Annotated in this window: 51 protein-coding genes and 5 tRNA genes (2 of these 56 only partly in view); 45 read left to right on the top strand and 11 right to left on the bottom strand. The window is 45.5% G+C overall.

What is annotated here, in order from left to right; all coding sequences use genetic code 11:
• The 4 genes in view from DRW07_RS12655 to DRW07_RS12640 are tightly spaced (at most 22 nt apart) and all read left to right on the top strand, a layout consistent with a single transcriptional unit that may run on beyond the window.
• A protein-coding gene (locus DRW07_RS12655; RefSeq protein WP_124028299.1) for an aminotransferase class V-fold PLP-dependent enzyme crosses the window boundary here: on the top strand, positions 1–498 show its 3' end. The gene continues 720 nt to the left of window position 1, outside the view; only the last 498 of its 1,218 coding nucleotides appear in the window; the start codon falls outside the window, past its left edge; it ends in the stop codon at positions 496–498.
• An 11-nt stretch (positions 499–509) separates the two neighbouring features.
• Positions 510–866, top strand: a complete 357-nt coding sequence (locus DRW07_RS12650) for a HesB/IscA family protein (protein ID WP_124028298.1) — start codon at positions 510–512, stop codon at positions 864–866.
• 3 nt (positions 867–869) lie between these two features.
• Positions 870–1,403 carry a putative Fe-S cluster assembly protein SufT gene (sufT, locus tag DRW07_RS12645; protein ID WP_124028297.1) on the top strand — a complete coding sequence of 178 codons (534 nt, stop codon included), beginning with the start codon at positions 870–872 and terminating at the stop codon, positions 1,401–1,403.
• A 22-nt stretch (positions 1,404–1,425) separates the two neighbouring features.
• The gene (locus tag DRW07_RS12640; protein ID WP_124028296.1) at positions 1,426–1,839 is read left to right on the top strand and encodes a SufE family protein; all 414 of its coding nucleotides are present in this window, start codon (positions 1,426–1,428) and stop codon (positions 1,837–1,839) included.
• On the opposite strand, the gene DRW07_RS18345 is transcribed toward DRW07_RS12640, so the two are convergent.
• Positions 1,836–2,012, bottom strand: coding sequence for a hypothetical protein (locus tag DRW07_RS18345; protein ID WP_165870493.1), 177 nt, complete (start codon positions 2,010–2,012; stop codon positions 1,836–1,838). The two genes, DRW07_RS12640 and DRW07_RS18345, sit on opposite strands and share 4 nt — an antisense overlap.
• A 106-nt stretch (positions 2,013–2,118) precedes the next feature.
• On the opposite strand from DRW07_RS18345, the gene DRW07_RS12635 reads away from it, so the two are divergent.
• The 11 genes from DRW07_RS12635 (at position 2,119) to der (ending at position 13,120) form a co-directional block, all read left to right on the top strand.
• Positions 2,119–3,138 (top strand): GlxA family transcriptional regulator, encoded by a 1,020-nt coding sequence (locus tag DRW07_RS12635; protein WP_165870492.1) that lies wholly within the window; start codon positions 2,119–2,121, stop codon positions 3,136–3,138.
• A gap of 19 nt (positions 3,139–3,157) precedes the next feature.
• A complete protein-coding gene (locus DRW07_RS12630; RefSeq protein WP_124028294.1) occupies positions 3,158–3,559 on the top strand; it encodes an ACT domain-containing protein in 402 nt (133 codons plus the stop codon).
• 81 nt (positions 3,560–3,640) lie between these two features.
• Entirely contained in the window at positions 3,641–4,072 is a 432-nt protein-coding gene (gene ndk / locus DRW07_RS12625; RefSeq protein WP_124028293.1) for a nucleoside-diphosphate kinase, read from the top strand.
• A gap of 80 nt (positions 4,073–4,152) precedes the next feature.
• Positions 4,153–5,271, top strand: a complete 1,119-nt coding sequence (gene rlmN / locus DRW07_RS12620; protein WP_124028292.1) for a dual-specificity RNA methyltransferase RlmN — start codon at positions 4,153–4,155, stop codon at positions 5,269–5,271.
• A 30-nt stretch (positions 5,272–5,301) separates the two neighbouring features.
• Positions 5,302–6,327 (top strand): type IV pilus biogenesis/stability protein PilW, encoded by a 1,026-nt coding sequence (gene pilW, locus DRW07_RS12615; RefSeq protein WP_124028291.1) that lies wholly within the window; start codon positions 5,302–5,304, stop codon positions 6,325–6,327.
• A gap of 9 nt (positions 6,328–6,336) precedes the next feature.
• Complete coding sequence (locus DRW07_RS12610) at positions 6,337–7,275, top strand: RodZ domain-containing protein (protein WP_124028290.1); 939 nt, start codon at positions 6,337–6,339, stop codon at positions 7,273–7,275.
• 2 nt (positions 7,276–7,277) lie between these two features.
• Positions 7,278–8,399 carry a flavodoxin-dependent (E)-4-hydroxy-3-methylbut-2-enyl-diphosphate synthase gene (gene ispG, locus DRW07_RS12605; protein ID WP_124028289.1) on the top strand — a complete coding sequence of 374 codons (1,122 nt, stop codon included), beginning with the start codon at positions 7,278–7,280 and terminating at the stop codon, positions 8,397–8,399.
• Between the two features lie 69 nt (positions 8,400–8,468).
• A complete protein-coding gene (hisS, locus tag DRW07_RS12600; RefSeq protein WP_124028288.1) occupies positions 8,469–9,746 on the top strand; it encodes a histidine--tRNA ligase in 1,278 nt (425 codons plus the stop codon).
• 41 nt (positions 9,747–9,787) lie between these two features.
• Positions 9,788–10,408 carry a YfgM family protein gene (locus tag DRW07_RS12595; RefSeq protein WP_124028287.1) on the top strand — a complete coding sequence of 207 codons (621 nt, stop codon included), beginning with the start codon at positions 9,788–9,790 and terminating at the stop codon, positions 10,406–10,408.
• 8 nt (positions 10,409–10,416) lie between these two features.
• Positions 10,417–11,649, top strand: a complete 1,233-nt coding sequence (gene bamB, locus DRW07_RS12590; RefSeq protein WP_377923164.1) for an outer membrane protein assembly factor BamB — start codon at positions 10,417–10,419, stop codon at positions 11,647–11,649.
• 16 nt (positions 11,650–11,665) lie between these two features.
• Positions 11,666–13,120, top strand: a complete 1,455-nt coding sequence (gene der / locus DRW07_RS12585; protein WP_124028285.1) for a ribosome biogenesis GTPase Der — start codon at positions 11,666–11,668, stop codon at positions 13,118–13,120.
• Between the two features lie 2 nt (positions 13,121–13,122).
• Here der and DRW07_RS12580 read toward each other — a convergent pair whose 3' ends face one another.
• A complete protein-coding gene (locus tag DRW07_RS12580) occupies positions 13,123–14,181 on the bottom strand; it encodes a hypothetical protein (protein ID WP_124028284.1) in 1,059 nt (352 codons plus the stop codon).
• A 67-nt stretch (positions 14,182–14,248) separates the two neighbouring features.
• Entirely contained in the window at positions 14,249–15,604 is a 1,356-nt protein-coding gene (gene xseA / locus DRW07_RS12575) for an exodeoxyribonuclease VII large subunit (protein ID WP_124028283.1), read from the bottom strand.
• Positions 15,605–15,701: 97 nt separating this feature from the next.
• On the opposite strand from xseA, the gene guaB reads away from it, so the two are divergent.
• The 3 genes from guaB to DRW07_RS12560 all read left to right on the top strand — a co-directional run bounded on the left by guaB (position 15,702) and on the right by DRW07_RS12560 (position 19,969).
• A complete protein-coding gene (gene guaB / locus DRW07_RS12570; RefSeq protein WP_124028282.1) occupies positions 15,702–17,171 on the top strand; it encodes an IMP dehydrogenase in 1,470 nt (489 codons plus the stop codon).
• 86 nt (positions 17,172–17,257) lie between these two features.
• The gene (gene guaA, locus DRW07_RS12565; RefSeq protein WP_124028281.1) at positions 17,258–18,835 is read left to right on the top strand and encodes a glutamine-hydrolyzing GMP synthase; all 1,578 of its coding nucleotides are present in this window, start codon (positions 17,258–17,260) and stop codon (positions 18,833–18,835) included.
• Between the two features lie 234 nt (positions 18,836–19,069).
• Positions 19,070–19,969, top strand: a complete 900-nt coding sequence (locus DRW07_RS12560) for a histone deacetylase family protein (RefSeq protein ID WP_124028280.1) — start codon at positions 19,070–19,072, stop codon at positions 19,967–19,969.
• A gap of 4 nt (positions 19,970–19,973) precedes the next feature.
• Here the strand turns inward: DRW07_RS12560 and DRW07_RS12555 are convergent, their stop codons facing one another.
• Genes DRW07_RS12555 through tsaA form a run of 3 tightly spaced genes read right to left on the bottom strand, consistent with a single transcriptional unit; the run spans position 19,974 to position 23,313 of the window.
• Positions 19,974–20,816: an MBL fold metallo-hydrolase gene (locus tag DRW07_RS12555; protein ID WP_124028279.1), complete on the bottom strand. Its 843-nt coding sequence runs from the start codon at positions 20,814–20,816 to the stop codon at positions 19,974–19,976.
• Between the two features lie 42 nt (positions 20,817–20,858).
• Positions 20,859–22,532 (bottom strand): proline--tRNA ligase, encoded by a 1,674-nt coding sequence (locus DRW07_RS12550; protein WP_124028278.1) that lies wholly within the window; start codon positions 22,530–22,532, stop codon positions 20,859–20,861.
• 46 nt (positions 22,533–22,578) lie between these two features.
• A complete protein-coding gene (gene tsaA, locus DRW07_RS12545) occupies positions 22,579–23,313 on the bottom strand; it encodes a tRNA (N6-threonylcarbamoyladenosine(37)-N6)-methyltransferase TrmO (RefSeq protein ID WP_124028277.1) in 735 nt (244 codons plus the stop codon).
• Between the two features lie 100 nt (positions 23,314–23,413).
• Here tsaA and DRW07_RS12540 point away from each other — a divergent pair, with 100 nt between their 5' ends.
• From DRW07_RS12540 to DRW07_RS12525, 4 genes are read left to right on the top strand one after another with little or no spacing between them, the layout of a single operon-like run.
• A complete protein-coding gene (locus DRW07_RS12540; RefSeq protein ID WP_124028276.1) occupies positions 23,414–24,349 on the top strand; it encodes an ABC transporter ATP-binding protein in 936 nt (311 codons plus the stop codon).
• Positions 24,346–25,080 (top strand): ABC transporter permease subunit, encoded by a 735-nt coding sequence (locus DRW07_RS12535; RefSeq protein WP_124028275.1) that lies wholly within the window; start codon positions 24,346–24,348, stop codon positions 25,078–25,080. The genes DRW07_RS12540 and DRW07_RS12535 overlap by 4 nt, the downstream gene beginning before the upstream one ends.
• A gap of 2 nt (positions 25,081–25,082) precedes the next feature.
• Positions 25,083–26,912, top strand: coding sequence for a Gldg family protein (locus DRW07_RS12530; protein ID WP_124028274.1), 1,830 nt, complete (start codon positions 25,083–25,085; stop codon positions 26,910–26,912).
• Positions 26,909–27,904, top strand: a complete 996-nt coding sequence (locus DRW07_RS12525; protein ID WP_124028273.1) for a DUF4340 domain-containing protein — start codon at positions 26,909–26,911, stop codon at positions 27,902–27,904. The genes DRW07_RS12530 and DRW07_RS12525 overlap by 4 nt, the downstream gene beginning before the upstream one ends.
• Here the strand turns inward: DRW07_RS12525 and DRW07_RS12520 are convergent.
• Both DRW07_RS12520 and folD read right to left on the bottom strand, forming a co-directional pair.
• The gene (locus tag DRW07_RS12520) at positions 27,864–28,427 is read right to left on the bottom strand and encodes a DUF1415 family protein (RefSeq protein ID WP_165870491.1); all 564 of its coding nucleotides are present in this window, start codon (positions 28,425–28,427) and stop codon (positions 27,864–27,866) included. The genes DRW07_RS12525 and DRW07_RS12520 overlap by 41 nt on opposite strands.
• A 168-nt stretch (positions 28,428–28,595) precedes the next feature.
• Positions 28,596–29,456, bottom strand: a complete 861-nt coding sequence (folD, locus tag DRW07_RS12515; protein WP_124028271.1) for a bifunctional methylenetetrahydrofolate dehydrogenase/methenyltetrahydrofolate cyclohydrolase FolD — start codon at positions 29,454–29,456, stop codon at positions 28,596–28,598.
• Positions 29,457–29,646: 190 nt separating this feature from the next.
• Here folD and DRW07_RS12510 point away from each other — a divergent pair.
• The 12 genes from DRW07_RS12510 to dapE all read left to right on the top strand — a co-directional run bounded on the left by DRW07_RS12510 (position 29,647) and on the right by dapE (position 40,495).
• Positions 29,647–29,723 (top strand) — tRNA-Pro (locus DRW07_RS12510).
• Between the two features lie 21 nt (positions 29,724–29,744).
• Positions 29,745–29,821 (top strand) — tRNA-Arg (locus DRW07_RS12505).
• Between the two features lie 40 nt (positions 29,822–29,861).
• Positions 29,862–29,937: transfer RNA gene (locus DRW07_RS12500), tRNA-His, on the top strand.
• Positions 29,938–29,946: 9 nt separating this feature from the next.
• Positions 29,947–30,031, top strand: a tRNA-Leu gene (locus DRW07_RS12495).
• A gap of 26 nt (positions 30,032–30,057) precedes the next feature.
• A tRNA-Pro gene (locus tag DRW07_RS12490) sits at positions 30,058–30,134 on the top strand.
• A gap of 269 nt (positions 30,135–30,403) precedes the next feature.
• A complete protein-coding gene (gene tig, locus DRW07_RS12485) occupies positions 30,404–31,708 on the top strand; it encodes a trigger factor (protein WP_124028270.1) in 1,305 nt (434 codons plus the stop codon).
• A gap of 99 nt (positions 31,709–31,807) precedes the next feature.
• On the top strand, positions 31,808–32,437 hold the full coding sequence (clpP, locus tag DRW07_RS12480; protein ID WP_124028269.1) for an ATP-dependent Clp endopeptidase proteolytic subunit ClpP: 630 nt from the start codon (positions 31,808–31,810) through the stop codon (positions 32,435–32,437).
• Positions 32,438–32,483: 46 nt separating this feature from the next.
• The gene (gene clpX / locus DRW07_RS12475; RefSeq protein ID WP_124028268.1) at positions 32,484–33,761 is read left to right on the top strand and encodes an ATP-dependent protease ATP-binding subunit ClpX; all 1,278 of its coding nucleotides are present in this window, start codon (positions 32,484–32,486) and stop codon (positions 33,759–33,761) included.
• A gap of 88 nt (positions 33,762–33,849) precedes the next feature.
• Positions 33,850–36,201 carry an endopeptidase La gene (gene lon, locus DRW07_RS12470; RefSeq protein WP_124028267.1) on the top strand — a complete coding sequence of 784 codons (2,352 nt, stop codon included), beginning with the start codon at positions 33,850–33,852 and terminating at the stop codon, positions 36,199–36,201.
• A gap of 375 nt (positions 36,202–36,576) precedes the next feature.
• Positions 36,577–36,849: a nucleoid-associated protein HU-beta gene (hupB, locus tag DRW07_RS12465; protein WP_124028266.1), complete on the top strand. Its 273-nt coding sequence runs from the start codon at positions 36,577–36,579 to the stop codon at positions 36,847–36,849.
• A 186-nt stretch (positions 36,850–37,035) separates the two neighbouring features.
• Positions 37,036–38,925: a SurA N-terminal domain-containing protein gene (locus tag DRW07_RS12460; protein WP_124028265.1), complete on the top strand. Its 1,890-nt coding sequence runs from the start codon at positions 37,036–37,038 to the stop codon at positions 38,923–38,925.
• Between the two features lie 382 nt (positions 38,926–39,307).
• Positions 39,308–40,495, top strand: coding sequence for a succinyl-diaminopimelate desuccinylase (gene dapE, locus DRW07_RS12455; protein ID WP_124028264.1), 1,188 nt, complete (start codon positions 39,308–39,310; stop codon positions 40,493–40,495).
• Here dapE and olsF read toward each other — a convergent pair.
• The 3 genes from olsF to rpsT all read right to left on the bottom strand — a co-directional run bounded on the left by olsF (position 40,492) and on the right by rpsT (position 43,546).
• Positions 40,492–42,210: a bifunctional ornithine lipid synthase OlsF gene (olsF, locus tag DRW07_RS12450; RefSeq protein WP_124028263.1), complete on the bottom strand. Its 1,719-nt coding sequence runs from the start codon at positions 42,208–42,210 to the stop codon at positions 40,492–40,494. The two genes, dapE and olsF, sit on opposite strands and share 4 nt — an antisense overlap.
• Before the next feature lie 108 nt (positions 42,211–42,318).
• Complete coding sequence (locus DRW07_RS12445; protein ID WP_124028262.1) at positions 42,319–43,122, bottom strand: UDP-2,3-diacylglucosamine diphosphatase; 804 nt, start codon at positions 43,120–43,122, stop codon at positions 42,319–42,321.
• Between the two features lie 163 nt (positions 43,123–43,285).
• Complete coding sequence (rpsT, locus tag DRW07_RS12440) at positions 43,286–43,546, bottom strand: 30S ribosomal protein S20 (RefSeq protein ID WP_124028261.1); 261 nt, start codon at positions 43,544–43,546, stop codon at positions 43,286–43,288.
• Positions 43,547–43,718: 172 nt separating this feature from the next.
• Between rpsT and murJ the strand changes: the two genes are divergently transcribed.
• The 11 genes from murJ to DRW07_RS12385 form a co-directional block, all read left to right on the top strand.
• Positions 43,719–45,320 carry a murein biosynthesis integral membrane protein MurJ gene (murJ, locus tag DRW07_RS12435; RefSeq protein ID WP_124028736.1) on the top strand — a complete coding sequence of 534 codons (1,602 nt, stop codon included), beginning with the start codon at positions 43,719–43,721 and terminating at the stop codon, positions 45,318–45,320.
• Positions 45,321–45,407: 87 nt separating this feature from the next.
• A complete protein-coding gene (gene ribF / locus DRW07_RS12430) occupies positions 45,408–46,334 on the top strand; it encodes a bifunctional riboflavin kinase/FAD synthetase (RefSeq protein WP_124028260.1) in 927 nt (308 codons plus the stop codon).
• Positions 46,335–46,359: 25 nt separating this feature from the next.
• Positions 46,360–49,185 (top strand): isoleucine--tRNA ligase, encoded by a 2,826-nt coding sequence (gene ileS / locus DRW07_RS12425; RefSeq protein ID WP_124028259.1) that lies wholly within the window; start codon positions 46,360–46,362, stop codon positions 49,183–49,185.
• Positions 49,178–49,702 (top strand): signal peptidase II, encoded by a 525-nt coding sequence (lspA, locus tag DRW07_RS12420; RefSeq protein ID WP_240630621.1) that lies wholly within the window; start codon positions 49,178–49,180, stop codon positions 49,700–49,702. The genes ileS and lspA overlap by 8 nt, the downstream gene beginning before the upstream one ends.
• On the top strand, positions 49,699–50,136 hold the full coding sequence (fkpB, locus tag DRW07_RS12415; protein ID WP_124028258.1) for an FKBP-type peptidyl-prolyl cis-trans isomerase: 438 nt from the start codon (positions 49,699–49,701) through the stop codon (positions 50,134–50,136). Before lspA ends, fkpB begins: the two co-directional genes overlap by 4 nt.
• A 19-nt stretch (positions 50,137–50,155) precedes the next feature.
• Complete coding sequence (gene ispH, locus DRW07_RS12410) at positions 50,156–51,100, top strand: 4-hydroxy-3-methylbut-2-enyl diphosphate reductase (RefSeq protein WP_124028257.1); 945 nt, start codon at positions 50,156–50,158, stop codon at positions 51,098–51,100.
• Between the two features lie 160 nt (positions 51,101–51,260).
• On the top strand, positions 51,261–51,842 hold the full coding sequence (locus DRW07_RS12405) for a type IV pilus modification PilV family protein (RefSeq protein WP_124028256.1): 582 nt from the start codon (positions 51,261–51,263) through the stop codon (positions 51,840–51,842).
• A complete protein-coding gene (locus DRW07_RS12400; protein WP_124028255.1) occupies positions 51,839–52,687 on the top strand; it encodes a PilW family protein in 849 nt (282 codons plus the stop codon). Before DRW07_RS12405 ends, DRW07_RS12400 begins: the two co-directional genes overlap by 4 nt.
• Positions 52,684–53,247: a pilus assembly PilX family protein gene (locus DRW07_RS12395; protein ID WP_124028254.1), complete on the top strand. Its 564-nt coding sequence runs from the start codon at positions 52,684–52,686 to the stop codon at positions 53,245–53,247. The genes DRW07_RS12400 and DRW07_RS12395 overlap by 4 nt, the downstream gene beginning before the upstream one ends.
• Positions 53,248–53,264: 17 nt before the next feature.
• The gene (locus DRW07_RS12390) at positions 53,265–57,329 is read left to right on the top strand and encodes a PilC/PilY family type IV pilus protein (RefSeq protein ID WP_124028253.1); all 4,065 of its coding nucleotides are present in this window, start codon (positions 53,265–53,267) and stop codon (positions 57,327–57,329) included.
• Positions 57,330–57,671, top strand: the 5' portion of a protein-coding gene (locus DRW07_RS12385) for a type IV pilin protein (protein WP_124028252.1). It continues 123 nt past the right edge of the window; the window shows 342 of its 465 coding nt (coding positions 1–342); it begins with the start codon at positions 57,330–57,332; its stop codon lies off the right edge, out of view.

Below are 57,671 nucleotides of genomic sequence, written 5' to 3'. Positions count from 1 at the left end.
GTTCTCAATGCGTGGCCGGTGTGGCAAACCGGTGGAGAGATGATCAGTGATGTGGAATATTTGTCTGCAACCTGGGGAGCGCTGCCAAATCGACTAGAAGCTGGCACGCCAAATATAGCTGGTGCTATTGGCCTAGGAGCGGCAATTGAATGGTTCTTACAACAAGACATCACCGCGCTGCAACAACATGAAGCGCAACTCATAGCCAGTGCAATGGAGCAAGGAGAAGCATTTGAAGGGATGCGCCTAGTCGGCACGGCAAAAAATAAAATCGGTGTGATGAGCTTCTTATTAGATAATGCTCATCCAGGTGATGTTGGATTTATTTTGGATCGTCAAGGCGTCGCCATTCGAACCGGAGACAACTGTGCTCAGCCTCTGATGAAAAGGTTGGGGATAGGCGGTACTGCCCGCGCCTCTTTTTCTATTTATAACACCCTTGAAGAAGTTGATGCCTTGTTTGCAGCTTTGCGAAAAGCAAAAAGTATGTTGGGCTAATAGGAGACGTTATGACTGTTGAAACTTTTGTTCCAAGCACCGCTTTACTGACACTCACTGATAAAGCGATCAAACATTTTGAAGGCAAACTGAAAAACAGCGCAAATGGCTTAATTCGTCTGTCGACTAAAGTGAGTGGATGTACCGGATATGCTTACGTCTTAGATATTGTTGACCAAGCAAAACCCAGCGATGAACTCATTACGTTTTCCCCCATCTTGACCTTTGCTGTGGCAGACGACGCCAAAGACCTAATCCGCAACACTGAAATCGACTATGTGCATGAAGGTGTGAATGGTGTGATTAAATACAACAACCCCAATGTGGTTGATGAATGCGGCTGTGGTGAAAGTTTCAACGTAGGGTAATACATGCAGCAAAAAATGGTGGTGACTGAGCGAGAGTGCTTGGCACGAAGAGTTCCTTCTGGCGAAAAACAAATTATTCCCGCTGGTGAGTTTGTTACTATTACACAAGATCTCGGTGGTAATTACACGGTGACCTGGAAGGGTAATATGCTGCGTATTGATGGTACAGATGCTGATGCAATTGGTAGAAAACCACTGACATTGTCATTTCCGAAACCAGAAAGCAGTAACATCGATAAGCAACAGGTTTGGGACGCGTTAGAAACGATTTATGACCCTGAAATTCCCATAAACTTAGTGTCGTTAGGCTTAATTTATCAGGTGGAAATCGATAATCAAAACAAAGCCGTTACAATCAATATGACACTGACTGCGCCGGGCTGTGGTATGGGACCTGTTTTAGTGGGCGATGTGGAATATCGAGTTGGCTTGGTACCCAACGTTGGAAATGTTAACGTTGAATTGGTATTCGATCCTCCATGGTCACGTGAAATGATGAGCGAAGAAGCCCAGCTAGAAGCGGGTTTGTTTTTCTAAGCAGGTATACAGGTAATACGAAATGGCACTTCCAGGTAGCGATGAAATAATTGACGATTTGGCCTTTTTTGATGATTGGGAACAACGCTACCAATACATTATTGATCTGGGTAAACAATTACCTGGTTTGGCTGAAATAGACCGTACGCCTGACAGACTGGTTAAAGGCTGTCAAAGCAGTGTATGGTTAAAAGTCGACAAGTCAGACGGGCAACTTCATTTTGATGTAGACAGTGACGCCGTTATTGTTCAGGGGCTATTGGCGCTGGTTTTGGCCGCTTACCAGGATAAGTCTCCTGCCGAAATACTTGCTTTTAATATTGACGCTTACTTCGCTGAGTTAGACTTGGAAAGACACATTACGCCCACAAGAGGTAATGGCCTGAGAGCAATAGTCGGTAAAATTCGTGACACCGCTACCCAAGCGTTAAATTAGCATTCGCTGCACTCTGTTAAAGCCGCAAGTACTCCCATTAGCAGCATAACAACAGGCAAGGCAATAAAAGCGCTAAAGAGTGACTGGTCGTCGTTCCATTGCACAGTAATCAACATTACCCAGCCAAATAGTAACACCGCGCTGCTTATTAATCGCTTAGATACTTTATTCATTGGTATTCCTTCATTATAAGAGACACTCCAAAGTTTAAAGACTTGCAATTTCAATATAAGTGGCAATAATGACATTTAAGAGGTCAAAATTGACATGGCGGCCATTGTGAGTACAAAAATCATTAATATTCTAGCCAGCAATAGTGCTGTCGGTTCCAGTTTGATAGGGATTATCGATTTTGTGCAGTTTGCCAATACGTTTTGGCAGTACATGCATCCCAATTGTGATGAGACACTGCTTGCATATCGGGTTTACGCGAATGAAGGGGACCAGATTACACTATCGAATGGATTAACGATCCCTGCAAAGCCCTTGAGTGACTATGAGGATGCAGATGCTGTTTTTCTGGTTTCATCATTTGTTTATGATAAGGCAGCAATGGATACATTTCTAAAAGCCTGCCAGGCGTTTAAACCTATTCTGCAGCGTGCCTGTGATGCAAACCGTATTCTAGTTTCATACTGTACAGGCACCTTTGGACTGGCGTCCTGTGGCGTATTGGAGAATAAACGGGCAACAACTGTATGGTGGATGTCTAACTTATTTGTACAACAATTCCCAAACACAACCTTGACTCTGGATGAGTTAGTTATCGTTGACGGAAATGTAATTACGGGTGGCGCGACCACGTCGTATTTTAACGTTTGTCTTCGTTTGCTTGAGATGCTTTCAAATGAAGTTTTCGCTATTAGGCTATCAAAACTATTGTTAATGGACAGGCACCGCTTATCTCAGCAGGCATTTATTGAGAGTGGTTTCATCATTAACAAGCATGACGAGCTCGTTGAAGAGGTACAGAATTGGATGATGAATAACTTTGCGTCACCCATTAGTCTTGATGTTCTCTGCGATCAGTTCGCAGTAACCAAGCGCACGTTAATCAGGCGATTTAAAGCATCCTGCAATGAAACACCATTGAACTACTTGCAAAAGATCCGTGTTGAGAAAGCAAAGCATTATTTGGAAACAACCAATTTGCCAGTGGAAAGAATCGTTGAACGTGTCGGTTATGAAGACGCCGGTTCGTTTAGAAAGTTATTTACCGGTCATACACAGTTAACGCCCAAAGCATACAGAGAGCGATTTACCTATATGAATCGCGATGAAGTGGCATGTTGTGATTAGGTAAGCTGAAGGATTTGTTATGACAGGTGAAAAAGATCTATCAACACTGATTAACAATATGGAGCCATTGTTGTGCAGTAAGTATTACGTGTTCTGCTGTCTATCCGCGGCTGAGAGGAGTCTTGTGGAAAGCCTGTCTCCACTCGGAACTTTTACAGAGCGGGAAGGCCTCACAGTAATCGTTGAGGAGTCTACAGCACAACGCGCTGGTTTAGGATATGAAGGAGTGTTTCGTTGTATCACCCTTAACATTCATTCTAGTCTGGAGGCGGTTGGTTTGACCGCGGCTGTTGCCAATGCATTGGCAAAAGAGGGGATCAGTGCCAATGTGGTGGCTGCGTATTATCACGATCATGTATTTGTGCCTGATGAACACGCGCAAAGTGCATTAAAAACTTTACAGGCGCTGACTAATTTGTAGAAAAAACCTACTTGCGCTAGCCTTTGTCACTTTACTTCCTTATAATCGCGCGGTTTTGAGAATATAACGACGGAGAATCTAATGGCGCTTGAGCGTACTTTTTCAATTATCAAGCCCGACGCGGTAGCTAAAAACGTGATCGGTGCAATTTATAATCGCTTTGAATCTGCTGGTCTTCGTATTGTTGCATCTAAGATGGTGCACATGAGCAAAGAACAGGCAGAAGGTTTTTATGCTGAACACAAAGAGCGTCCTTTCTTCGGCGCTTTAGTCGATTTCATGACCTCTGGTCCGGTAATGGTTCAGGTACTAGAAGGTGAAAATGCCGTAGTTAAAAACCGTGAAATCATGGGGGCTACTAACCCTGCGGAAGCCGCTGCTGGAACACTACGTGCCGATTACGCGGTGTCTATTGACGAAAATGCTGTGCACGGCTCTGATGCCCCAGAATCTGCAGCGCGCGAAATCGCTTACTTCTTCTCTGACGAAGAAATTTGCCCTCGCACTCGCTAAGCGAAAGCGACAGCACATAGAAAGGGAGCTGCGGCTCCCTTTTTGCTATACTGAACCGACATTTTGCTGAGATGACGACTATGAGTAAAACCAATCTTTTAAACTTGAACCGCGCTGGACTGCGAGAATTTTTTGCTGAAATGGGTGAAAAGCCTTTCCGCGCTGATCAGGTAATGAAATGGATTTACCAGCGAGGCGTTAGCGATTTTAGTCAAATGACTGACCTGAATAAAGTGTTGAGAGAAAAGCTTAACGAACATTGTGAAATCGTCGCGCCTGAGATTGCTTATCATCAACAGGCGACGGACGGCACAATAAAATTTGCGTTAAAGCTGGCAGGTGGTCAGGAAGTAGAAACCGTTTGGATCCCAGAAGTTGATAGGGCAACGCTGTGTGTGTCTTCCCAAGTAGGCTGTGCACTTGAATGTACGTTTTGCTCAACTGCGCAGCAAGGGTTTAACCGTAACCTAACTGTAAGTGAAATCATTGGTCAGGTGTGGCGAGTGGCGACTACGTTAGGGTTGTCGTCTGATAGCGCAAAAAGACCCGTCACTAATGTGGTTATGATGGGAATGGGCGAGCCACTTCTTAACTTAAAGAACGTGGTACCCGCTATGGACATCATGATGGACGACTTTGGTTTTGGATTATCAAAGCGCAGAGTGACGCTGAGTACCTCAGGCGTCGTTCCTGCTTTAGATCTTCTTGGCGATCAAATTGATGTTGCCTTAGCTATCTCGTTGCATGCTCCCGACGACACATTACGCAATGAAATCGTGCCCATCAATAAAAAGTACCCCATTAGCGAGTTTTTGGCGGGTGTACGTCGGTACTTAGATAAATCGAAAGCTAATCAAGGAAGGGTAACGGTTGAATATGTGATGCTGAGTCATATAAACGATAGTACGGACCAGGCTCATGAACTGGCCAAAGTATTAAAAGATACACCCAGCAAAATTAATTTGATTCCGTTTAATCCATACCCTGGCTCTCCCTATACGTGTTCGAGTAACTCCCGTATTGACAGGTTTGCTAAGGTGCTTATGGGCTATGGATTTACTGTGGTTGTGAGAAAAACACGCGGAGACGATATTGACGCCGCTTGCGGTCAATTAGTGGGCGATGTCGTAGACAGAACGAAAAGAATGTTAAAAAAACAGATGAAGGGCGAGCCAATATCGGTAAAAATGGCACAATAGCTGGTTTAGCCATAGGTGATATAGGACGTCATGCGTTATTTACTTGTTTTAGCGGTTTTTTTGTTATCGGGCTGTGTTAGTCAGACTACCGGTGGGTTCTCAGAAGAGATGGACTACGAAGAGGCGGCGCGAACGCGGATTTCTTTGGGGTTGACATACTTACGCAACGGCAACTTTACTCAGGCCAAACAAAATCTCGACAAAGCGTTAGACTTTGCCCCTCGTCTAGCTGATAGTCACTATAGCCTGGCTTACTATTTTCAAGTAGTGGGCGAAAATGAAAGGGCAGACGAGTTTTTTAATAACGCACTTAAGATTGAACCTCGTAATCCGGAACTGGCCAACAGTTATGGCGCTTTTTTGTGTCAGCAGAATAACTACCAAAAAGCAAAAGAATATTTTAACCGTGCCGTTGCCAGTGTAAGGTACGCGAACAGTGCCGAAACCTATGAAAATATGGCTATATGTGCTGAACAGGAAGGCTATACTGAAGAGGCGATAGCGTATTTGCGCAGCGCATTAAATCATCAGCCTGGTCGGATGAAAACACTTACGTTTCTGACCGAATTGTATATGAAAAATGGAAATTTCAAAGAGGCAGGTGAAGTACTCGACCGGATGGAGCGGCTGGGAAGAGTGGATGATACCTTACTGTGGCTACGCATGGATCTGGCAAGGCAACAAGGCGATACTGAAACCATGACCAATTACGGCGACATGCTGGCGTCTGTGTATCCAAATAGCCCGTTAACGAAAGACTATAAAGATGCAAAAGCAAAGATAAGGCCTGTCGTAGTTACACGAACAAAAAAAGTTGAGCCTCAAATCAGTACTGAACCACTAGAGCGTAAGCCAGAGTCATCGACCCTCGCAGAGACTGAAACGCAGACGCGTCCTGACTACCACATCGTTGATGAAGGCGAGAATCTTTTTCGTATATCAGTAATGTACAATATCACCATGCAGCGATTGATCGAATGGAATGAACTTAGTGATGCGGGAGCAATCAGAACGGGCATGAAACTGTGGTTGGTCCCTTCAGAGGAAAGACCATAAAGGAATACAATGACAGAAGTAGCAGAAGACAATATCGCACAAGAAAGTCCTGTTAGCCCGGGCAAGGTACTCAAAGACGCAAGGCTGAAGGCTGGGTTGTCTTGCCAGGATGTTGCAGACAAGCTTTTTTTGAAAGTCTCAGTTGTAGAAGAACTTGAGGCAGACAGGATAGACAGTGCTAAGTCGATCACCTTTTCAAAAGGCTACGTAAAAAACTATGCGAAGATGCTGGGACTTGACGTTGAATACGTCATAGGCGTGTTTGAGGCCTATCATAATAAACCAGATGAAACGGCTAAGCTTCAGAGCTTTTCAAAACGTGTGGCCAAACAAGCACAAGACGACCGATGGATGATGGTGACTTATGCACTGTTGGTACTGTTAATCGGCGCAGTTGTTCTGTGGTGGTACCAGCAACCAAAGACCACGGTAGGCAATACTATTGCTGAAACTGGTACAGAATCAAATTCTATTAACAACCCGTTATCAGAGGAATCGCCATCTACGGCTCAGCCCAATGTATCGGAAGAAGATGATAGCCTCACTTCAGAAGTTGAAGTGCCCGTCGTGGTTGAGGACGAGACAATGCCGTCAAGTAATCAGTCATTAATAGAAGACCCAATTGAAACAGGCACAGGTATTGATGCCCAGTCCAGCATCCAGGAAAGCAGTGAGCAAGCCCTTGAAATACCGCCAGCAGACCAGGCGTCCTTGGTATTTGTTTTTGCAGAGGATTGCTGGGTAAATGTTACTGATGCAACAGGCGAGGCCATAGCCTACGGCGTTAAAGCGGCGGGTCGGGAAATGCGATTACAGGGTCAACCGCCGTTTCAAATTACATTGGGTGCGCCACAAGTTGTGCAAATAACCTATAACGGTGAGCCGGTAGACATGTCAGAGTTTACCGGTAGAGAAATTGGCAGATTAACCTTGCCACGACAGGAATAGCTATGTTTTCAGAAACGCCCATTAATCGACGTGCATCAAAGCGCATTTACGTTGGTAATGTGCCCATAGGTGACAATGCACCTATTGCCGTGCAATCCATGACGAATACACCCACCACTGACGTGGACGCAACAGTGGCGCAAATCAAGCGCATTCAGGCTGTAGGCGGAGAAATTGTGCGTGTTTCAGTACCTACTATGGATGCAGCAGAAGCGTTCAAGCATATCAAGCAACAGGTGACGGTTCCCCTTGTCGCTGATATTCATTTTGACTACCGCATTGCTCTCAAAGTCGCTGAATATGGCGTGGATTGCCTGCGAATCAATCCGGGCAATATCGGCAACATGGAACGGGTAAAGTCTGTCGTAGATTGCGCGAAAGATAAGAATATTCCTATTCGCATCGGCGTAAATGGTGGTTCACTGGAGCGCGATTTACAAGAGAAGTATGGTGAACCAACACCTGAGGCCCTTGTGGAATCTGCGATGCGACACGTGGATATCCTCGACAAACTCAACTTCGACCAATTTAAAGTCAGTGTAAAAGCGTCAGATGTATTTTTGGCAGTTGGTGCATATCGCTTGTTGGCCAAGCAAATTGATCAGCCATTGCACCTTGGTATCACCGAAGCAGGAGGTATCAGAGCGGGTGCCGTCAAAAGTGCCGTTGGTTTAGGTATGCTACTTGCTGAAGGAATTGGTGACACCATTCGTATCTCACTGGCGGCTGACCCGGTAGAAGAGATCAAAGTAGGCTTTGATATTTTAAAGTCGCTTCGTATTCGTTCAAGAGGGATCAATTTCATTGCTTGTCCAAGCTGTTCAAGACAGGAATTTGATGTCATCGGCACCGTTAATGCGCTAGAGCAGCGTTTGGAAGATATCCTTACTCCCATGGACGTGTCTATTATAGGTTGTGTCGTCAATGGGCCGGGAGAAGCTGAAGTTTCAGATCTTGGGCTAACAGGGGCGCGAAACATGAGCGGTTTTTATTTAGACGGAAAACGACAGAAAGAGCGCCTTGCCAATGATGAGCTGGTGGATCAGCTAGAGGCGCGGATCAGAGCTAAGGCCGCGCAACTCGATGAATCCAAGCGGATACCCGTAGCGCACAAAGACGCCTGATATCAGCGCTAGTCTTTTGTAAGAGTCATCTTTATAATGTCGCCCTTTTGCACAGAGTAGAATAGATACGTGGCCAAGACAATTCAAGCAATTCGTGGAATGAATGACCAACTGCCATCACAAACCCGTTTATGGCAGCAGGTGGAAACTATTCTAAGAAAGGTTGTTAGTCAGTATGGCTATCAGGAAATCCGCACACCTATCGTAGAAAGCACCGATTTGTTTAAGCGGTCTATTGGCGAAGTTACCGATATCGTTGAAAAAGAAATGTATACTTTTGAAGATAGAAATGGTGACAGCCTAACCCTAAGGCCCGAAGGTACGGCGAGTACAGTGCGAGCCGGTAATGAACACGGGTTACTCTATAATCAGCAGCAACGATTATGGTACATGGGCCCCATGTTTCGTCACGAGCGGCCGCAAAAAGGCCGCTATCGTCAGTTTCATCAGTTCGGTGTGGAAACCTACGGCTTGCATGGCCCTGATATTGATGTAGAAGTGATCATGTTAAGTGCCCGTCTTTGGAAGGAGATGGGGATAACCGACCATGTCAAGCTCGAACTAAATACGCTTGGCGAGCCCGCCGCGCGAGAAAAATTCAAGCATGCTCTGGTTGAGTATCTTGAAGCCAGAAAGGAACAGTTGGACGAAGATAGCCTGCGTAGGCTCACTACCAACCCACTACGCATTCTTGATAGCAAAAATCCACAGGTTCAAGCAGCGTTAGACGGTGCACCCACACTGAATGATTTTCTTGATGACACTGATCAACTGCATTTTTCGCAATTGTGTGAACGTTTGACCTCCTTGGGTATCGAATACCAAATTAATCCCCGTTTGGTACGTGGTTTAGATTATTACAACAAAACGGTTTTTGAATGGGTTACCGATAGCCTAGGCGCACAAGGAACGGTTTGTGCTGGTGGGCGATATGATGGGCTTGTAGAACAGTTAGGTGGGAAAGCGTCACCTGCAGTAGGTTTCGCCATGGGCATAGAACGTCTGGTCTTGCTATTGGAGTCCCTCCAGAAGCTCGATACAAATGACGCAATAGCAGACGTTTACGTAGCTGCGCTTGGTGACAATGCAACTGGTTATGCGATGCAGATTGCAGAGCAGCTTCGTGACAATATGGCAGATGTTAGAGTATTACTTCACTGCGGTGGCGGTAATGCCAAGAAACAATTAAAACGTGCTAACAGCGCAGGCGTAAAAGTCTGCGTAATTGTGGGAGAGGCGGAGTTGACGTCCAAGACAGCGGTTGTCAAACCCATGCTTGGGCAACATGAGCAGCAAACGCTCTCTACGGAAACGTTAGCAAAAGAATTAAAACAATATTTAGATTAAGCTGCACTTAAAAAGCGGTGTAGCAAAAAAGAGGTATATAAATGGAGCAGTTTGAGACCGAAGAACAACAAGTTGAAGCCATCAAACGGTTTTGGAAAGAAAACGGTATAGCAATTGTAGCAGGTGCAGTACTCGGTTTAGGTGGTTTGTGGGGTTGGAGATATTACACAGATTCACAGCTTGCTGCAAAAGAGGTGGCCTCTACTGCTTATCAGCAGGGTATACAGGATATCGCTGAGTCGCAGTCGCCAGAAGCACTGGAGTCATTTGCTGCTAATACAGAACAGCGCGGATATCAATCACTGTCTGGTTTAATCATTGCACAGCAAGCTGTCGAAGCTGGCGACCTTGAAAAAGCGGCAGATGCACTGCAAAACGTACTGGTACAACAAGGTGATGCCCCCTTAGCTCAAGTTGCTGCGCTTCGTCTGGCCAGCATTCAGATTGAGCAGGGACAATTCGATGTGGCGTTGTCTACATTGGATAAAGTCACCGATGAAGCGTTCAAAGCAGAGGCGCTTATCCTCAAAGGTGATGCCTACTCCAAGCTAGAGCGTTTTGATAATGCCAGACAATCCTATGTTGCGGCACTGGACGTTGCACCAGAAAACAGACTGATCCAATTGAAGCTGGATAATCTGGCCTTGTTGGCAGGGGCATAATGGTGACCTTGAATAAAAAACAACTAATATCCGCGGTGCTATTGGCAACAAGCTTGTCAGGTTGCAGCACTATCAGCGATTGGTTTGCAGAAGAAGAAGAGCTTGAAATTCGACGTCTAAAGCCAATACAAGCGCAATTCCAGGTTGATGAAGTGTGGTCGCGTGATGTGGGTAATGGGGTAGAAAGCTACTTCTCTAGGTTGCAACCTGTTGCTGTAGGCAATGTGGTTTATGTCGCCGATCGTCAGGGCAAGCTGTACGCGCTTGATGCTGCCTCCGGCAACGTTGAGTGGGAACAGGATTTTGCTACCTATTCAGACGAGGGTTTTTTCTCTGGCGTATCAAAACTGTGGTCGGATGGTGAAACAGCGCGTCTATCGAGTCTTTCACATGGTAATGGCACCTTATATTTGGGGTCTGAAAACGGCGTGCTTATGGCACTTAATCCTGAAAATGGTGAAGTAAAATGGCAAACCACTGTGCCCGGAGAGATATTGGCGCCAGCGGCCGTTGAAGGCGACGTTGTGGTTGTGAATACCGGTAGCGGTGTCATGTTTGGTATCAACGCTAACACCGGTGAAGAATTGTGGCGTTCTGAAAGCGATGTGCCTCCACTGAGTTTACGCGGTATATCTACCCCCGTTGCAGTAAGTGGTGGCGTTATGGTAGGAACCCCAACAGGTCATCTTAAAGTCAATGTCATCAGCTCCGGGTTGACTGCTTGGGAAACGGCAATTGCCACGCCGACCGGTGCAACAGAGCTAGAACGGATCGTTGATATCGATTCAACGCCCTTGTTGTTTGCTAACACTGTTTATACCGTTGCTTATAACGGTACCTTGGCTGCCGTTGAACTGCGCAGTGGCAGGGTGTTATGGAAACGCGAGTACGGCTCCTTTCGAAACGTAACCCTATCGGGTAACACGCTGTTTGTGGTCGATACCAATTCTAATATTTATGCATTAGACCGCCGTAATGGCGTCGAAATATGGGCGCAAGGGCAAATTAAAGGCAGACGCTTAACCAGTGCGGTTCCGTTTGGCGATCATGTCGTAGTCGGCGACAACTGGGGCTATCTTCACTGGATAAACAAACAAGATGGTAGCATCGAAGCGCGTTACAACTTGGGTGGCGATGATGAAGATGAGTCCGTTTTTGCTGATCCTCTCGTTGTTAATGGCACACTGTTGGCAATGACCCGAGAAGGTGAATTAGCTGCACTTTCACCAGTAAACCAATAGGGCGGAAAGAAAAGTCATGTTACCTGTAGTTGCGTTGGTTGGACGTCCTAATGTGGGCAAGTCAACTTTGTTTAACCGATTAACTCATACCCGCGATGCATTGGTAGCTGACTTCCCTGGTTTGACCCGAGACCGGAAGTACGGTCAGGCCAAATACGATGGTGTACAATTTATCGTCGTTGATACCGGAGGGATTACTGGTGACGAAGCTGGTATTGATGCTTCTATGGCGGAGCAATCACTCAAAGCTGTAGACGAAGCTGACGTTGTATTGTTCTTGGTTGATGCCCGGGCGGGTGTGTTGCCTGCTGACATAGGTATTGCCGACCATCTACGCAGAATAGACAAGCGCGTATATCTGGTTGCTAACAAGGTCGACGGCATTGATGGTGACAGCGAATCCGCAGAATTCTACTCTCTTGGGCTGGGCGACGTGCATCAAATTGCAGCCGCCCATGGTCGCGGCGTTAGCCAGTTGCTGGGCACTTCGCTTAATCCACTCAAGGCAGAGTTTCCTGACATGACCGTTGTCGACGGCGCTCCTGAAGCCGACATGAACGAGCAGGATGCAGAGGCGCAACGGGAAAAATTACAAAACTTACCCATTAAACTGGCGATCGTCGGTAAGCCTAATGTGGGCAAATCTACGCTGACCAATCGTATTTTGGGAGAAGATCGTGTTGTTGTATACGATATGCCGGGTACGACCAGAGACAGTATCTATATTCCACTTACACGTGATGACAGGGAGTATGTCATTATCGATACCGCTGGCGTACGCAAACGCAAAAAGGTGTCTGACGCGGTAGAGAAGTTTTCTATCGTTAAAACCCTCCAGGCCATTGAAGAGTCAAATGTCGTGTTGTTAGTTGTAGATGCACGAGAAGGGATATCTGACCAAGATTTGAGTTTATTGGGCTTTGTTCTTAACAGCGGGCGGTCTTTGGTCATTGCGGTAAATAAATGGGATGGGCTGAATACCGAGGTAAAAGACGATATAAAACAAGAGCTTGATAGGCGCTTAGGCTTTATTGATTTTGCCAGGTTACATTTTATTTCTGCATTACACGGCAGTGGTGTGGGTAACTTATTTGAGTCTGTCCAAGAGGCGTATGCAAGCGCGACTAAGCGGGTTAATACCGCTCTGTTAACTCAAATTATGGAGATGGCGCAGGAAGACCATCAACCGCCATTGGTGCGAGGGCGCCGTGTTAAGATGAAATATGCCCATGCAGGCGGCTATAACCCCCCGGTTATCGTGATCCACGGAAACCAAGTTGATGCGCTTCCCTCTGCGTATAAACGCTATATGATGAACTATTTCCGCAAAGCCCTGAACGTGATGGGCACCCCCATAAAAATAGAGTTTAGGGAAGGCCACAACCCCTTTGAAGGCAAAAAGAATCAATTAACACTTGCGCAGCAACGCAAGCGCAAACGGCTAATGACATTTCACAAAAAGAAGTCGTAACGTTAGAACAGGCTTCTCAATTCTTTCATCAACTCTGATTCGCCCGGCACGCGCATTTCGGCAAGTGCCTGCTCAACTATGGGCATGGCCACTTGGTGGGGGAAAGTGCTGGTAAACTTTACCAGTTTGTCCTCTTGCCTGAAAACATAGGTCGCTGCGTAAAGAGGTTCACCAAACTCATCGACGGCATGCACTGCGAAATAGGCTCCCGTCCCGTTTGAAGCCGCTATTTGACTCACTGGAGCGTCGACCACCAAGGTGTATTGCCGTTCAGTGGCGATGTTTTGTGCGCGAAAAAACTCCTCATTGAGTGCCTGCTCGAACGTGCCGAAGTCGACATGTTGGAGTTGCTTCATGATGGGCGACACGCTGACATCGAACAGGGCCTCTGAAAAGATTGGATGGCGATATCGCGCAATGGCGCCAAGGAAGGGGTCAGGGTAAAGTTGCATGTCTTCCAAGTAAAATTCACCCAGTTGCTTCGGCAGATGCAGGTTGTCTCGATAATTACTTGCCTTAAGTGCTGAATAAAGAAACTCCCGGGTGAAAATACCCACATTGGCAGCGTGAGCGAGCCATCTGGACACAAGGGAATCAGCCAATTTCTGATAGTCTGTTTGCTTTGTAACGGCACTCGATATGGCATAGGTATCTAGTGCAAAGCCCCGCCATTGCACAGTAATTTCACTATGCACGCTTGACATTAAGTCACTGGTGTCAGAAAACCAGCGGTAAAAAATTCCCGAGTCAGCAAGCTCTGAGGGCATTTGTCTCTTATGTGAGGCGATGAGAATTTCATAGTCTGAAGTTGTGTCTGTGTCTTCGAGTGACGCTGGGTGCATTGCCTGTTTCAGTGCGTTGTGCCAAGTGACCTGGTCGATGGGGTCATCAATACAGGTGACGTGCTCAGCAGCACATTTATTGATAGCTTCTTCACTCATGTAAGCCGGGTAATAGCTAAATTGCGTAATACCCGCTAATGCCAATACTAAACCCTTGTCAGAAGATACCTTGTCTGCTTGTTCAGTATGCGTCGTTTGAACGGCGCATCCAGCAATCATTATTGTACATACAACAAAAGCTGTGACCGATACTAGGCGGCTCAATGCGTTGACACTATTAATACTATTATCCTCGTGCTATGACTTTTTCAGGCAAGCTGATGATTTCACCATCTTCAAGCTTGGTCACTAATGGCCGGCTGCTATCGACGTCAGCGACAGATGCAACGGCCTTGTCGTTTTGCATGGTAATGCTATATCCGCGAGCCAATGTTGCCAGTGGACTGATCGCTTGTAAATGGGCAGCAGCTTTTTGCAGTCTTTGGGTTTTATCATTGAGTATAGAATTCCATGCTCTATGCTGACTTTTATTAAGACGTGCAATGTGTTGCTGTAAGTGTTTAATCTGTGCTTGAAGTTTTATCCTGCTAAACTGGTGCAAAAGGTGTTTGGTTTTTGCACTGCTGCGATTAAGCTGCGTAAGCGCAGCATTTTGTAATCTTATCGATAACATATCCAAGCGTTGAGCATGTTGCTGTAGTTGCTTTGTTGGGTGCAGTAAGACCAATTGTGCATAAGCGTGTTTTTGACGTTGCTTAGCGTGATTGAAATACAGCGCCATCTGCTTTCTGAGTCTGTCTGACTGTATCGCCACCTGATTGCGCTTAACAGAGAGATCCTGGCTGAGCAGCTCAGCGGCGGCCGACGGCGTAGGGGCACGCAGATCGGCGACGAAGTCGCTGATAGTAACATCTACCTCATGGCCAACTGCACTCACGATAACCAGCTCTGACTGAACAATATCACGGGCCAGTCTTTCATCATTAAAGCACCATAAGTCTTCAATAGACCCACCTCCGCGAGTAATTAACAACGCATCAACTTCTTTTCTTTGATTCGCTGTGGAGAGCGCGGCGCGGATATTTTCCGCCGCCATTTCACCCTGCACCAATGAGGGGTAAACAATCACTTCGGTACTCGGACTACGCCGTCTTAAAACCGTTAATACGTCGTGCAGTGCCGCACCTGATGGGGAAGTAATAACACCGAGCCGCTTGATGATAGCGGGCAATGGGCGCTTTCGGTCTGTACTAAACAGACCTTCGTTATTGAGTTTAATCTTAAGTTGCTCAAAGGCGAGTTTCAGCTGACCCGCTCCCTCTGCCTCGAGATGCTCAACGATAAGTTGATAGTCTCCTCTGGGTTCATACAAGCCGACACTTGCCCTAACCAGCACCTTGTCACCCTCTTTGGGGAGGGGCTTTATGTAACGATTAGCTTGCTTAAACATGGCGGCTCGTACCTGAGCGCGTTCATCTTTCAACGTAAAGTACCAGTGACCAGAAGACGCCCTAACAAAGTTAGAAATTTCAGCACTTAACCATACAAGGCCAATTTCAGATTGCAGGATTGTTCTGGCTAACCGATTGAGTTTGGTCGGTGTCATTATTTGTCGCGGGTCAGCAGGAGCAGAAAAAGCCATAAAAATATTCACAAAGGGCAAAGAATACAGTTTACCTTAAAGTGAAAAAACACTACAATTGCGCCGCAATTAACCCCCACTCACCAGGTGTTGTTGCATGCTTAGAATCGTTCAAGAAGCCCTTACGTTTGATGACGTATTACTTGTTCCAGACCATTCCACGGTCTTGCCCCATACTGCAAAACTGAATACGCGTCTTACCCGTGACGTAACTCTGAATATCCCAATGGTGTCTGCTGCGATGGACACGGTTAGTGAAGCGCGTCTAGCTATTGCACTGGCGCAGGAAGGCGGTATTGGGTTTATTCACAAAAACATGTCCGCAGAGTCTCAAGCTGACCATGTTCGTCAGGTGAAAAAATACGAGAGCGGTGTTGTCTCTGATCCCGTTACTGTCAGACAAGATGCAAGTATCGGCGAGGTGATTACACTGAGTCAAAAGCTAGGTTATTCAGGTTTTCCTGTTACTGATGAAGACAACAACCTTATTGGTATTGTAACTGGCCGAGATCTGCGTTTTGAAAACAGGTTTGATGCACCCATCAGTAAAGTGATGACACCGAAAGAGCGTTTGATTACGGTAAAGGAAGGTGCTGACTCCAGCCTGGTACTCGATTTAATGCATGAGCATCGCATCGAAAAAATACTGGTTGTGGATGATGCCTTTAAATTAGCTGGACTTATCACAGTTAAAGACCACCAAAAAGCAGAAAACAAACCTAATGCGTGCAAAGACAAGCTAGGTCGTCTACGAGTCGGTGCTGCAGTAAGTGTTGGCGCAGGTACCGATGAACGCATCGCGCTATTGGTTGAAGCCGGGGTAGATGTATTACTTATCGACACCAGTCATGGCCATTCTCAAGGTGTCATTGACAGAGTTAAATCTGTAAGAAAGGCGTACCCAGATCTGCAACTGATTGCTGGAAATGTTGCAACAGGCGCAGGTGCAAAAGCACTCGCTGACGCGGGTGTAGATGCCGTTAAGGTGGGGATTGGCCCGGGATCAATTTGTACAACGCGTATTGTTACAGGTTGCGGTGTTCCACAAGTGACGGCTGTTGCAGATGCGGTAGAAGCACTTGAAGGTACGGGTATCCCTGTGATTGCAGACGGTGGCATTCGTTTTTCAGGTGATATCGCTAAGGCATTGGTTGCTGGCGCAAGTTGTGTGATGGTGGGAAGCATGCTGGCCGGTACCGAGGAAGCACCTGGCGAAGTGGAGCTCTATCAGGGGCGATATTATAAGTCATATCGGGGAATGGGATCGCTGGGCGCGATGAACCAAAGTCATGGTTCATCAGACAGGTATTTTCAAGATTCCGACAATGCAGAGAAGCTGGTACCTGAAGGCATTGAAGGACGTGTGGCGTACAAAGGCCCGATAGCCAATATTATTCATCAACAGATGGGTGGGTTGCGTTCAGCAATGGGGCTAACAGGTTGCGCCACGATAGAAGAGTTAAACACAAAAGCTAAATTTGTAAGAGTGACTGCTGCTGGCATGGGCGAGTCTCATGTACATGACGTTAGCATTACCAAAGAAGCACCCAATTATAGATTAGGTTAATAGACCTGAAGTCAGGACCAATAAAGAAAGGGAGCATGCTCCCTCTTTTTGCTGGGTTTCACCCTGTTGTCCATTAGAGGATTAAAATGAGCTCAAATATTCATGCACAACGCATTCTTATCTTAGACTTTGGGTCTCAGTATACCCAGCTAATTGCCCGTCGTATAAGGGAAATTGGTGTGTACTGCGAGCTATGGGCCTGGGACGTTTCAGAAGCGCAAATAAAAGCGTTTGCGCCCAATGGCATTATTTTGTCTGGTGGTCCAGAATCTGTGACTGAAGCAGGCTCGCCGCGAGCACCCGAATATGTGTTTAGTGCGGGTGTTCCTGTATTAGGAATATGCTATGGCATGCAAACCATGGCGCAGCAACTTGGTGGCACAGTTCAGGGTTCTGATAAGCGTGAATTTGGATATGCGCAGGTTGAAGTCTTGGAACCGTCTGCGTTACTTCACAATATTGAAGACCACATCGGCGATAATGGAAAGCCTCTGCTCGATGTGTGGATGAGCCACGGCGACAAAGTGTCTGCTTTGCCGGAAGGGTTCATGACGGTTGCGCAAACAGCTTCATGTCCCTATGCAGGTATGGCAGACGAAACGCGCCAGTTCTATGGCGTTCAGTTTCACCCAGAAGTGACTCATACCCGTCAGGGGCAGCGTTTGTTGTCTCACTTTGTAATGGATATTTGTGGTTGTGAAAAGCTGTGGACACCTGGCGCTATCATCGAAGATGCTGTGGAACGCATTAAAGAGCAGGTGGGTGAAGATGAAGTGATACTAGGACTCTCAGGTGGTGTAGACTCTTCAGTGACCGCCATGCTTTTGCACCGAGCCATTGGCGATAAGCTCACCTGCGTATTTGTGGACAATGGCTTGCTCCGACTCCATGAGGGGCAACAAGTCATGGACATGTTTGGCGACCACTTTGGTTTGAATATTATCAAGGTTGATGCTGAAGACAGATTCCTTTCAGCGCTTGCCGGTACTGACGAACCCGAAGCAAAACGCAAAATAATCGGTCGTGAGTTTGTTCAGGTGTTTGATGAGGAGTCATCAAAGCTGGTCAATGCAAAATGGCTGGCACAGGGCACAATTTATCCTGATGTGATTGAGTCGGCAGGTTCTGCAACAGGAAAGGCTCACGTCATTAAATCTCACCATAACGTAGGCGGTTTGCCAGAAGATATGAAGCTTGGTCTGGTTGAGCCATTGCGTGAGCTATTTAAAGATGAAGTTCGCAAGATTGGCCTTGAGTTAGGACTCCCCTACGATATGTTGTATCGCCACCCGTTCCCTGGTCCAGGTTTAGGTGTGCGCGTACTGGGTGAGGTGAAAAAAGAGTACTGCGATTTGTTACGCCGTGCTGATGCTATTTTTATGGAAGAGCTACATAAAGCAGATTTGTATCACAAAGTCAGTCAGGCTTTTACCGTGTTTCTGCCTGTGCGTTCGGTCGGTGTAATGGGGGATGCGCGCAAATACGACTGGGTTGTTTCACTTCGTGCTGTAGAGACGATCGACTTTATGACCGCACATTGGGCCCATTTACCGTATGACTTTTTGGGCACAGTCTCAAATCGTATAATCAATGAGATCGATGGGATATCTCGTGTAGTGTACGATGTGTCCGGGAAGCCGCCTGCTACTATTGAGTGGGAGTGAAAATGCTCTTTTAACTTATTGAATTGGCTGGTTATTTTAATCAGCCTTTTTTACATATATGCAAGGCCTTGCATATATATAAGGCTATTACAGCAATTTGAAATAGCCTGAGCCCGTGATATAGAGGACACTAATATTGCTGTTCTTACGGTGTGGGTAGTTTGTTTCTAATGGGGCTTTGTTGCCTATCCCACCGCTATTGATCTTATCATTGTGTAAGCTGCTATAAATGGAATGCAAAATTTAGTTTTCCATCCCATTTACAGCCAGCTTGATTTGCCCCCTAGGCACCGGTTTCCTATTGAGAAGTATCAGGGGATCTTTGATGCGCTTGTTGCCAGAGGGGTGAGTAAGTCATCATTTGTAACACCCGATGCCATATCTATATCTGACCTGGTGCAGGTTTATGACAAGTCTTACGTGACCGATTTAGTTCAAGGCACGTTGGACCCTAAAGCCATGAGGCGAATAGGGTTTCCTTGGTCGGAGCAATTAATTAAGCGCTCTCTTACGGCGGTGGGCGGTACTGTAAAAACCGCTGAACTTGCGATAGAAAAAGGCATCGCGTTGAATTTGACGGGCGGTTACCATCACGCATTTGCTAACTTTGGCTCCGGTTTTTGTCTGTTTAATGACCTGTATTTGGCGGCGCTGAAAATGTTGTCCTATTCCGGCATTGATAGGGTTTTGATCATTGACCTAGATGTTCATCAGGGCGACGGGACAGCCAAGTTAGCCTCTAGCAATGACGCCGTCTATACATTGTCTTTGCATGGAGAAAAGAACTTTCCCTATCGAAAGCAAATGTCCAATATGGATTTTCCATTACCCAACAAAATAGATGATGATGGATATCTGGCTGTTTTGGATGAAGCGCTTACGTTGGCAATGCGTTCGGCAACCCCTGATGCAGTGATCTACGATGCTGGTGTTGACGTTCACATGAATGATGATTTGGGGCTGTTAAATTTGACAACTAAAGGGGTATTTGAGCGCGACAGTATGGTGTTGTCGTTATGTAAGCAATTGGGCTTACCGGTTGCCTGTGTGATTGGAGGGGGTTATCAAAGAGATATCGATGCGCTGGTCGAAGTACACTTGCAGCTCTACAAAGCAGCTGGCGTGATAAGCTGAAATATTAAGGCAACGTAATGCATAATGGCTCAGATGCGGCAATAACCGCTAGGTCAGATGATGCTGCCTTTATATAATTCTTGCAGTGTTCAAGAATTTCGTCGATTTCATTATCAGTCCGTTCTGGATCGTGGCTGTATAAAGCCAAGCGTTTTACCTGACTGGCCAAGGCCAATTTTACACCTTCTTCAGCTATGGAATGACCCCAACCTGATTTTGCTGGCATATCTGTTTGCATGTACTGCGCGTCGTGAATCAGTAAGTCTACATTCTTGGCAAAGTCTACAAAGGTTAAAAACTCTGTTTCTTTGGTATAGGGTGGGTAAAGCTCATTGTCTGTAATGTACGCGAGTGTTGCGCCGTTATCTTCAAGCTTGTAAGCATTGCCCCCGCCGGGGTGGTTTAAGGCTATTCGAGTAATGGTTGCACTGCCAATCGTCCAGGTATTCTGGTTTTCAGACAAGCGATTGAAACGGATATCACAGGGGAGGTTGTCTGGATGCACCGGGAACGTTGAGCCGCGCATTTGTTCAACGATCGCATCTGGCTCGTCGAAGTGCGTAGCGCCTGCATTGATAATTATTTCTCTTCCGGGTTGATAGATAGGGGCAAAGAAGGGAAAGCCCTGAATATGATCCCAGTGATTATGGCTTAGCAGAATATAAATGGGCGTTGTCTTTTCGATTAAGGACTTGCCCAATATTCGAATACCTGTACCTGAGTCTAAGATAACATCGGTACCATCTGAAAGAACAACGTGAACACAGGCCGTATTGCCGCCGTAACGCACAAACTCAGCGCCAGGTGATGGGATAGACCCGCGTACACCGTAAAACGTTACCTTCACATTGTTCCTCGTACATTACAGCAATGCGTTGTAACCGTTTTTTTATAATGCTGCTATAAAATCTTCAACATCATCGATTGACAACAATTGCTTCTCGCCAGTGCGTCTGCACTTATATTCTACCTGTGCATTATCAAGATTGCGTTCACCAATAACAATACTGTGAGGAACCCCAATTAGCTCCATATCGTTGAACATAACACCAGGCCTTTCTTTTCTATCATCAAATAAAACATCTATGCCTTTATTAATCAAGGTGTTGTACAGATTTTCTGCCACATCTTTGATTCTTTGTGATTTATGCATGTTCATTGGGATCAAAGCAAGCGTGAAGGGTGCAATGGCATCCGGCCATTTGATGCCGAATTTATCGTGATTTTGCTCAATAGCAGCCGCCACGATTCTGGAAACACCTATCCCATAGCAGCCCATAGTAAGGGTTTGATGCTTGCCCGTCTCGCTGAGTACCCCACAATTCATTGCAGAGGAATACTTATCACCCAGCTGAAAAATATGACCCACTTCTATTCCGCGCTTGATCGAAAGCGTACCCTGACCGTCAGGAGAGGGGTCGCCAGCTTGTACGTTTCGGATGTCCACAGATACCGGCGTATCAACCCAGTTACCATTAATTATCGACTTCCCTGGCAGATTTGCACCACAGGTAAAATTGCTCACTGCTGCTGCCGCATGGTCAACAATCACTGGAATAGATAGACCCAATGGACCAAGATCGCTAGCAGTACAACCAACCAGTTCTTTGATTTGGGTATCCGTAGCGAATTCCAGAGGCGATTTGACGCCAACCAACTTTTCAGCTTTTATTTCATTTAGCGAGTGTTCGGCCCGCAACACCAGTGCTACCCAGCCCTCTTCTTCATTTTCTTCATTGGCCCCTTTAACCATAATGGTAGTAAGCCGATTTTCATGAGACGAAGAATGCGATGAATTTTCCACGCATTCACTCGCCAAAGGACTTTCATTGGTTGATGATGGGGGCAGAGTAACTGCCATTTCAACGTTTGCTGCGTAGTCGGATTGATCGGAAAAAACAATACTGTCTTCACCCGATTCAGCCAAAACGTGAAATTCATGGGAAGTGCTTCCACCTATGGATCCCGAGTCCGCAATAACGGCTCTGAATTCTAAACCCATTCGCTTAAAAATAGCATTGTAAGCCTGATACATGCGATCGTAAGTGTTTTGCAAACAGTCTTGCGTCAAGTGAAAGCTGTACGCGTCTTTCATGGTAAATTCACGTCCGCGCATGATACCAAAACGAGGACGAACCTCATCCCTGAATTTGGTTTGTATCTGGTATAGATTGAGCGGGAGTTGTTTATAGCTACTTACTTCATTGCGCACAAGTGCAGTAATTACTTCTTCATGTGTAGGCCCAAGTACAAAATCCCGCTCATGTCGGTCTTTAACACGCAGTAGTTCTGGTCCATAGTCTTCCCAACGACCAGACTCTTCCCACAAATCTGCTGGCTGTACCACGGGCATCAAGACTTCTATTGCGCCTGCCTTGTTCATTTCTTCTCGCACAATATTGGCGACCTTGTTCAGTACCCGCAACCCGGTTGGTAACCATGTGTATAGGCCTGAGGCAAGTTTTCGAACCATGCCGGCGCGGAGCATAAGTTGATGGCTAATAACCTCGGCCTCGGCTGGGGTTTCTTTTTGCGTGGCGAGAAGGTATTCACTGGTGCGCATGAAGGTATTTAATCCTGTTTTCTTTTTAATGACGCGTATTCTAAACTCAAGCGTCCGGGGAAGCTACTAGTCGAATATTCTCTACGGTAATTATTTGACCAGAGACCCGCCAAATAATATCCCAATCATACAGCTGACAGCCATAGCGTTTGTTATCGGTATGTTTTTTTTTCTTGTATGCAGGGCGTGGATCCTGTGACAGCACAGCATCAATTAATTCAGGTAAGTCTGGCTGATACATTGCACATTTGGCGAGCTGCTGCGTCGCTCGGGGGGTATAATGCACGTCATATTGGTTCTTTGGCTGTGCAGAGCCTTGTGCATTATCAAATGGAGTGTGACTCCCATTTATCGCATCAGCGTAGGGAATATACGGCTTAATATCGATAATTGGAGTGTTATCCAACAGGTCAACACCGCTGACCTCAAGACACAAGCGGCCTTTTTTTGTGTTATGGCCAAGGTATGTGACGACAGACATTCCTATTCCATTGGGTCGATGTGTGCTCCTACTGGCAAATACTCCCAGTTTCGCATTGCCGCCCAAGCGAGGCGCCTTTACGGTAGCTTGCCAACCTGCGTGTATAGTTTCACTGAACTGAAAGAGAAGCCAAACATGGGAGTACCCTGATAACCCTTTAAACACATTGATATCGGAATATGCATCAGACAATGTGACCACCCCTTTTGCATTGGCAAGATTGGGCTGACGTGGAATGCCAAACTTTTGTTTAAAAGGCGTGGTAATGTAACCAATCGGATGAATCGTAATTTCTGTCATAGTCGTTATTGATTTTACGGTAAAAGAACTTATATCTTCACTCGGCAAAATTTATCGCAATTAGACACGTGATTATTGTGCGGATGCAAGCAGGAAAACAATGATATCAGTAAAACAGTTATGCAAACGCTTCGGTCAGCAAATGGCCGTGAACCATCTTTCTTTCGATCTCTCGCCGGGTGATATCGTCGGTTTTTTGGGGCCGAATGGTGCTGGAAAATCAACCACGATGAAAATGTTAACTGGGTTCTTAACGCCCAGTAGTGGTGAGATATCAATAAACGGAAAATCTCTGGAAACGGACCGAATATCGATTCAAAAGCAAATCGGTTATCTGCCCGAGGGAGCACCAGCTTATGGCGAAATGACAGTTATTCAGTTTCTCCATTTCATTGCAGACATCAGAGAAATTAATGGGAGTCGGCGTGAACAAGCCATTCGGGATGTAGTGAGTAAGGTGGCGCTTGAAGAGGTATTAAACAAGACAATCGACAATCTTTCAAAAGGATTTAAGCGACGTGTCGGCCTGGCCCAGGCACTTATCCACGATCCTGACATATTGATATTGGATGAGCCGACGGATGGATTGGACCCCAACCAAAAGCATCAAGTGAGAAAGCTTATTCAAATGCTCTCAAAGGAAAAAATAGTCATTATTTCAACCCATATTTTGGAAGAAGTCAGCGCTCTGTGTAATCGCGTAATGATTATCGCTGAGGGCGAAAAACGCTTTGATGGCACACCAGATGAACTGTTGAAGCGCAGCAACGCTTACAACTCAGTACATCTGCATTTGAGCTATGCCGCTGATATATCTGGCTTGGATGAGCTTGACGGTGTAAAGGATATGCTGGTTGATCACAAGACTGGCAAAGTGACACTTATCCCTGAACCAGGGGTGAGTATCGTTCACTTGGTCAGCGAGTATATTTACCAGCGTCGCTTACCCGTTGATCAAATGACGGTTGAGGGAGGGCAACTAGATGATGTCTTCAGGCAGTTGACTGCGCCACACGCGGCAGAGGAGGTAGCATGAGACACGTAGTCAGTATCGGTAAACGCGAGTTTGCCAGCTTTTTTTCAACACCGGTTGCTTATGTTTTTATTGCCATATTTTTGGTGTTAAGCGGCGTGTTTACTTTTTTCGTCGGCAGCTTTTATGAGCGAGGCCAAGCTGATCTCACATCATTTTTTAATTTTCATCCATGGCTTTACCTATTCTTGGTTCCCGCAATTGCAATGCGAAGTTGGGCGGAGGAACGCAAATCTGGTTCTATAGAGCTCTTGATGACGTTACCTATTTCCGTTACTGACGCTGTGCTAGGCAAATTTATAGCAGCGTGGTTAGTACTCGGCCTTGCATTGTTACTCACATTCCCTCTTTGGATAACTGTGAACTATTTGGGGCAACCTGATAACGGTATCATTATCGCCGCCTACATAGGAAGTTGGCTTATGTCAGCGGCGTTTCTGGCCGTAAGCATGTGCATGTCTGCCCTGACCAAAAATCAGGTGGTTGCGTTCATCTTGGCCATTGTAGTGTGCTTTGTGTTTGTCGTAAGTGGGTCGAATATTGTATTAGATGCTTTTCAAAGCTGGGCGTCGGCTAACTTGATTGACGCAGTAGCAACCTTCAGCTTTTTATTTAGGTTTGAGTCCATGGCAAAAGGCGTATTGTCATTAAGTGATATTGGTTATTTCGTTGTATTCACTGGGGCGTGGCTGTATGCCAGCCTTGTGATCATTGAACAGAAGAAGGCTGACTAATCATGAATAAACTGACGTCTACTTTTGTAACTCTTTTGGTGTTGTTTGTACTGTTTATCGCCAGTATTTTGTTGAATGACTCTCTGTTGTCTAACATGCGTATAGACCTGACCGAGAACAAAGTGTACAGCTTGTCCGAAGGCAGCAGCAAGGTGATCAGTGAAATTGAGGAACCTATCAATTTGTACTTCTTTTTTTCAGACACTGCGACAAAGGGCATGGTTGGTTTACGCAATTATGCTGACCAGGTTCAGAGTTTATTGGAAACCTACAGCGCAGAATCACAGGGCAAAATACGGCTACATATCATAGATCCAAAACCTTTTTCGGAAGATGAAGATCGCGCTGCCGCGTTTGGTTTGACAGGGGCGCAACTGGGCATGATGGGCGATGCCATTTATTTTGGTCTCGCAGGCACCAACAGTTTGGATGATCAGAAAGTAATTGGCTTTTTTGATCCACAACAAGAACAGTTTTTGGAGTACGAAATCAGTAAGCTCGTTTATCAGCTTGCAGAGCCGCGTTTACCCGTCGTTGCGCTAGTTACTGATCTACCGGTTGATGGTATGCAAAATCCCATGACAGGTCGGTTTGAGCCTCCATTAACTTTTTACACGCAGCTTCAGCAGCTCTATGACGTAACTGTTGTCAGTGCAGCTTCAGAGTCTTTGCCAGAGAATACTGACTTAGTCCTAATGGCTCATGCGACCAATATCAATGAGAGTTTGCGCTTTGCTATCGACCAGCATGTTATGTCTCAAGGAAAACTTGTGGTTTTTGCTGACCCATACTACGAGTCATCAACGATGGGTATGCCTGGTGAGGCCTCTGATCTTTCCCTTCTGAACGATTGGGGCATAGTCATTAATGAAAAAATCGTTTTGGATCCTCAACTGGGTTTGGATATTAGAGGGCCACAAGGCGGTGTCATTCGTCACCCTGGCATCCTTGGGGTAAGTGCTGAGCAAATTGATTCGTCTGATATTGTTACTGCCAATATGGACACCATAAATGTCGCGTCAGCCGGACATATTTCCCTGAAGGAAAACAGTGAATTAAACTTAATACCCCTCATGCAAACTTCGTCTTTTGCCAATGTTATTAATAATGAAGATATGATGGCGACTCAAAATCCGTCTGACCTATCTCAATTGATTAGCGAAGAGGGCAGCATATATACCCTGGCCGCTCGGGTATCGGGGACATTAACCTCTGCTTATGCTGACAGCGAAGATACCAGCACAATCACTGCATCACAAAATGCCAATATATTGTTAATCGCTGACGCTGATCTGTTGCTTGACCGTTTTTGGGTTCAGCAGAGCAACTTCTTCGGACAAACCGTTTATAGCCCATTCGCAAACAACGGTGATTTAGTGATCAATGCTGTCGATAACCTGTCTGGCAGCGCGTCGCTGATCAGCGTGAGAAGTCGTGGTACCTTCTCTCGCCCCTTTAATAAAGTCGAGGAATTAGAAGTGCAGGCGCAGTCCCGCTTTAGAGAGCAGGAAGAACGTCTTCAAAACCAGTTGCTCGAAACAGAGCAAAAGTTGGCTGAACTGCAGAACCAGCAAATTGACGCAACGTCTATGATGATATCGCCAGAAGAACAGGCCGCTATCGACAACTTTATTGAACAGCGTATTCAAATACGCCAAGCGCTAAGGGAAGTGCGTTTTGAATTGCAACGAGACATTGACGCATTAGGCAACCGATTGAAGGTTATCAATATTGCTGTTTCACCGCTTTTACTGACATTTGCACTTTTGGCCGTCGCGAGGTTGTTGAGAAGGCGAGCAGTGGCAACGCCCAAAGCGGGAGATGCACAATGAAACGATTATTAACATTGCTAGTGCTGCTGGTGATTGTGGTAGGCATTAATATGATGATAGCGTCTGCGCCCGATGAATCGTCTGTTATAGAGGAAAAGCCTCTATTGGGCCAGTTATTGGAAAATGCAGAACAACTTACCTCTATACGCATTGAAACGGTCAATGGAATCGCACTCGAAGCGTCTTTGAAAGGTCAGCAGTGGCAGGCAGAACACCTTGATGAACAGGACGATTTTCCAGTTGATGAAGCGGCACTGAGAGAATTGGTCAGTGAACTGGCTTCTGCCAAGGTGGTTGAAGATAAATCATCTAACCCGGATAATTTTGCTCGACTCGGTCTGGCGGCGCTTTCATCGCCTGAATCTGCAGCAACAAAAGTCACCTTGCAAACACCAGGTAAGCAGTGGAGCCTGTTGTTAGGCACTGTGTCTGCGCAAGGGACTGGACAGTTCGTTCGTTTACCCAGTGAAAATCAAACATATCTTTCTGATACGCGCTTCTCACTGCCTACTGCACAATCAGATTGGTTAGTGAACCCTGCTTTGTCTCTGGACAGTTTGGATATTCTTTCTATCAATGCACAAGGTCCCGTCAATTGGAGAATAAAACGTGAAGGCGATGCGCAGGAATGGATGTTGGAGAATTTGCAAGACAATCAAAAGCTGGCTTTCCAGGATGTACTAGCGGATTTAGGGCAGGAATTTGCACAAATAAATTTTGAAAATGTGCTGAACAGAAATGCAACCCAGCTTGCCTGGTTGACCGACTCTCCTTTCGCACGCTTTACCCTTGAGCTTGCTGATAATGTAATCATGCTCAATCTGTATCGACAAGAAGGAACGGAATCCGCCTGGTTAACTATCGATTCCCAAAATCCAATTTGGCAATCAAAGTGGGCCTATCAACTCAGCCAGTTTGAACAGAACAAGCTGCTAGTCACGCGTGACAGCCTTATTCAATCGCCTGGTGAAGACGCGCCTGCCAACCCTTAAACTGGTGTACAAAGAAATCAGTGCCTAATGCTTCGCAGCGGGCCTGATTTCTGGCCACAATAACATCCGCCTCTTTTTGAGATGGCATCACAGTGCTAATTTCAGCTTCTCTTATGATATGTAAAATCGGCAATGGTGCGCGGTTAGTATAGTGCGTTGGGCTGTCAACAGGCTCGCCGTCAAACAGATAATCTGGGTGAAAGGTCGCTAGTTGAAACACGCCTTCCCAGTTGCATTGCTGGATCAACAAATTGGCCGTATCTACCCAGTCTAAAAAAGAAAAAAAGTCTTTTGCGCCATGAGTAAAAGTCACAAGCGTCGTTGAGCGATCTGGATTGCTGAGCAGTGACTGACAAGCCTGCTCCAGAATCGTCATCATTTGCTCAACATTTTTTGCATCAGACAGCGTAATATTGATACTTTCTTTTAGGCGAACGGGTCTCGCGAATGGGCAGAAATTCTGACCAATAATCCAATGATCAATCCATTCAAATAGAACTGCGTTGATTTCTTTTGTATTCAATAAAACTCGCCCAAAAAAAGTGTTGTTGGTTGGGGGCTTTTGAAGGTAGAAGTATATAGAGATGACCGTCTGAGGCATGGATGCCGAAGCCGAGCGCCCAGGGATGGGGTCACCGCGTGTCTTTTCTGTATACCCCTACCTTCAAAATTACAGACCACAGAACGTAATTTAGGAATGAAACTTAACGTAAGCTTCGAGCGTATTTTCTATCAAGCTTGCTACCGTCATTGGACCTACACCACCAGGAACAGGTGTAATCCATCCTGCTCGTGTTTTGGCTGTATTGAAATCTACATCGCCCACTAACGACCCGTCACTCTGGCGGTTAATACCTACATCAATGACAATGGCGCCGGACTTAATCCAGTCGCCGGGGATGAAATTAGGTTTGCCCACCGCGACGACAAGTAAATCTGCACGTTCAACGTGTGCGCGCAAATCCTGCGTAAATTTGTGGCATGTCGTGACCGTGCAGCCTGCAAGCAGAAGCTCCAGGCTCATCGGTCTACCCACAATATTGGATGCGCCCACAATAACCGCATCTAACCCTTTAACAGGGCGCTTCGTGGACTCGATCATCGTCATTATTCCCTTGGGGGTGCAAGGTCTTAATGCGGGAATTCTCTGAGCTAAGCGACCTATGTTGTAGGGGTGGAATCCATCGACATCTTTATGCGGATGAATTCGCTCAAGAATTGCCTCGCTGTTGAGTCCTGCTGGTAGAGGAAGCTGCACTAAGATGCCATCTATTTCAGGGTCTTCATTCAGTTCATCTACCAAGGCTATAAGCTCGTCTTGTGACGCTGAAGCAGGCAAATCGAAAGAACGTGATACAAAACCAACTTCATCACAGGCTTTACGCTTGTTTGCTACATATACTTGTGAGGCGGCATCACTCCCCACTAGCACGACGGCTAGGCCAGGGGAACGTTTATTTGCTTCCTTTAACGAATCAACATAAGAAGCCACATCTTGTCGTACTTGTTTTGAAATTAGTTTGCCGTCAATGAGGTGAGCAGTGGTTGCCATAATATCCCGTAAAAAAGAACTATCATTTCCTGTATATTGTCGCACAGAGAGGGAACCTTTGACACATGAGATTATGTTGAATTGATGGCTTATTCGCCAGTTAGAAAAAACCCATGAAAAAGTGTTTGACGAGGTTTAATCAAGTCGGTAATATGCGCCACCCGTAACGGCACACAGTGTTGTTACATGTCGGTGAGTGGCGCAGCTTGGTAGCGCACTTGGTTTGGGTCCAAGGGGTCGCAGGTTCAAATCCTGTCTCACCGACCACTTTATTGCACGATTCGTCGAGCGTCCGTAGCTCAGCTGGATAGAGCAACGGCCTTCTAAGCCGTGGGTCGCAGGTTCGAATCCTGCCGGACGCGCCATGCAAATGGCATTCGGCTAGTGTAATATAGTAAAACAGTGGTGGGCGTAGCTCAGTTGGTAGAGCCCCGGATTGTGATTCCGGTTGTCGTGGGTTCAAATCCCATCGTCCACCCCATTTCTTTATGCGGAAGTGGTGGAATTGGTAGACACGCTGGATTTAGGTTCCAGTGCTTCACGGCGTGAGAGTTCAAGTCTCTCCTTCCGCACCATCTATATAATTTATTCCTGTTTCTCTCGGTGAGTGGCGCAGCTTGGTAGCGCACTTGGTTTGGGTCCAAGGGGTCGCAGGTTCAAATCCTGTCTCACCGACCACAATAATGCAGGCTTTTTAACAACCTGCGCGCAAAATCAACTTTTTAACCAGTTCGACACCTCCACGAGCCACAAACATCGGTTTCTATCAGAAAAGTAAAGTTGTTGGTACTCTGCGTGGACTTCACTAAAGAGTGCCGCTATAATGCTGCGTCATTTTATCAGTGTAGGCCGTTTTGACCTCTTTGTTGAGCGTGGCAATGCCGCTAAAAACAAGGCCTGTAATTAAATAAATAGAGTGTGCACAGCACAGTTTTCGAGGTAGAAGCATGCAAGTTTCCGTTGAGACGACCGAAGGTTTAGAACGCCGTCTTACTATTACCGTTCCTGCTGAGTCCGTAGACACAGCAGTTAAATCACGCTTACAACAGCTAGCAAAAACACAGCGCATCAATGGCTTTCGTCCAGGTAAAGTTCCTGTAAGCGTAATCAAAAAGCGCTATGGACAGGCCGTTCGCCAAGAGGTAGCGGGTGATGTGATGCAGCGTAATTTTTATCAGGCAATTGTTCAGGAGAAGATTAATCCTGCAGGCATGCCATCTTTTGAGCTGACTAAAGATCAAGACGGTGAAGATCTAGAGTTCGTTGCTAAATTTGAAATCTATCCAGAAGTTGAAGTTAAAGGCATAGAAGAACTAGAAATCAACAAAACTGAAGTTGAGATCACAGATAAAGACCTCGACAACATGATGGAAACGCTTCAGAAGCAACACGCTGAATGGAAAGAAGTTCGTCGTAAAGCGAAAAAAGACGACTGTGTAATCATTGACTTCGTTGGCACTATTGATGGTGAAGAATTCGATGGCGGCAAAGCAGAAGACTTTAGACTTGAACTCGGCAAAGACCGTATGATTCCAGGATTTGAAAAGCCTCTCGTGGGTGCGAAGAAAGGCGAAGAAGTTACCGTTGAGGTGACTTTCCCTGAAGATTACCACGCTGAAGCGTTGAAAGGGAAAGACGCTGTATTCCAGGTCACGGTTAAGAAAGTCGAAGGGCAGGCCTTACCAAAATTAGATGAAGAGTTTGCTAAACTATTCGGTGTTGAAGAAGGCGGCGTTGATGCACTTAAAGAAGAAGTGCAGAAGAATATGCAACGCGAACTTGATCAGACTATTAAGGCAGAAACAAAGGAAAGTGTAATCACTGCTTTGATTGAGAAGAACGATGTGGCAGTGCCACAAGCGTTACTTGATCAAGAAATTAATGCCCTTCGCGAACAGGCAAAGCAGCGTTTCAGCCAGCAAGGTGGTGGCCAGAACATGCCGGAATTACCAGCAGATTTGTTCACTGATAATGCTAAGCGTCGCGTATCAATCGGCTTATTGCTTGGTGAAATCATCAAACAAAACGAGCTAAAAGCTGACGAAGATAAAGTCATGGAAATGATTGAAACAGCGGCATCTGCCTACGAAGACCCACAGGAAGTTATCGACTACTACAAGGGCAACGAAGAGCTGATGCAGCAAATGCGCAACGTTGCGCTTGAAGAGCAGGCTATCGAATGGGTACTTGAGAAGGCGAAAACTTCGCCTGTTACAAAAACGTTTGATGAAGTGATGAACAAACAAGCCTAAAATAGGTTTGACTGTTTGACTTCACCCATGTCGAACTGATTAAATGCTCGGAGTCCTTCCGAGCATTTTTGTTTTTAACGCAACGTAATTTGGATAGCTATGACCACAACGCCTTTCGATATCTCCAATGCATTAGTTCCTATGGTAGTAGAGCAAACTTCTAAAGGAGAACGCTCTTACGATATATATTCTCGTTTGCTCAAAGAAAATGTCATTTTTCTAGTGGGGCAGGTCGAAGACCATATGGCCAATCTGATAGTTGCGCAGTTATTGTTTCTGGAAGCTGAAAACCCTGAAAAAGATATCTATCTTTATATTAATTCTCCCGGTGGGTCAGTGACGGCAGGAATGGCGATCTATGACACTATGAAGTTTATAAAACCCGACGTTGCAACTGTCTGTGTGGGACAGGCGGCGAGTATGGGCGCTTTTTTATTGTCAGGCGGCGCTAAAGGCAAGCGTTATTGTTTGCCTAACTCACGGGTAATGATCCATCAGCCCTTGGGTGGTTTTCAGGGTCAAGCATCAGATTTTGAAATTCACGCTAAAGAAATTCTGTCCATTAAAGAGAAGCTTAATCGCTTGATGGCAGAACACACTGGCCAGGATTTTGAAAAGGTTTCACAAGACACTGACAGGGATAATTTTCTAAGCGCGGCGGAAGCAAAGGAATACGGGCTGATCGATCAAATCTTAACAAATCGATCTGACGCAGCGTCTATTAAGTAGTATATTGATAGGTCCCGATTAATTCGGTGATAAAGAGGCACGATGCATGAGTGACAAGCAAAACAGTGACGGCGACAATAAACTATTGTACTGCTCGTTCTGTGGAAAGAGCCAGCATGAAGTAAGAAAACTGATCGCTGGCCCATCAGTATTCATCTGTGATGAATGTGTCGAGTTGTGTAACGACATAATTCGCGAAGAAATTAAAGAGATTGCGCCTAAGCAAAAGCAACATGAGCTTCCCCGCCCCAGTGAGATACATGCGCATCTGGACGATTACGTAATCGGTCAGGAGCATGCTAAGAAAGTGCTCTCTGTTGCAGTTTATAATCACTATAAACGACTTCATAAAGGCGATGTGCACGATGGCGTTGAACTAGGAAAGAGTAACATTCTTCTTATCGGACCAACGGGTAGCGGTAAAACACTGTTAGCAGAAACACTCGCGCGCCTCTTGGATGTACCCTTTACGATGGCTGATGCGACTACGCTTACTGAGGCCGGTTATGTGGGTGAAGATGTTGAAAACATAATTCAGAAGCTGTTGCAAAAGTGCGACTATGACGTAGAGAAAGCTCAGCGTGGCATCGTTTATATCGATGAAATTGACAAAATCTCTCGCAAATCAGATAACCCATCAATTACCCGAGATGTATCTGGCGAAGGTGTACAGCAAGCGCTGTTGAAGCTCATCGAAGGTACGATTGCGTCTGTTCCGCCGCAGGGCGGAAGGAAACACCCACAGCAAGAGTTTTTGCAGGTAGATACTTCTAAAATTCTGTTTATCTGTGGTGGTGCATTCGCAGGTTTGGACAAAGTCATTGAGCAACGTGCTCAAACCGGCGCGGGTATCGGGTTTGGTGCGACAGTTAAAGACTCTGAAAGCAAAAAAGCGGTGGGCGAGTTATTCCGCAAGGTTGAGCCTGAGGATCTAGTCAAATATGGTCTGATACCTGAATTTATTGGCCGTTTGCCTGTAGTCACCAGCCTTGAAGAACTCAGTGAAGATGCGCTAATTCAGATTCTTAAAGAACCTAAGAATGCGATAACTAAACAGTACGGTGCTTTATTTGCGATGGAAGACGCTGAATTAGAATTCAGAGATGATGCACTTAGCGCCATAGCAAAGAAAGCGATGCAGCGTAAAACAGGCGCTCGGGGCCTTCGCTCTATCGTTGAAGCCGTTCTATTGGACACCATGTACGACCTACCCGCAATGGAAAATGTGAGTAAAGTTGTCATTGATGAAACTGTCATCAAGGGAGAATCCAGCCCAATCTTAATTTACGACAATGCTGAGAAAAAAGCAGCGTCAGATAGTTAAAAAAGGCCTTCGGGCCTTTTTTTGTAATTGAACTTTTTCGCCCAAGCCCCATATACTTCCAATAAATAAAAGAAAGCAGAGAAACCGCATGACAAATGAGCGAGAAAATCGCGCGGTAATGCCCGTTTTGGCATTACGTGACGTAGTTGTATATCCGCACATGGTGATCCCTTTATTCGTAGGAAGGGAAAAGTCCATTCGCTGTTTAGAGGCGGCAATGGATGCAGACAAACATATTTTCCTGGTAGCCCAAAAAGATGCGGGTGTCGATGAACCAGAAGCAAAAGATATTTATGAGGTGGGTACAGTCGCCACCATATTGCAGTTATTGAAGTTACCCGATGGCACCGTCAAAGTACTGGTAGAGGGCAATATTCGAGGCACCATGGATGGTTTTTCGCAGGTCGAGCCTTATTTAACCGCAGAAGTTGAGCAAATTGTCGATGACACTATTCCGGAGAATGAGCAAGAGATTCTCATTCGTTCCGCAGTGTCTCAATTTGAAGGGTACGTGAAACTCAATAAGAAGATTCCTCCTGAAGTATTGACCTCATTAAATGGTATCGAGGATGCTGCACGGCTGGCAGATACTATGGCTGCCCATATGCCGTTGAAACTGTCAGAAAAGCAAAAAGTGCTAGAGATGCGCGATGTAGACAAGCGTCTTGAATATCTCATGGCCCTCATGGAGGGTGAAATAGACTTGCTGCAGGTAGAAAAGAAAATTCGTACCCGTGTAAAAAAACAAATGGAAAAGAGTCAGCGCGAGTACTACCTGAATGAACAGATGAAGGCGATTCAAAAAGAATTGGGTGATATGGATGAAGCGCCTGATGAATTTGAAGTGTTGGGTAAGAAGATTACTGATGCCAAGATGCCTAAAGAGGCACAGGAAAAAGCCAATGCGGAACTGCATAAACTCAAGATGATGTCGCCTATGTCAGCGGAAGCAACCGTGGTGAGAAGTTACATCGAGTGGTTGACAAATGTCCCTTGGACAAAGCGCAGTGCGGTTAAAAAAGACTTAGCGAGGGCAGAAAAAATTCTCGATGCCGACCACTATGGTCTGGAAAAAGTGAAAGAGCGCATTATTGAATACCTTGCTGTGCAGCAGCGCGTGAAGAAATTGAAGGGACCGATACTCTGTCTTGTCGGGCCTCCAGGAGTTGGAAAAACATCACTCGGGCAGTCTATTGCAAAGGCGACAGGTCGCAAATATGTGAGAATGGCATTAGGTGGCGTGAGAGATGAGGCAGAGATTCGAGGACACAGAAGAACGTATATAGGCTCTTTGCCAGGAAAGCTGATTCAAAAAATGGCAAAAGTTGAGGTTAAAAACCCGCTCTTTTTGCTCGATGAAATAGATAAAATGTCTTCTGATATGCGAGGCGACCCAGCTTCAGCGTTACTCGAAGTATTAGATCCCGAACAAAATAATAGTTTCAGTGATCACTACCTAGAAGTTGATTATGACCTGTCTGATGTCATGTTTGTGGCCACATCAAACAGTATGAATATTCCAGGTCCATTGCTTGATCGCATGGAAGTCATTCGGTTATCAGGATACACGGAAGACGAAAAGCTGAATATTGCTAAGCGACATCTATTGCAAAAACAAATGGAGCGCAACGGATTAAAAGTGGATGAGTTAGAAATCACTGATTCAGCCATTGTCGGCATGATTCGTTACTACACCAGAGAAGCTGGCGTCAGAAGCTTGGAAAGGGAAATCTCTAAAGTATGCCGTAAGGCAGTTAAAGCTATCCTATTGAACAAAGGGGCTGAGAAAGTAGTTGTTTCTGCGGAGAACCTGAAAGATTATCTTGGCGTACAACGTCATGACTACGGGAAGGCCGATAAAAATAATCAAATAGGCCAAGTGACTGGCCTAGCGTGGACACAGGTAGGTGGCGACTTGTTGACTATTGAGACGACGTCGGTGCCGGGTAAAGGCAAAACCACTTTCACAGGCTCGTTGGGTGATGTCATGCAAGAATCAATCAAAACCGCGATGACTGTTGTGAGAAGCCGTGCAGAAAAATTGCGTATCAATGATGATTTTTATGAAAAGCGTGATATTCATGTTCATGTGCCAGAAGGAGCTACCCCCAAAGATGGGCCAAGCGCTGGTATCGCTATGTGCACCGCCTTAGTATCATCATTAACGGGCAATCCCGTTAAATGTGACGTTGCTATGACTGGTGAGATTACTCTGCGAGGCGAAGTGCTGGCTATCGGAGGTTTAAAAGAAAAACTTCTGGCTGCACACAGGGGCGGTATAAAAACAGTGGTCATTCCCAAAGATAATGAAAGAGATCTCGAAGAGATCCCTGATAATATAAAGCAAGATTTAAGCATTCATCCTGTTCAATGGGTAGACGAAGTGCTGGATTTGGCGTTACAAGAACCCATACAGTCTTGGCAGCCAGTCGCAAAATAGTACAATCAAAGGCGCTTCTTGCGCCTTTTTTGTTATCTGGACCTATAAAAAGGTATAGCGATTGATGAACCATATAATTTACGTAATGGCCTAGCATCAGTGACTTTGTACGCTGTAGCGGTTAAAAAGTAATCAGGTTTTTAAAGATTTAATGTTTTTTTTTAATTCTGGGGCTTTTTTCATTAAAAAACTATGATACCTTTTAATACGTAACCGCTATAAGCCTTGTCATTCAAGGGATTGCAGCGATTAAATGAAAAGTTAATTATTTGTAAAAGACTGCTTGATGTTAACAATCAAGCTTGTTATAACGTCTTAGCATTCTTTCATCATGCTGCCTGACAGTATAATAACAAACCGAAGGGGATTATAATTGTGAACAAGTCTCAACTAATCGATCAGATCGCTGCTGGTGCTGACATCTCAAAAGCTGCTGCGGGTCGTGCACTTGATGCCTTCACTGATTCAGTGACAGAAGCACTTAAAGAGGGCGACCAAGTCGCACTTGTTGGTTTTGGTACTTTTAGTGTACGCGAACGTTCAGCGCGCAGTGGTCGTAACCCACAAACTGGTGAGACTATCCAGATTTCTGCTGCAAAAGTTCCATCTTTCAAAGCTGGTAAGGCTTTAAAAGACGCGTGTAACTAAGTTATTTAGTACATAAAAAAAGGCGATGAATTTCATCGCCTTTTTTATTTCTTACTACCTCGCCAATCACACAGTGATTGCGGTATACTCTCGCCTTATTTTCCAAAAGGTTCGCCTTTCGCAGTGGTAGACAAACGCTTACATGCAAAATGAAAGGCTAGTTAGTTACGGAGTTTAATTTAAATCATGTTAGAACGGATCAGAGAGGGCGCTCAGGGGCCTTGGGCGATGGTTATTATTGCCTTGATCGTACTCAGCTTTGTTTTTGCAGGTGTGGGCGGCTATCTTGGCTCCTCTGCGCCCACGGCTGTGGCAACAGTCAACGGCGAAGAAATATCTGCGGATGAACTTGAGCGAGCTTATCAGAATCAGCGTGCACAAATGGAGGCGCAATTTGGAGAAGGCATAGCTGCACTGTTTTCAGATCCTGCCTATCTACAACAATTTCGGGCAGATGCATTGGACCGACTGATTGGCGATCTACTTCTAAAGCAACATGCCAATGAGCTTGGGTTACGTGTTAGTGACGAGCAGGTTAGAGAAGCAATTATTGCCATGCCTGAATTTCAGGTGGCGGGACAGTTCAACAATGACCGCTATCTAGCGATAATCAGGCAGGCTGGCTTTTTCCAGGCCGCCGACTTCAGAGACTATCTACGCCGTGAGATGATTCGCCAGCAATTACAAACTGCCATAGCGGCGTCTTCGTTCTCTATGCGGGGTCAGGCTAAAGATGTCGCCTTACTTGAACAGCAAACCCGGGATGCAAAGGTGTTGACAATCGACGCAGACCTGTTTGCAGATGACATAACAGTGACTGACGATGAATTGCAGGCTTACTATGATGGGAATCTGAGCCAGTTTGATACTGAAGAGCAGGTCAATATTGGTTATGTTGCTGTGAGTGTTTCTGATTTAGTAAACGATGTGACTATTGATGACACGCAAGCCATGGCGTTTTATGAACAAAATATTCGTGGTTTTCAAACAGACGAAGAGCGCCGAATCTCACATATTTTGATTGAATTTGGTGAAGACAAAGACGCAGCATTGGCACAAATCGAAGCTATTAAGGCGCGTATTGATGCCGGTGAAGATTTCGCTGCCCTTGCCGAAGCAGAGTCTGCCGATACGTTTAGTGCTGAAAACGGTGGTGACCTTGGGTTCATTACTGCGGATATGATGGGTGAGGCATTTGATAATGCCGCGTTTGCATTGAGCGAAGCGGGTCAGGTCTCAGATGTGGTAGAAACAGAATTTGGTTATCACCTGTTAAAAGCAACAGAAATTAAGCCACAGCAAACAACGCCATTCGAAGAGGTCAAAGAGGAAGTTGTTGCTGAATTGAAACGTGAAGAAGCGCTAACGCGTTATTTCGATATTCAGTCTCAAATGGCGCAAATTGCTTTTGAGGTGCCTGACTCACTTGATGAAGTTGCCAGCGTAGCAAATACTGAAATCAAAACAACAGGACTAGTCACGCGCGCAACAGCGCCATTCCCCGTTAACAATGCTTCTATACTTTCTGAGGCATTTTCAACGGAGTTGATTGAAGACCAAGTGAACAGCGACGTGATTGAAGTGGATGATGAAACCGCGGTTGTAATCAGAGTTATTGAGCACAAACCACAAAGCACGAAGCAGTTTGATGAAGTGAAAGATCAAATAACGGCAACACTCAATGCTCAAAAAGCGCAAGACGCTGCTCAATTATGGGCGGGTACTTTAAAGACTGCTATAGAGGCTGGTGAAGATGGGGCTGAGCAATTAGCCGAGAAATCGCTTTCGTGGACTGAGCTCAATGCAGTAGGTAGGTCAAGTGCGGATTTGGCCCCTGACCTTACAGAAGCCTTGTTCCGCCTCTCACCTGATGATAATCGTATTGATGTTGTCGCAATGAGCAATGGCGATGTTGGTATTGTTGAGGTTGTGAAGGTAAATCAGGCAACGCTTGTAGAAGAGAATCGACTTGAGCAATTTAAACAGCAGTTAACTGCTCGAAATAGTCAAAGTACTATGAATAGCTTCATTGAATCATTACGAGCTGATGCTGACGTAGTTATCCTTCAGCAATAATTCAGATAATAAATAGACAGGCGAGCACAGATGCTCGCCTTTTTTGTACCCGTTAATGGGTCAGCCATAGAAGCAAGGTGTAAAAGCCTGCAATGGTTGCAGAGATGACCAAAATATAGATAAATCCCTGTTTACCCTGTGCGAGGCTATAACCAAGAGTTTTTAAATACGCAGTCCACAATATTAGTAGTATTAAAGGGATGAGGATAATAATTCTTAGCACACTAGCTTCCTTTGTTTTCTTTTCTAATACACATACGAGATCGAATTAATACTGGCTCATTGTCATCGTTTTGTCTCAAAACCTTTATCACATTGTCATGCCAGCCTATCAAGCTATGAGCTTAGATGTAAATTAATTCGCATAGTCAGTGTGACATTCATGTCTATACCTAGTACTTACTTAGCACAACCTAGTGCAAGTCTGCGCCACGCTATCAGCTTAATGCAGATCAATTCAATCACGCCTTTTGATAATGGCTGTCAGGATTATTTGACCCAATTTTTGACCCCTCTGGGCTTTCACTGCAAAACTGTGAGGGTAAATGGTGTCAGCAACTTGATTGCACGACGTGGCAAAGGAAAGAGGCATATTGCGTTTAGCGGACATACTGATGTAGTACCACCAGGACCGCTCGCCCGTTGGAAGTTTGAGCCATTTTCAGCAACAGTCAGCAATAATGTGTTGTATGGACGTGGCGCAGCAGATATGAAAACAGGGATTGCCGCCATGCTAGCAGCATGTGAACGCATACTTCCTTTTGTCGAGCACGATGATACTTCTTTTTGGTGGTTAATCACGTCTGATGAAGAGGGTGAAGCTGAATTTGGTAGCAAGTGGATCAGTGAGTATTTGACAGCAAAGGGGATAAACCTGAGCAGTGTAGTTGTCGGTGAGCCTACAGGTAGCGCTATCACTGGTGACACAATAAAAGTAGGCCGGAGGGGGTCATTGTCTGGAGAAATTATTTTGCATGGCAAACAAGGACACGTTGCATACCCACACTCAAGTGTAAATGCATTGCATTTAGCGGCAAACTTTATTCAAGCGATGGCGGCTCATGCATGGGACAGAGGCAGTGCGGACTTTCCCGGTACCAGTTACCAAACCACGGGGATAGATGCTGGTGCGTTTACAGACAATTTGGTGCCAGGCCAGTGTAAAGTAAATTTCAACATCCGGTATTCAGATAAGTTCACAGAAGGGTCACTAAAAACCATAGTAGCAGAGATTTGCCATCGGGCTTTGCCGCAAAGCGCACTGCAACAGCCAGTTTCCTGGGAGCGTCCTTGTGAATCTTTCTTGAGCCAGCCTTCGCCTAAAAATTGCCTTATAAAAATTGCTGAAAGTGCTATTAAGAAGAATATTGGCCAATATCCTTTGTTGAGTACTTCGGGGGGAACGTCTGATGGAAGGTTCTTTGCTTCGCCTTCAACACAAGTCGTTGAGATAGGCGTACCTAATCATTCTATCCACCAGATCAATGAGCACATACACCTGTCAGACTTAATCACACTTGAAGACATTTATGCTGACATGTTGAAAGACTGGCTTAGTGTGAATAACTAAGCCGTTTCCTGTTTGAGCCCACTGCCCATGTAGCGTTTACGCTTTTTCTCAATAAGCTTGTCTAAGTCAGCAACTACAAGACCGTCAACACAATCATTGAAGTCAGGGTCGATGTTGAATGCTAAGAAAGCTACCCCTTCTTGCTGATACATCTCTGTGTATTGCTTATAGAGAGTGGGTACATTAACGCCCATGTTTGCCAACGTGTGTTTCAGGTGACTAAAGTCCTTTTTGTAATCTTCGCCTTGAAAAGTAGTTATCGGTTGGTTGTCGAGTTTATACGCTATCTTAGCACTGGCACTGGCCATTTTTGCAGGGAAATAGGTACTATAAAAGGACACTAGTAGATCTTTAGCGGGTTTTGGATAGGTGTCCGAAATACTCAATGGGCCAAATAAATAACGGTATTTTGGGTAGCGAGTTAAAAAGGCACCAATGCCGAACCACAGATAATCGAGCGAACGTTTTCCCCAGTACTTTGGCTGAACAAAACTTCTGCCTAACTCCAAACCCTGAGAAAAGAGTGCATCATTGCTTTCAGAGTAATCAAACAACGTACTCGAATACAAGCCCGTAGGGTGCCCGGGTTTAGTCAAAATATCAGCATCGCCTAAACGATAAGCACCAGCAATTTCTAAGTCTTTGGTATCCCACAGGACCAAATGATAGTAATGACTGTCATAAGCATCTATGTCTCGACGTTTATTGGTCCCTTCTCCTACCGCTCTAAAGGCGACTTCACGTAATCTGCCAATTTCGCGCATGATGGGGGAGGAGCCACTGTGCAGGTATAAATAGATGCGCTTACCGTCACTCGTTTCACCCAGTAACTCGCATTCGTTGATGGCATAAGAAAGCGCCTTTCTGCCTTCAGGTAAAGCAATTGATGCCTGTGTCTGAAACGGACCTTTATGGCCAGACGCTATTTTATAGAGGTGCTTTTTGAAAAGCTTTACTTGCTCTTGCGACGAAATAGATAACCCTTGATACGACGAGTAAGGGATCTCTTCGCCAATTCTCATGGGTAAATGCTTTTTGCGTTGCTTGAACATCTCCTTAACTAACAGTGCCGTTGCAAGTGGCTTGTAAATCATCGATAGACCGTAAAATAACGGCGAGTTTTTGCCGTCTATAAAAACAGGAAGAATCGGTGACTTAGTTTGTTTAGCAATACGTAAAAAACCTGAATGCCAACGCGTATCTCGAACGCCTTGAGGACGTAAACGAGATACTTCACCTGCTGGGAATATAAGTACAGCTCCTTCTTTATCGAGATGACTATGTATATTGGTTAAACAGGCTTTTGCCGTGCCTCCTTGCATGTTGTTTACGGGCAGAAGCATATTGTGCAAGGGGCTGATGGCCATCAGCATTTGATTGGCAACCACTTTTAAATCATGGCGTACTTCACTTACGAGCTTGATAAGTGCAAGTGCATCCAGTGAACCTATTGGATGATTGGCTATAATAACAACCCTGCCTTGCGCGGGGATCCTTTCCTTTTCTCTATCCCTGATCGAGTAGCTAATATTAAAGTACTCTAACACCTGTTCTACAAAATCTATGTCTTGGTAATGTGGGTAGGTGTCTGCAAACTCGTTGAATTCGCGTTCGTGCAAAAGCCGGCGCAAAACAAAGGTAACCGATTTATTTAGGATAGGTCGTTGTGCGACCTGAGGTAAGTACTTATTAACGACTTCATCGATAGTAAACATGCTTAAACCTAGCAGCTGGGTGCGCTTGTAAAACAAACGCAATCATAGAAGTGTAATGTGACGTTTTTGCAGCACATTTATGGCAAATTCTTGACACGGTCTTAATTGTTAAGCGGCTTCACCAGACAAGGCGGGTTTGCTTTTAACGAGACTAATAGCACTGCGTCTGCGAATTTCTTCCACCCAGTCAAGTAAAACTAACTCACCTTCCTGATTTTCAACCAACGCTGAGCAGTTTTCTATCCAGTCACCATCATTAACATAGTGAATGCCCTTCACATCGACTGACTCAGGGTGATGAATATGACCACAAATGACACCATCTAGTTGACGTTCTCTTGCCTCATTAGTGCAAGCTATACGGTATCGCTCAATCGCTTCATTGGCACCTTTTATATGCTGTTTGATGTAGCCAGACAGGCTCCAATAATCACCATTTTTCCACTCTCTGAACCGGTTATACCAGCGGTTGAGAAAAAGCAATAAGTCATAACCCTTGTCACCAACCCAAGCTTCTAGTCTTCCCAGTGTCACATGGCCGTCAAATTGATCGCCATGTAACACTAAATAGCGTTTGCCCTGTGATGTTTCATGCACCAATTCACGCTTTATATCAATGTCACCAAATGCCATCCCACTATATTGTTGCAACGGTGCATCGTGGTTACCTGGCAAGTAAATCAGTTTTGTGCCCTCATTACTCATGGCCATGAGCTTATGCATCACATGGTTATGTGCTTCCGGCCACCTAAATTGCTTTGACATTTGCCACATGTCAACGATATCTCCAACTAGATACAGTGTGTCGGCACTGACTACGCTTAGAAAATCGAGCAGAAACTCTGCTTTGCAGTCTCTATTGCCAAGGTGTAAGTCGGATAGCCAAATCGCTTTGTAGTGTGAGGCGCTCATAATCTTTTCCAAGTGGTCTACTTGGGATTAATAGGCTAGTCATGCGTCTTTACAATTAAGTGAAGATTAATTGAACAATCCATGACAGTTGATGACAGCTTTATTACGGGCAAAAAAAAAACGAAGCGCAATGCTTCGTTTTTGGTTTATGATTGAAACGTGCTTATAGCGCTTTAATTTGCGCAGCAAGGCGGCTCTTATGGCGAGCAGCTTTGTTTTTGTGGATCAAACCTTTAGTTGCCATTCTGTCAAGGATAGGGGTCGCAGCAGCAAATGCAGCTTGCGCACCTTCTTTATCACCTTGTTCGATCGCTGCAACGACTTTCTTGAGGCTTGTACGCGTCATAGAACGACGGCTAGCGTTGTGCTGGCGACGTTTTTCAGCTTGGATGGCACGTTTCTTAGCAGACTTAATGTTAGCCAAGGTGTAACTCCCAGATAAAAATTCATCTCAAAATTCGAGGCTGCGGATTTTGCCTATGTGAGTCGCATTTGTCAACTAGAATCTGCTGCGAAGTTTTCGCTTGCACTGAGCTCAGCATGACGCGAACATGCATGCTCTATTAAGAAAATTTTTGATTACTATTATTGAGCACATGAGCGAAACGAAAGAGAGTACACGGCATACGCACAAAAAATACCCGCCAAGCCTGATCCGCTCGGGCATGGTTGTAAGCGCAATGACACTTGTTTCTCGTGTGCTTGGGCTCATTCGCGACATTGTTGTTGCTAGATTGATGGGCGACGGTGCAGCAGCAGACGTGTTTTTCTTCGCCAATAAAATTCCAAACTTTCTGCGCAGATTATTTGCAGAAGGGGCTTTTGCACAAGCCTTTATCCCTGTGCTTACAGAAGTTCATCAACGTGGTGATAACGCTGAGTTAAAACAGTTTATTGCTAAGATTAGTGGCACATTAGGCGCCATTGTGTTTGTCGTTTCTTTATTGGGCGTACTGGCTTCACCCATACTCGCTGCTCTCTTTGGCACGGGTTGGTTTATGGCATATCTGGATGATGCGCCACAAGGGGAGAAATTTGTCCTGGCATCCTTGATGCTGAAAATCACGTTTCCTTATCTGGCTTTTATTTCACTTACAGGGCTGGCCGGAGCAATTCTCAATACGCTGAATAAGTTTGCTGTCTCGTCGTTTACGCCGGTTCTCCTCAACGTAGCGATTATTGCTTGTGCCTTATTTTTGTCTCCTCATATGTCAGAACCGGCTTTTGCGCTGGCATGGGGTGTTTTTTTGGGTGGCGTGGTTCAGTTAGTTTTTCAGTTACCTTTTCTCTATAAGGCTGGCTTATTAGTTAAACCTCAGTGGGGCTGGCGTCATCCTCAGGTGGTTAAAGTCAGAACGCTAATGATACCCGCTTTATTTGGTGTATCGGTCAGTCAAATCAACCTACTGTTGGATACCTTTATTGCCAGTTTCCTTATGACGGGTTCAATCAGCTGGCTTTATTATTCTGATAGGCTCTTGGAATTTCCATTGGGCTTGTTTGGTATTGCTATTGCAACCGTTATATTGCCGACACTTTCAAGAAACCACGTTGGTAAAAACGCACGTGCGTTTCAAAACAACATGGATTGGGCTGTCAGAGCAGTGGTTGCTGTAGGTTTACCTGCCTCTGCTGGTTTAGCTGTGTTAGCGGAACCCATTTTAAAAGTCATTTTTGAACGCGGTGCATTTACAGCTGACACAGCCAGAATGGCATCTTACAGTCTAATTGCTTACGCAATTGGTCTGCTAGGTTTTATGCTTGTGAAGGTGCTCGCACCGGGTTTCTTCAGCAGGCAGGATACGCGAACGCCGGTCAAGTTTGGCATAGTATGTATGGTGGCAAACATGATTTTCAACATCATGTTTGCAATCCCATTCGGCTACATTGGTTTAGCGCTAGCAACATCGTTATCGGGCATACTTAACGCCGCGCTACTATATATAGCCTTGCACAGGCAACAGGTTTATTGCTTGTCTGGAACGAGTCTTGTATTCATAGGCAAAGTGGCGTTTGCGACTGCTTGCATGGTGGCTGTCTTGCTCTACCTGTCAGAGTTCCATGACTATCAGGAGGTGGGCCTCACCAAGCAAATTGAGCAATTGGTACTGAGTATAGGCAGTGCCGCTGGCGTTTATCTTTTTGTCGCATTTGCGACAGGAATTCGTCTGAAAGACTTAAAACCCATAAATCCTTAAAGATTAACTCGGTATATGCTTTTTATATAGGCAGGTGTTGTTTATAATCGCCTGCTTTGATGGCAAATCACCGAGACGTAAAACCGAGTGGAACTTGTTCGAGGATTACATAATTTATCGCCCGATCATGCTGGTTGTGTATTGACGATCGGTAAATTTGATGGTGTGCATAAAGGCCATCAGGCTGTCTTACTGAATCTTCGAGAAAAAGCGAAACAACTCAAACTCCCCGCGGTAGTTATGGTTTTTGAGCCACAACCCGAAGAAGTTTTCACCCCTCAATCTGCACCTGCGAGGCTGACTACCTTAAGAGATAAGATCGAATTGTTGACGGCGCAGGGTATTGAACGCTTGGTAGTGGTAAGGTTCAACGCTGCTTTTGCATCCCAATCGCCAGAAACTTTTATACATGACTTGCTGGTTGATAAGCTGGGTGTGAAATTCTTAGTGGTAGGTGATGATTTTCGGTTTGGAAAGCAAAGAACAGGTGACTTTTCAATGCTTGAACAAGCAGGAAAGGCACAAGGATTTGATGTCGTTAGCACAGCCAGCTTTCGTCTTGCGGATTGCAGAATAAGTTCGACTGCTATTCGAGAAGCCTTACACAACAGCGATTTTGAACTCGCTGCAGATATGTTAGGTCGTCCATTTGTGTTTACTGGCAAAGTCATACACGGCGAAAAAAAAGGCAGAACGATAGGGTTCCCGACCGCTAATATGCGAATGAATCGATGCAGCACACCATTGAAAGGTGTGTTTGCCGTTCGCGTGCAGGTAAATGGCGATACCTATAAAGGGGTAGCCAATATCGGGCAACGGCCCACGCTTAACGGCGAAAGAATGCAACTTGAAGTGCATATTTTTAACTTCAACGCATCTTTATACGGGCAGGTAATACGCGTTATTCCAGAAGCCAAGATAAGACCAGAAAAGAAATTTGCATCATTTGATGCGTTGAAAAAACAAATTGTGTTGGATGCTTGCGAAGCGCAAACGCTGCTAGCATCTATGTAGTAAAACTGACGGAAAATAGACACCCATGACTGATTACAAACCGACCCTAAATTTGCCTGACACTGCATTTCCAATGCGCGGCAATTTGGCTCAACGTGAGCCTGAAATGCTTAAGAAATGGTACGGGGATGATTTGTACAATAAAATTAGACAGGCCAAAAAAGGAAAAAAAGCATTTAATCTGCACGACGGCCCTCCCTATGCGAACGGCAATATTCACATTGGTCATGCGGTTAATAAAATTCTCAAAGATATTATCGTTAAATCAAAGACGCTGTCTGACTTTGATGCGCCTTTTGTACCAGGGTGGGATTGTCATGGTTTGCCTATTGAGCTTGTTGTAGAGAAAAAAGCGGGCAAACCTGGTCACAAAGTCTCTCATTCTGCATTCAGAGAAAAATGCCGCCACTATGCGCAAACGCAAGTCGACGGTCAAATGGCTGACTTTAAACGATTGGGTATCGTAGGCGATTGGGATAATCCTTACAAAACGATGGATTTTTCCTCTGAAGCCAACATCATTCGAGCGTTGGGCAGAATAGCCGAATCAGGTCATATGGAAAAAGGTTTTAAACCTGTGCACTGGTGTACCGATTGCGGATCGTCACTGGCCGAAGCAGAAGTCGAGTATAAAGACAAAGTGTCTCCAGCCATTGATGTGCGGTTTCCCTTTATCGATAATGGCGAGATAGCGTCTATTTTTGGTATTTCCGACGCCGAGCTAGAAGGTGCATCAAATGGCGTTGTGATTTGGACAACCACTCCTTGGACATTGCCTGCTAACAGAGCTATCAGCTTGCATCCTGAGTTGCCCTATGCATTAGTGAAAACTCATGGAGAGCAGGCGGCCATCTACATCATTGCATCGGATTTGGTTGAATCCTGCATGACGCGATACGGTGTAGAGTCGCATGAAATACTCGCTGAGGTTCAGGGTGCTGCGCTTGAAAAAGTCCAGGTACAACATCCCTTCTTAGATATTCATGTTCCCTTGATATTAGGGGAACACGTGACGACTGAATCCGGTACTGGGTGTGTGCATACAGCACCCGCTCACGGTGTGGATGATTTCAATGTAGGAAAGCAATACGACATCGAAGTCTATAATCCAGTCGGCAATAATGGCGTCTATGTTGATGGCACCCCATTTTTTGCAGGGCAACATGTGTTTAAGGCGAATAATCCGATTGTTGCCTTGCTTGAAGAGAAAAGCATGTTGGTACTGAATGTTGCCTATGAGCACAGTTACCCACACTGCTGGCGCCATAAAACGCCAATCATTTTCCGTGCTACACCACAATGGTTTGTCAGCATGGACAATGCTGGATTGCGTGACCAATCACTCGAACAGATAAAGCAGACAGATTGGATACCAGAGTGGGGTGAAGGACGGATTCAGGGTATGGTTGAAGGACGGCCAGACTGGTGTATCTCCAGACAGCGCACCTGGGGTGTGCCTATGCCGCTCTTCATTCATAAGCAGACTGGCGAATTACACCCAAACACCAGCGATATCATTGAGCAAGTTGCGTCATTGGTCGAAAAGTCGGGTATCCAAGCCTGGTGGGATGCTTCAGATGAAAGCCTGTTGAGTGAAGACGCTGCACAATATGAGCGAGTGACTGATACGCTGGACGTTTGGTTTGACTCGGGCGTTACCCATTATTTTGTCACTGATTGTCGAGACGAATTGGTCGCTCCAGCTGATTTGTATCTTGAAGGATCTGATCAGCATCGTGGCTGGTTTATGTCTTCGCTAATGACTTCCACTGCTATGCATGGCAAAGCGCCTTACAAAGCCGTATTGACACATGGCTTTACCGTTGATGCCAATGGTAAAAAAATGTCAAAGAGCTTGGGCAACGTAGTGGCCCCTCAAGAAGTCACCAATAAGTTAGGTGCTGATATTCTTCGTTTATGGGTGGCCTCAACGGACTACCGCGGTGAGATGACAGTATCAAACGATATTTTGAAACGCGCAGCCGACGCTTATAGAAGGATACGTAACACAGCGAGATTTTTGTTAGCGAATCTGAATGGCTTCAATCCGAAAACCGATCAGGTACCCGCATCGCAGCTGGTAGAGCTTGATAAATGGATTATTGATAGAACCAAAGTGCTGCAGTCGCAAATAGTCTCTGCTTACAACAATTATGACATGCTAGGTGTATCACAAGGCTTAATGCAGTTTTGTTCGGTAGACTTGGGCAGTTTTTATCTGGACATTATCAAAGATAGACAGTACACCGCAAAAGCGGAAGGTATGGCGCGCCGCTCATGCCAAACTGCTATGTATCATATTGTAGAAGCCTTGGTGCGCTGGATGGCCCCTATCATGAGTTTTACCGCTCAGGAAATTTGGCAAGTTATGCCGGGTGAACGAGGGGAGTATGTTTTCACTGAAACTTGGTATGACGGTTTGGACGCTGTGTCTGGAGATCGTCAGCTGAGTGACGACTATTGGAAACGTGTCATGCAGGTTAAGACAGCAGTTAACGCAACGCTCGAACAGGCGAGGAACGATAAAACGATTGGTGGCTCCCTAGAAGCATCGATTACGCTGTATGTGGATGCAGATATGCAAACTCTGCTAAGCACGCTTGAAGATGAATTGCGTTTTGTGTTGATTGCATCTGACGTGACATTACAAGATTATGCTGGCAAGCCTGACAGTGTAGCCGACACAGAGGTGCCTGGACTCGCGGTTCAAGTGAATAAAGCCTCTGGCACTAAATGCGTGCGATGCTGGCACCATAAGGAAGAAGTAGGCACTATCCAAGCCCATCCTGAGCTGTGTGGACGCTGCGTTACTAATGTAGACGGAGAAGGGGAGTCTCGCCGTTATGCCTAATGGAGCGGGTAGTGTAATCATGGGTACAGGTTTGCGCTTTTTATGGATAAGCATCTTGGTGTTTATCCTTGATCAATGGACCAAAATTGCGATTGTTGACGCGATGACCTTGTTTGAATCAAGACAGGTTTTGCCCTTTTTTAACCTTACCTACGTTCACAATTACGGTGCTGCATTTAGTTTTTTGCACAGTGCTGGTGGATGGCAACGGTGGTTTTTTACAGCTATTGCACTGGGCGTTAGCATCATGATTTTATGGTGGTTAAAACAAACGCCCAAACAGCAATTGTTGTTACCTATTGCATTTAGTTTTGTGCTGGGTGGCGCATTGGGCAATGTTTATGATCGAATTGCCTATGGTTACGTAATTGACTTTCTCGACTTTTATATCAACGACTGGCATTGGCCCGCTTTCAATATTGCTGATAGCGCTATATTTATTGGTGCCGCACTGTTGATTATTGATATGTTTGTTAATAAAGAAAGCAATGATAACGGAGAGGGTAGTGAAAAATGAGTGAGATCACAAACGACAGCCAGGTGATTTTACATTTTGATCTTAAGCTCGAAGATGGTTCTGCCGCCGATAGTACCCGCATGAATGATAAACCGGCCAAACTAATAATGGGAGACGGTAGCCTGACACCCAATTTTGAGCGTTGCCTTTTGGGCTTAAAGGTGGGCGACAAAAAAGCATTTACCCTAGCGCCTCAGGATGCATTTGGTTTTCCCAATCCAGATAATGTATATTATATGGACAGAAGTAAGTTTGGTGCGGACACGCCTGTAGAGGATGGAGCGATAATTGCATTTTCGCAGCCTGACGGAACAGAGTTACCTGGCATCATTAGAAGCGCGGCTGGTGACTCTGTCACTGTCGACTTTAATCATCCATTGGCAGGTCAGACGGTGATATTCGATGTGGAAGTCATCGATGTTATAAACCAATAAAGGAATTGATGAGATAAGTATGCAGGTTCACTTAGCCAATCCCAGAGGGTTTTGTGCTGGCGTCGACCGCGCCATCACTATTGTGGAAAGAGCATTAGAGATGTTCCCCCCGCCGATTTATGTTCGTCATGAGGTGGTGCACAATCGCTTCGTTGTCGATGGATTAAAACAGCGCGGTGCGAAATTTGTTGATGAATTGAGCGAAGTGCCCAATGATAGCTTGGTGATTTTTTCCGCACATGGTGTCTCGCAGGCGGTGCGAAAAGAAGCAGAAGGCCGGGGGCTTAAGGTGTTTGATGCCACTTGCCCTTTGGTCACAAAAGTCCATATGGAAGTGACCCGGGCAAGCAAGAAAGGAATTGAATGCGTTCTTATTGGGCATCATGGACACCCTGAAGTCGAGGGTACCATGGGACAATATGACAACCCCAATGGCGGAATATACCTGGTTGAATCGATAGAAGACGTAGAGCGTTTGCAGGTTATTAATCCGGAGAAGCTGTATTACTGCAGTCAAACCACCTTGTCTGTTGATGATACGGCTGAAGTTATCGATGCCTTAAGGCAGCGTTTTCCCGCGATAGAGGGGCCGCGTAAGGACGATATTTGTTATGCTACTCAAAATAGGCAAGACTCTGTCAGGGAACTGGCGCAAGAGTGTGATGTAGTATTGGTGGTGGGTGCGCAGAATAGCTCTAATTCTAATAGACTCAGAGAGTTGGCTGACAAAATAGGCGCTACAGCTTATTTAATTGCTGACGCGAATTGTCTTCAAAAGCAATGGTTTGATAATGCTAGAAACGTTGGCGTAACGGCTGGAGCATCTGCGCCGGAAGTGCTTGTGCAGGGTGTGGTTGAACGATTGAAAGAGTGGGGCGCATTAACTGTTAATGAACGTACTGGCAGGGAAGAAAGTATCGAATTTGCTGTTCCTAAAGAGTTAAGGGTGAAGCTGGTAAGCTAGATTCGGATAACAATTTATAACCAGCAATAAGATTGTATACTTTCTGCCTAGATGTACTAATGTATATTAGTTATGCGAAGTGTTTTTTCGTAATGATTGGGTATTGTTGGGTAGAAAAGTGATAAACAACACGAGTATAAAAAACAAGAATGGTATAGGCATGGTAGAAATATTGATTACCATGTTTGTGCTGGCGATTGGCTTGTTGGGTGTTGCTTCTCTCCAATTTGTGGGTTCCTTCACTAATGCTGAAGCATTAAGCCGAACCCAAGGTGAAATGGTCGCTCAACAAGCTGCCGAAAGGCTCCGCGTAGCGGCATTTATGGATACGGTTGGCGACGGTATGGTGGTTGATGACCTGTATTTCGCCGCCAATAACTACAATTTTGACAACTTGAGCGGGTGTGTAGGAGATGACCCGTTCGCATGTCACTGCACGGCACTTCCTGGCGAAATACCTGACTGTGAAGGTGGCTTATGCTCTCAGGCTGAAATGGCCGTATTCGATGCTTGGGTGTTATCATGTGCCGCTGTTCAGGCTAATCCACAAACTACATTATCACTTTCATGCACGGACAATGATGCCGTCGATGCAATAGCCTGTTCGGCTGGTTCTTTCATACAAATACAATTGCGATGGCCGGTTCGCACTCAACAAAATGCCGAAGCTGTAACGGACGACAGGTGTGTTCAGGAGACAGACCAAGCATTTGGTTGTGTTACAAAGGTGGTAACCTTATGAGCAGGAAGTTCTTGAACGGGTTCACACTCGTAGAGTTGATGATCAGTCTGGCATTGGGATTGGTGTTGAGTTTGGCGGTGATTCAAGTAATGGTCAGTAATCGCGTTACCAATGAATTTAATCAGACCGTTGCTGAAGTCCAAGAGAGTGGACGGTTTATCCTAAATAGACTGCGCAATGAGTTTTTGGAAGCAGGGCACTATGACGTGTTAGCAGGAAATATCGATACCAGCGTTGATTTGGTAACTGAAGCTGCTTTTGTTCAGAATCACCCTGTCACCCTACTTAATCAGTTTGTGGCTGTGCCAGGGCTTACTACTACAGATGGCGCAGCGGGTGCGAGTGATTCCATAGTCGTCAATTTGCTTGCTGAGCAAGATTGTACAGGTAGTAACTATGGCGTCGCTGCCGGTCGTTCATTCCATGTGGTCAATCGTTATTTTGTCAGTGGCGATGAACTGAAATGCCAAGGATACAACGGCAGAGTTTTAAGGGGAGTCGCCAACGGCACCGCAAGCAGTGGCGCAGTGACGCTCATGGACGGCGTAGTGAGTTTTCAGATGCAGTACGGTGTTACAACTCAACGATCGCTGAGTGATGGCTCTGCCGTTCAGTATATAACAGCTGATCAGCTAGCTGCAGCTACCGATAACGATCAACATGTGGTGTCCTTGCGCATTGCAGTATTAGTGCAAAGTTCGAGGTCGCTTTCAACATTAGAAGATAAAACCCATACGGTATTAGACGAGCAAGACGTAGAAACTGACGAAAAGCACTATGGGCAGGTTTTTGTACAAACCATTACATTGCGTAATGTTAAGAATTTTGTGCGGAGTACAACATGAGACGTCAGAAAGGTTTAGTTTTAGTCCTCGCGCTTTTGGTACTGATATCCGTGACGATATTGGGTGTGAGTGCAGTATCAAGCAGCTTATTACAGTCAAAGATGGCAGTGTCAATGCAGCAGAATGGTTTGGCTTTTGATGCTGCTGAAGCGGCTTTATCCGGTGTTATGTTCGAAGCAGAGGATGAGTTATTACTTGCTTCAAACAATTTAGATCCACTAACCGAAGCCAGACAAGGGAATGAATATGACCCAACCATTCAAGATATGTCATGCCATGATGATGAGGCGTGGACGACGCGTCACCTGACCTCAAATGGGTTGGATAAAAATACTCAGCACTTAGCTGCGGGGAAATATCATACCATTCCTGCAACAGAGAGCTGGTCTCGCACTGCTTTTGTAAGAGAGCAGGCGTGCCGAGGGTCGAGTAATGTAGTGGGTGGTAATTCCATTAACTGCCACGTTTTTGTGATCAGAGGGTGCGGGCGTGTATCCGGACGATCGTCTATTACAGCTAATACGATGACGGCATCGGTGTTTGCCCCTGCCAGTCAGTAATACACGGAGGATATACAATGAAATCTTCTCGGTTAAGCTTTGTTACCGCCTTAATCCTCAGCTCTTGTGTCACTATGACCGCATGGGGTGATGATTTAGAAATCTATCTTGGCAATTATGATGAGGCTAAGATTTTTCCGCCAAATGTACTCTTTATTATGGATACATCTGGCAGTATGACAAATAAGGACGGTGGCACTGAATCAAGGATGTTGAGGGTTCAGAATGCACTGACGGAAGTACTGTCAACCACTACCAATATCAATGCAGGACTAATGCGTTTTTCGGACTACGGTGGGCCAATACTGTACCCGGTTGCAAATATTGATATTGCCTACAATTCAGAGCTGATATACACCACGTCAGAGAGTGCTAATGATGCCCATGAAATTAATGGCTCGGTCAATATCACTGATACGGAAGTGGTGCTGACAAAAGGTACAAGTGCAGTGCATAGCGGATATCGATTTGAAGATATCGATATTCCTCAAGGTGCAGTGGTTAAAAGTGCTTATTTGCGATTCACTTCAGCACAATTAGATATCTCCAATGCAGATTTAGACTTTTATGGAGAACTCGAACCTGATAGTACCGCCTTTACTACCTCAGCTTCTGATATTTCTTCACGCACTAAAACCGCTGCATCCGTATCATGGACATCAGAATATGACTTCCCAATTAGCGGTGAGCAGTTAAAAACGCCTGATATAACTCCTATCATACAAGAGATCATCGACCAAGAAGACTGGTGCGGTGGTAATGCACTGAATGTGATCCTAAAAGGTGTAGGTGCGTCTGCAGCGAGTAGTAAAAGAGTCAATAGTGCCGATGAAGGAACAGGGGGCTTTCCACAACTTATCGTAAGCTATGACGATACCACCGCAACGGGATGTATTAAGCGCAAAGAGGTTTATCAAATAAATTCCAACAACAACAATGTTGAAGAAAGAAGCAACGGCAAAGATGCGACCGGCAGTGAGTTAACATTCCACGATGACAGTAACGATTATGTTGCTATTCGCTTTGATAGCGTGCTAATTCCAAACAGCGCTGAGGTATCAACAGCGAAGTTAGTATTTACGCCTTATAGAAGTAGTGGTAACGAAACGGCATCAATGAATATAAGCGCGATTAATCTCGATGATTTTGATGACTTCAAACCTCATAAAAACTTTATGATTCGTAATATTGCTAAAACTGCATCAATCAATATGTCCATGCCACAACAAAGTAAAAACGTCGAATACACATCGCCTGAATTAAAAACACTTGTGCAAAGTGTGGTTAATCGCTCAGGGTGGACGCCGGGCAATGCAATGGGCTTTGTGATGTCTGATTTTGTTGGGTTCCGAGGCGCTTATTCTTACAAAGGCAAACCCTCTGGTTCCGTGCGGCTAGTTGTTGAGTATACGGGGAATGCCGTACCTAATAGTTCTCTGACGGTTCGAGATTATCTGATTGGTCAGGTTGATCAGCTCACTGCGAATGGCTATACCCCAATCGTTGATACACTCTACGAAGCAGCCAATTATTACGCTGGCAATGATGTATTATATGGTCTTGAGCGAGGGCCGAGCAATGTTCCTTCATCAGTAAGAAGAAGCACACGTGTGTCTCACCCTGCGTCCTATATTGGTTCTCCCTCAGTAAGACCGACAGGGTGTGATGAAGCAAACTTAAGCGCAAGTGACTGCGTTAACGAGTATATCCCTGATGGCGCAACCTATATTTCTCCGATTTCTGATTTTCAGTGTCAGACGAACAACCATATAGTGCTGTTATCTGATGGCGCTGCAAACAACAATCACAGTGCTGGATTGGTCAGGGATTTGTTAGGTATCGATTCTTGTGAAGACTCAGGAGGCGATGCTTGTGGGGTCGAATTAGTAAGAAACCTTGCAAATAACGAAGAAAGTGTTGTTGGAACAAAAGTCTACACGCATACCATTGGGTTTGCTGCAAATGCGGAAGTAAACAATTTCCTCAACAAGCTTGCTGTACAAGGTGATGGTGGCTTTTACACGGCAGATAATAGTGAAAATCTTGTTGAGGCATTTAACTCAATACTCAAAACAGTAAAAGACGTCAATACCACTTTCGTTTCGCCTGGTGTAGCAGTTAATCAGTTAAATCGATTGACGCACAGAGACGACCTGTATTTTGCTTTGTTTAAGCCAGCTGAAGGGACCGTTTGGCCAGGAAACTTGAAGAAATTTAAACTCGGTGGTTCTCAAATTAAAGACAAAAATGGGCAACCTGCGGTAGATAGCGCGTCTGGATTTTTTAAGGACACAGCGCATAGTTATTGGTCTGTACTTCAGGATGGCAGTAATGTGGAAGAAGGCGGTGCCGCAAGCCGTTTGACGACTAGCCGAAACGTTTATGTGTTTGATAGTCCAGGCACGATAACCACGTCTTCAAATAAATTACATGAAGATAATTCTAACATCACCGCTGCTATGTTGAGTTTGCAGGATGCAGGTTCACCAGAAGAGATGCGAGAGCTAGTGCTAAAATGGGCGCGTGGCATAGATGTGAGAGATGAAGATGGTGATAGTGACTACACCGACGCCCGTCAAGCTATGGGTGATCCCATTCACGCGCAGCCTGCGGTTGTTGATTACAGTCTGACAGACTCTGCAATATTTGTGGCTACAAACCAAGGTTTCTTGCACTCTATTGATGCTGAAACGGGAAGTGAAAACTTTGCGATCATTCCACAAGATTTGCTTCCTAATCTGTCTTCGTTTTATGAGGATTCATCCACTTTTAGCCATGTTTATGGTCTAGACGGTGACTTAGTACTACGCACAGTCGGTAACAAGACATACTTGTATGTAGGTATGCGCCGTGGCGGCAGGAACTACTATGTGTTTGACGTGAGTAACAAAACGGCTCCTTCGTTGCTTTACTCGATTAAAGGCGGAACTGAAGGACTGGAACGCTTAGGACAAACGTGGTCAAAGCCCACTATCACCAAAGTTAAAATGGGCGGCAGTGTTAAAAATGTCATGATTGTTGGCGGTGGTTACGACGATGCTCAAGACGATAAATCTGTGCGTTCTCCCGACGCTTTTGGCAATGCTGTGTATATGTTTGACGCTGATTCAGGTGATCTTCTGTGGACCGCAAGCTCCGATGGTGCTGATGTCAATATTGCCGATATGCAATATGGTATCCCCGGACGAGTATCAGCGATAGACAGAGATGCAGACGGCCTAATCGATCACATGTATGTGGGTGATATGGGTGGTCAGCTATTCAGGTTTGATATTTACAACGGTGAATCGGGCGATGATTTTATTAAGGGTGCTAAGATAGCCGACTTTGGTGGCGACAACGAAGAAGATAACCGACGTTTTTATTATGGTCCTGATGTATCAGAAGTGGCACTTGGTAGCGATCTCTACTACGCCGTGGCAATTGGTAGCGGTAAGCGAGCTTCACCCCTAGATACTGTAATAAACGACCGGTTTTACATGTACAGAGATGCATCGGTTTTCTCACTCGAGTCAGATGGCACTTACTCTTTCCCCTCTGTGGCTACGGAAGATGACCTTTATGATGCAACGGCGCATCTACTGACCAGTTCCGACGAAACTGAGAAGGGCGTTGAAAACAGCGCATTTGCAACAAAATCTGGTTGGAAGATTCACTTAACAACGAGCGGCGAAAAAGTGTTATCTTCACCACTGATCATTGATTATAAAATCTTCTTCACTACGTATGTTCCTGCGGCGAGTAGCGATGGAAGCTGTGCGCCGCCCAGTGGCACCAGTCGTGCCTATTTAGTCAATCTCCTTGACGGCAATGCCGTAGATGATTTGAACAATGACGACACACTTGCTGCCAATGACAGGGTGGTCGAGCTCAAACTTCCTGGTATTCCACCTGATCCCAGAGTATTTATCACCGACCCTACAAACCCTGTTGTTTGTCTTGGTACTGAGTGTGCCGCGACTACAATCAATGTTGCTGAGCCATGTACATCAGCCTTTGAGTGTCTCGCTGAAAACATTTATGGTGAGTTTGAACGCGTGAAACGCAGTAGTTGGCGAACAGAATCTGAGGGAGATGACTAAATGCTCAGTAATGACAAGGGGTTTTCTTTGGTTGAGTTGATGGTCGTTGTTGCCATTATTGGCATTATCGCGGCGGTTGCTTACCCCTCCTATCAGTCGATGATGTTAGGCAGTTATCGCAGTACTGCTCAGTCAGATCTTATGGCATTAGCCGCATCGATGGAGCGTCATTACAATGCGAACTTTTCATATGGTGGTGCAGCTGCGGGTGGAGCAAACACAGGCCAACCTGCGGCTTTTGCGGGGCACTCTCCAGCCGCTGAACCTCAAGCCGAGCGTCGCTATGATTTGCGCATCACTGCGGTCAACGGTACAGGGTCGAGCTATGAAATAACGGCTTCA

Origin of the sequence: Paralteromonas sediminis (assembly GCF_003820355.1) — a bacterium.
Classification (GTDB): Bacteria; Pseudomonadota; Gammaproteobacteria; order Enterobacterales; family Alteromonadaceae; genus Alteromonas_F; species Alteromonas_F sediminis.
Note: the sequence above shows the minus strand (reverse complement) of the source record. Positions and strands in the feature narration are given on the sequence as shown.

Bases quoted from the DNA above. Each gene is read 5' to 3' on its own strand.
- DRW07_RS12650 (WP_124028298.1), top strand. From the start codon at position 510: ATGACTGTTGAAACTTTTGTTCCAAGCACCGCTTTACTGACACTCACT.
- sufT (WP_124028297.1), top strand. From the start codon at position 870: ATGCAGCAAAAAATGGTGGTGACTGAGCGAGAGTGCTTGGCACGAAGA.
- DRW07_RS12640 (WP_124028296.1), top strand. From the start codon at position 1,426: ATGGCACTTCCAGGTAGCGATGAAATAATTGACGATTTGGCCTTTTTT.
- DRW07_RS18345 (WP_165870493.1), bottom strand. From the start codon at position 2,012: ATGAATAAAGTATCTAAGCGATTAATAAGCAGCGCGGTGTTACTATTT.
- DRW07_RS12630 (WP_124028294.1), top strand. From the start codon at position 3,158: ATGACAGGTGAAAAAGATCTATCAACACTGATTAACAATATGGAGCCA.
- ndk (WP_124028293.1), top strand. From the start codon at position 3,641: ATGGCGCTTGAGCGTACTTTTTCAATTATCAAGCCCGACGCGGTAGCT.
- rlmN (WP_124028292.1), top strand. From the start codon at position 4,153: ATGAGTAAAACCAATCTTTTAAACTTGAACCGCGCTGGACTGCGAGAA.
- pilW (WP_124028291.1), top strand. From the start codon at position 5,302: ATGCGTTATTTACTTGTTTTAGCGGTTTTTTTGTTATCGGGCTGTGTT.
- DRW07_RS12610 (WP_124028290.1), top strand. From the start codon at position 6,337: ATGACAGAAGTAGCAGAAGACAATATCGCACAAGAAAGTCCTGTTAGC.
- ispG (WP_124028289.1), top strand. From the start codon at position 7,278: ATGTTTTCAGAAACGCCCATTAATCGACGTGCATCAAAGCGCATTTAC.
- DRW07_RS12595 (WP_124028287.1), top strand. From the start codon at position 9,788: ATGGAGCAGTTTGAGACCGAAGAACAACAAGTTGAAGCCATCAAACGG.
- der (WP_124028285.1), top strand. From the start codon at position 11,666: ATGTTACCTGTAGTTGCGTTGGTTGGACGTCCTAATGTGGGCAAGTCA.
- DRW07_RS12580 (WP_124028284.1), bottom strand. From the start codon at position 14,181: ATGATTGCTGGATGCGCCGTTCAAACGACGCATACTGAACAAGCAGAC.
- xseA (WP_124028283.1), bottom strand. From the start codon at position 15,604: ATGGCTTTTTCTGCTCCTGCTGACCCGCGACAAATAATGACACCGACC.
- guaB (WP_124028282.1), top strand. From the start codon at position 15,702: ATGCTTAGAATCGTTCAAGAAGCCCTTACGTTTGATGACGTATTACTT.
- guaA (WP_124028281.1), top strand. From the start codon at position 17,258: ATGAGCTCAAATATTCATGCACAACGCATTCTTATCTTAGACTTTGGG.
- DRW07_RS12560 (WP_124028280.1), top strand. From the start codon at position 19,070: ATGCAAAATTTAGTTTTCCATCCCATTTACAGCCAGCTTGATTTGCCC.
- DRW07_RS12550 (WP_124028278.1), bottom strand. From the start codon at position 22,532: ATGCGCACCAGTGAATACCTTCTCGCCACGCAAAAAGAAACCCCAGCC.
- tsaA (WP_124028277.1), bottom strand. From the start codon at position 23,313: ATGACAGAAATTACGATTCATCCGATTGGTTACATTACCACGCCTTTT.
- DRW07_RS12540 (WP_124028276.1), top strand. From the start codon at position 23,414: ATGATATCAGTAAAACAGTTATGCAAACGCTTCGGTCAGCAAATGGCC.
- DRW07_RS12535 (WP_124028275.1), top strand. From the start codon at position 24,346: ATGAGACACGTAGTCAGTATCGGTAAACGCGAGTTTGCCAGCTTTTTT.
- DRW07_RS12530 (WP_124028274.1), top strand. From the start codon at position 25,083: ATGAATAAACTGACGTCTACTTTTGTAACTCTTTTGGTGTTGTTTGTA.
- DRW07_RS12525 (WP_124028273.1), top strand. From the start codon at position 26,909: ATGAAACGATTATTAACATTGCTAGTGCTGCTGGTGATTGTGGTAGGC.
- folD (WP_124028271.1), bottom strand. From the start codon at position 29,456: ATGGCAACCACTGCTCACCTCATTGACGGCAAACTAATTTCAAAACAA.
- tig (WP_124028270.1), top strand. From the start codon at position 30,404: ATGCAAGTTTCCGTTGAGACGACCGAAGGTTTAGAACGCCGTCTTACT.
- clpP (WP_124028269.1), top strand. From the start codon at position 31,808: ATGACCACAACGCCTTTCGATATCTCCAATGCATTAGTTCCTATGGTA.
- clpX (WP_124028268.1), top strand. From the start codon at position 32,484: ATGAGTGACAAGCAAAACAGTGACGGCGACAATAAACTATTGTACTGC.
- lon (WP_124028267.1), top strand. From the start codon at position 33,850: ATGACAAATGAGCGAGAAAATCGCGCGGTAATGCCCGTTTTGGCATTA.
- DRW07_RS12460 (WP_124028265.1), top strand. From the start codon at position 37,036: ATGTTAGAACGGATCAGAGAGGGCGCTCAGGGGCCTTGGGCGATGGTT.
- dapE (WP_124028264.1), top strand. From the start codon at position 39,308: ATGTCTATACCTAGTACTTACTTAGCACAACCTAGTGCAAGTCTGCGC.
- olsF (WP_124028263.1), bottom strand. From the start codon at position 42,210: ATGTTTACTATCGATGAAGTCGTTAATAAGTACTTACCTCAGGTCGCA.
- DRW07_RS12445 (WP_124028262.1), bottom strand. From the start codon at position 43,122: ATGAGCGCCTCACACTACAAAGCGATTTGGCTATCCGACTTACACCTT.
- murJ (WP_124028736.1), top strand. From the start codon at position 43,719: ATGAGCGAAACGAAAGAGAGTACACGGCATACGCACAAAAAATACCCG.
- ileS (WP_124028259.1), top strand. From the start codon at position 46,360: ATGACTGATTACAAACCGACCCTAAATTTGCCTGACACTGCATTTCCA.
- lspA (WP_240630621.1), top strand. From the start codon at position 49,178: ATGCCTAATGGAGCGGGTAGTGTAATCATGGGTACAGGTTTGCGCTTT.
- fkpB (WP_124028258.1), top strand. From the start codon at position 49,699: ATGAGTGAGATCACAAACGACAGCCAGGTGATTTTACATTTTGATCTT.
- ispH (WP_124028257.1), top strand. From the start codon at position 50,156: ATGCAGGTTCACTTAGCCAATCCCAGAGGGTTTTGTGCTGGCGTCGAC.
- DRW07_RS12405 (WP_124028256.1), top strand. From the start codon at position 51,261: ATGGTAGAAATATTGATTACCATGTTTGTGCTGGCGATTGGCTTGTTG.
- DRW07_RS12400 (WP_124028255.1), top strand. From the start codon at position 51,839: ATGAGCAGGAAGTTCTTGAACGGGTTCACACTCGTAGAGTTGATGATC.
- DRW07_RS12395 (WP_124028254.1), top strand. From the start codon at position 52,684: ATGAGACGTCAGAAAGGTTTAGTTTTAGTCCTCGCGCTTTTGGTACTG.
- DRW07_RS12390 (WP_124028253.1), top strand. From the start codon at position 53,265: ATGAAATCTTCTCGGTTAAGCTTTGTTACCGCCTTAATCCTCAGCTCT.